60 protein-coding genes (2 of these 60 only partly in view) are annotated in these 55,300 nt (G+C 62.8%); 13 read left to right on the top strand and 47 right to left on the bottom strand.

From position 1 onward, the window contains the following. From nuoN to AB433_RS08025, 22 genes are all read right to left on the bottom strand, one after another. Window positions 1-811, bottom strand: partial view of an NADH-quinone oxidoreductase subunit NuoN gene (gene nuoN, locus AB433_RS08120; protein WP_047820632.1) — the 5' portion only. It extends 686 nt beyond the left edge of the window; 811 of the gene's 1,497 nt are visible here — the first part of the coding sequence; it begins with the start codon at window positions 809-811; its stop codon lies off the left edge, out of view. Further along, entirely contained in the window at window positions 811-2,355 is a 1,545-nt protein-coding gene (locus AB433_RS08115; RefSeq protein ID WP_047820631.1) for an NADH-quinone oxidoreductase subunit M, read from the bottom strand. The genes nuoN and AB433_RS08115 overlap by 1 nt, the downstream gene beginning before the upstream one ends. 18 nt (window positions 2,356-2,373) lie before the next feature. After that, window positions 2,374-4,374 carry an NADH-quinone oxidoreductase subunit L gene (gene nuoL / locus AB433_RS08110; RefSeq protein WP_047820630.1) on the bottom strand — a complete coding sequence of 667 codons (2,001 nt, stop codon included), beginning with the start codon at window positions 4,372-4,374 and terminating at the stop codon, window positions 2,374-2,376. Between the two features lie 3 nt (window positions 4,375-4,377). Continuing rightward, the gene (nuoK, locus tag AB433_RS08105) at window positions 4,378-4,683 is read right to left on the bottom strand and encodes an NADH-quinone oxidoreductase subunit NuoK (protein ID WP_047820629.1); all 306 of its coding nucleotides are present in this window, start codon (window positions 4,681-4,683) and stop codon (window positions 4,378-4,380) included. Continuing rightward, entirely contained in the window at window positions 4,680-5,297 is a 618-nt protein-coding gene (locus AB433_RS08100; protein ID WP_047820628.1) for an NADH-quinone oxidoreductase subunit J, read from the bottom strand. The genes nuoK and AB433_RS08100 overlap by 4 nt, the downstream gene beginning before the upstream one ends. A 24-nt stretch (window positions 5,298-5,321) precedes the next feature. Beyond that, the gene (nuoI, locus tag AB433_RS08095; protein WP_047820627.1) at window positions 5,322-5,807 is read right to left on the bottom strand and encodes an NADH-quinone oxidoreductase subunit NuoI; all 486 of its coding nucleotides are present in this window, start codon (window positions 5,805-5,807) and stop codon (window positions 5,322-5,324) included. Beyond that, complete coding sequence (nuoH, locus tag AB433_RS08090; RefSeq protein WP_047820626.1) at window positions 5,804-6,871, bottom strand: NADH-quinone oxidoreductase subunit NuoH; 1,068 nt, start codon at window positions 6,869-6,871, stop codon at window positions 5,804-5,806. The genes nuoI and nuoH overlap by 4 nt, the downstream gene beginning before the upstream one ends. Next, window positions 6,868-8,889 carry an NADH-quinone oxidoreductase subunit NuoG gene (gene nuoG / locus AB433_RS08085; protein ID WP_047820625.1) on the bottom strand — a complete coding sequence of 674 codons (2,022 nt, stop codon included), beginning with the start codon at window positions 8,887-8,889 and terminating at the stop codon, window positions 6,868-6,870. The genes nuoH and nuoG overlap by 4 nt, the downstream gene beginning before the upstream one ends. Continuing rightward, complete coding sequence (nuoF, locus tag AB433_RS08080) at window positions 8,889-10,178, bottom strand: NADH-quinone oxidoreductase subunit NuoF (protein WP_047820624.1); 1,290 nt, start codon at window positions 10,176-10,178, stop codon at window positions 8,889-8,891. Before nuoF ends, nuoG begins: the two co-directional genes overlap by 1 nt. Continuing rightward, window positions 10,168-10,365 (bottom strand): hypothetical protein, encoded by a 198-nt coding sequence (locus AB433_RS08075; RefSeq protein ID WP_047820623.1) that lies wholly within the window; start codon window positions 10,363-10,365, stop codon window positions 10,168-10,170. The genes nuoF and AB433_RS08075 overlap by 11 nt, the downstream gene beginning before the upstream one ends. Next, window positions 10,362-10,502, bottom strand: a complete 141-nt coding sequence (locus AB433_RS20805) for a hypothetical protein (protein ID WP_169749321.1) — start codon at window positions 10,500-10,502, stop codon at window positions 10,362-10,364. The genes AB433_RS08075 and AB433_RS20805 overlap by 4 nt, the downstream gene beginning before the upstream one ends. Beyond that, a complete protein-coding gene (locus AB433_RS20470) occupies window positions 10,502-10,666 on the bottom strand; it encodes a hypothetical protein (protein ID WP_156170742.1) in 165 nt (54 codons plus the stop codon). The genes AB433_RS20805 and AB433_RS20470 overlap by 1 nt, the downstream gene beginning before the upstream one ends. Then, complete coding sequence (locus AB433_RS08070; protein WP_047820622.1) at window positions 10,666-11,334, bottom strand: complex I 24 kDa subunit family protein; 669 nt, start codon at window positions 11,332-11,334, stop codon at window positions 10,666-10,668. Before AB433_RS08070 ends, AB433_RS20470 begins: the two co-directional genes overlap by 1 nt. Further along, entirely contained in the window at window positions 11,334-11,657 is a 324-nt protein-coding gene (locus AB433_RS08065; protein ID WP_047823628.1) for a nuclear transport factor 2 family protein, read from the bottom strand. Before AB433_RS08065 ends, AB433_RS08070 begins: the two co-directional genes overlap by 1 nt. A gap of 52 nt (window positions 11,658-11,709) precedes the next feature. Next, complete coding sequence (locus AB433_RS08060) at window positions 11,710-11,934, bottom strand: hypothetical protein (protein ID WP_053059058.1); 225 nt, start codon at window positions 11,932-11,934, stop codon at window positions 11,710-11,712. Continuing rightward, window positions 11,931-13,142, bottom strand: a complete 1,212-nt coding sequence (locus tag AB433_RS08055; protein ID WP_047820621.1) for an NADH-quinone oxidoreductase subunit D — start codon at window positions 13,140-13,142, stop codon at window positions 11,931-11,933. Before AB433_RS08055 ends, AB433_RS08060 begins: the two co-directional genes overlap by 4 nt. Further along, window positions 13,139-13,681, bottom strand: coding sequence for a hypothetical protein (locus AB433_RS08050; protein ID WP_047820620.1), 543 nt, complete (start codon window positions 13,679-13,681; stop codon window positions 13,139-13,141). The genes AB433_RS08055 and AB433_RS08050 overlap by 4 nt, the downstream gene beginning before the upstream one ends. Next, window positions 13,678-14,541, bottom strand: a complete 864-nt coding sequence (locus tag AB433_RS08045; protein WP_047820619.1) for an NADH-quinone oxidoreductase subunit C — start codon at window positions 14,539-14,541, stop codon at window positions 13,678-13,680. Before AB433_RS08045 ends, AB433_RS08050 begins: the two co-directional genes overlap by 4 nt. Window positions 14,542-14,552: 11 nt before the next feature. Beyond that, entirely contained in the window at window positions 14,553-15,083 is a 531-nt protein-coding gene (locus AB433_RS08040; RefSeq protein ID WP_047823623.1) for a NuoB/complex I 20 kDa subunit family protein, read from the bottom strand. A gap of 23 nt (window positions 15,084-15,106) precedes the next feature. Beyond that, complete coding sequence (locus AB433_RS08035) at window positions 15,107-15,481, bottom strand: NADH-quinone oxidoreductase subunit A (protein WP_047820618.1); 375 nt, start codon at window positions 15,479-15,481, stop codon at window positions 15,107-15,109. 117 nt (window positions 15,482-15,598) lie between these two features. Next, window positions 15,599-16,351 carry a prepilin peptidase gene (locus tag AB433_RS08030; RefSeq protein WP_047820617.1) on the bottom strand — a complete coding sequence of 251 codons (753 nt, stop codon included), beginning with the start codon at window positions 16,349-16,351 and terminating at the stop codon, window positions 15,599-15,601. A 10-nt stretch (window positions 16,352-16,361) separates the two neighbouring features. Beyond that, complete coding sequence (locus AB433_RS08025; RefSeq protein ID WP_156170741.1) at window positions 16,362-16,829, bottom strand: SH3 domain-containing protein; 468 nt, start codon at window positions 16,827-16,829, stop codon at window positions 16,362-16,364. An 84-nt stretch (window positions 16,830-16,913) separates the two neighbouring features. On the opposite strand from AB433_RS08025, the gene AB433_RS08020 reads away from it, so the two are divergent. Continuing rightward, a complete protein-coding gene (locus tag AB433_RS08020) occupies window positions 16,914-17,945 on the top strand; it encodes a 2-hydroxyacid dehydrogenase (protein ID WP_245626622.1) in 1,032 nt (343 codons plus the stop codon). A gap of 21 nt (window positions 17,946-17,966) precedes the next feature. Here AB433_RS08020 and AB433_RS08015 read toward each other — a convergent pair whose 3' ends face one another. The 6 genes from AB433_RS08015 to AB433_RS07990 all read right to left on the bottom strand — a co-directional run bounded on the left by AB433_RS08015 (window position 17,967) and on the right by AB433_RS07990 (window position 25,506). Next, complete coding sequence (locus AB433_RS08015) at window positions 17,967-19,373, bottom strand: NAD(P)H-dependent flavin oxidoreductase (RefSeq protein ID WP_047820616.1); 1,407 nt, start codon at window positions 19,371-19,373, stop codon at window positions 17,967-17,969. Continuing rightward, window positions 19,370-20,173, bottom strand: coding sequence for a class I SAM-dependent methyltransferase (locus AB433_RS08010; protein ID WP_082134837.1), 804 nt, complete (start codon window positions 20,171-20,173; stop codon window positions 19,370-19,372). The genes AB433_RS08015 and AB433_RS08010 overlap by 4 nt, the downstream gene beginning before the upstream one ends. Beyond that, a complete protein-coding gene (prfB, locus tag AB433_RS08005; RefSeq protein ID WP_047820615.1) occupies window positions 20,170-21,297 on the bottom strand; it encodes a peptide chain release factor 2 in 1,128 nt (375 codons plus the stop codon). Before prfB ends, AB433_RS08010 begins: the two co-directional genes overlap by 4 nt. Before the next feature lie 108 nt (window positions 21,298-21,405). Beyond that, the gene (locus tag AB433_RS08000; RefSeq protein ID WP_047820614.1) at window positions 21,406-21,948 is read right to left on the bottom strand and encodes a peroxiredoxin; all 543 of its coding nucleotides are present in this window, start codon (window positions 21,946-21,948) and stop codon (window positions 21,406-21,408) included. Between the two features lie 58 nt (window positions 21,949-22,006). Continuing rightward, window positions 22,007-24,538 (bottom strand): penicillin-binding protein 1A, encoded by a 2,532-nt coding sequence (locus tag AB433_RS07995; protein ID WP_245626621.1) that lies wholly within the window; start codon window positions 24,536-24,538, stop codon window positions 22,007-22,009. A 68-nt stretch (window positions 24,539-24,606) separates the two neighbouring features. Continuing rightward, window positions 24,607-25,506: an N-acetylmuramoyl-L-alanine amidase family protein gene (locus tag AB433_RS07990; protein ID WP_082134836.1), complete on the bottom strand. Its 900-nt coding sequence runs from the start codon at window positions 25,504-25,506 to the stop codon at window positions 24,607-24,609. A 603-nt stretch (window positions 25,507-26,109) separates the two neighbouring features. Here AB433_RS07990 and AB433_RS07980 point away from each other — a divergent pair. Further along, window positions 26,110-28,764 carry an Rne/Rng family ribonuclease gene (locus AB433_RS07980; protein ID WP_047820612.1) on the top strand — a complete coding sequence of 885 codons (2,655 nt, stop codon included), beginning with the start codon at window positions 26,110-26,112 and terminating at the stop codon, window positions 28,762-28,764. 39 nt (window positions 28,765-28,803) lie between these two features. Here the strand turns inward: AB433_RS07980 and AB433_RS07975 are convergent, their stop codons facing one another. Both AB433_RS07975 and AB433_RS07970 read right to left on the bottom strand, forming a co-directional pair. Further along, window positions 28,804-29,520, bottom strand: a complete 717-nt coding sequence (locus AB433_RS07975) for an SDR family NAD(P)-dependent oxidoreductase (protein WP_047820611.1) — start codon at window positions 29,518-29,520, stop codon at window positions 28,804-28,806. Then, entirely contained in the window at window positions 29,520-30,299 is a 780-nt protein-coding gene (locus AB433_RS07970; protein ID WP_245626620.1) for a nucleotidyltransferase family protein, read from the bottom strand. Before AB433_RS07970 ends, AB433_RS07975 begins: the two co-directional genes overlap by 1 nt. 125 nt (window positions 30,300-30,424) lie before the next feature. Between AB433_RS07970 and AB433_RS07965 the strand changes: the two genes are divergently transcribed. Further along, window positions 30,425-31,570: a CDP-alcohol phosphatidyltransferase family protein gene (locus AB433_RS07965; RefSeq protein ID WP_047820610.1), complete on the top strand. Its 1,146-nt coding sequence runs from the start codon at window positions 30,425-30,427 to the stop codon at window positions 31,568-31,570. Then, the gene (locus tag AB433_RS07960) at window positions 31,567-31,995 is read left to right on the top strand and encodes an HIT family protein (RefSeq protein WP_047820609.1); all 429 of its coding nucleotides are present in this window, start codon (window positions 31,567-31,569) and stop codon (window positions 31,993-31,995) included. The genes AB433_RS07965 and AB433_RS07960 overlap by 4 nt, the downstream gene beginning before the upstream one ends. On the opposite strand, the gene AB433_RS07955 is transcribed toward AB433_RS07960, so the two are convergent. Beyond that, entirely contained in the window at window positions 31,996-32,736 is a 741-nt protein-coding gene (locus tag AB433_RS07955; RefSeq protein ID WP_047820608.1) for a phosphocholine cytidylyltransferase family protein, read from the bottom strand. Between the two features lie 166 nt (window positions 32,737-32,902). Here AB433_RS07955 and AB433_RS07950 point away from each other — a divergent pair, with 166 nt between their 5' ends. Further along, window positions 32,903-34,183 carry a lipopolysaccharide biosynthesis protein gene (locus tag AB433_RS07950; RefSeq protein WP_245626619.1) on the top strand — a complete coding sequence of 427 codons (1,281 nt, stop codon included), beginning with the start codon at window positions 32,903-32,905 and terminating at the stop codon, window positions 34,181-34,183. A gap of 5 nt (window positions 34,184-34,188) precedes the next feature. Here AB433_RS07950 and AB433_RS07945 read toward each other — a convergent pair whose 3' ends face one another. The 3 genes from AB433_RS07945 to AB433_RS07935 form a co-directional block, all read right to left on the bottom strand. After that, entirely contained in the window at window positions 34,189-35,148 is a 960-nt protein-coding gene (locus AB433_RS07945) for a hypothetical protein (protein ID WP_047820607.1), read from the bottom strand. A gap of 3 nt (window positions 35,149-35,151) precedes the next feature. Next, complete coding sequence (locus AB433_RS07940) at window positions 35,152-36,135, bottom strand: CDP-alcohol phosphatidyltransferase family protein (RefSeq protein WP_218916929.1); 984 nt, start codon at window positions 36,133-36,135, stop codon at window positions 35,152-35,154. Between the two features lie 285 nt (window positions 36,136-36,420). After that, complete coding sequence (locus AB433_RS07935) at window positions 36,421-37,221, bottom strand: HAD family hydrolase (RefSeq protein WP_053059055.1); 801 nt, start codon at window positions 37,219-37,221, stop codon at window positions 36,421-36,423. A 30-nt stretch (window positions 37,222-37,251) separates the two neighbouring features. Between AB433_RS07935 and AB433_RS07930 the strand changes: the two genes are divergently transcribed. The 4 genes from AB433_RS07930 to AB433_RS07915 all read left to right on the top strand — a co-directional run bounded on the left by AB433_RS07930 (window position 37,252) and on the right by AB433_RS07915 (window position 40,369). Then, on the top strand, window positions 37,252-38,037 hold the full coding sequence (locus tag AB433_RS07930; protein ID WP_047820606.1) for a succinate dehydrogenase iron-sulfur subunit: 786 nt from the start codon (window positions 37,252-37,254) through the stop codon (window positions 38,035-38,037). 10 nt (window positions 38,038-38,047) lie between these two features. Beyond that, a complete protein-coding gene (locus AB433_RS07925) occupies window positions 38,048-38,452 on the top strand; it encodes a hotdog family protein (RefSeq protein WP_047820605.1) in 405 nt (134 codons plus the stop codon). Then, window positions 38,449-39,561 carry a cell division protein ZapE gene (zapE, locus tag AB433_RS07920; RefSeq protein WP_047820604.1) on the top strand — a complete coding sequence of 371 codons (1,113 nt, stop codon included), beginning with the start codon at window positions 38,449-38,451 and terminating at the stop codon, window positions 39,559-39,561. The genes AB433_RS07925 and zapE overlap by 4 nt, the downstream gene beginning before the upstream one ends. A 100-nt stretch (window positions 39,562-39,661) precedes the next feature. Continuing rightward, window positions 39,662-40,369, top strand: coding sequence for a pirin family protein (locus AB433_RS07915; protein WP_047820603.1), 708 nt, complete (start codon window positions 39,662-39,664; stop codon window positions 40,367-40,369). Here AB433_RS07915 and AB433_RS07910 read toward each other — a convergent pair whose 3' ends face one another. From AB433_RS07910 to AB433_RS07900, 3 genes are all read right to left on the bottom strand, one after another. Then, complete coding sequence (locus AB433_RS07910) at window positions 40,370-40,882, bottom strand: P-loop NTPase family protein (RefSeq protein WP_218916928.1); 513 nt, start codon at window positions 40,880-40,882, stop codon at window positions 40,370-40,372. 256 nt (window positions 40,883-41,138) lie between these two features. Beyond that, window positions 41,139-42,374: a pyridoxal-dependent decarboxylase, exosortase A system-associated gene (locus AB433_RS07905; RefSeq protein WP_047820601.1), complete on the bottom strand. Its 1,236-nt coding sequence runs from the start codon at window positions 42,372-42,374 to the stop codon at window positions 41,139-41,141. Further along, window positions 42,371-43,909 (bottom strand): acyl-CoA ligase (AMP-forming), exosortase A system-associated, encoded by a 1,539-nt coding sequence (locus tag AB433_RS07900; RefSeq protein WP_047820600.1) that lies wholly within the window; start codon window positions 43,907-43,909, stop codon window positions 42,371-42,373. Before AB433_RS07900 ends, AB433_RS07905 begins: the two co-directional genes overlap by 4 nt. Before the next feature lie 87 nt (window positions 43,910-43,996). Here AB433_RS07900 and AB433_RS07895 point away from each other — a divergent pair, with 87 nt between their 5' ends. Next, window positions 43,997-44,278: an acyl carrier protein gene (locus tag AB433_RS07895; protein ID WP_047820599.1), complete on the top strand. Its 282-nt coding sequence runs from the start codon at window positions 43,997-43,999 to the stop codon at window positions 44,276-44,278. A 3-nt stretch (window positions 44,279-44,281) separates the two neighbouring features. Here the strand turns inward: AB433_RS07895 and trxB are convergent, their stop codons facing one another. From trxB to thiE, 5 genes are all read right to left on the bottom strand, one after another. Further along, window positions 44,282-45,244: a thioredoxin-disulfide reductase gene (gene trxB / locus AB433_RS07890; RefSeq protein ID WP_245626618.1), complete on the bottom strand. Its 963-nt coding sequence runs from the start codon at window positions 45,242-45,244 to the stop codon at window positions 44,282-44,284. An 88-nt stretch (window positions 45,245-45,332) separates the two neighbouring features. Then, on the bottom strand, window positions 45,333-45,746 hold the full coding sequence (locus tag AB433_RS07885) for a cupin domain-containing protein (protein WP_156170740.1): 414 nt from the start codon (window positions 45,744-45,746) through the stop codon (window positions 45,333-45,335). Window positions 45,747-45,755: 9 nt separating this feature from the next. Further along, window positions 45,756-46,454 carry a M23 family metallopeptidase gene (locus AB433_RS07880; protein ID WP_245626617.1) on the bottom strand — a complete coding sequence of 233 codons (699 nt, stop codon included), beginning with the start codon at window positions 46,452-46,454 and terminating at the stop codon, window positions 45,756-45,758. Window positions 46,455-46,459: 5 nt separating this feature from the next. Beyond that, a complete protein-coding gene (locus AB433_RS07875) occupies window positions 46,460-47,686 on the bottom strand; it encodes a L,D-transpeptidase family protein (protein WP_053059053.1) in 1,227 nt (408 codons plus the stop codon). A 74-nt stretch (window positions 47,687-47,760) separates the two neighbouring features. Continuing rightward, window positions 47,761-48,408 (bottom strand): thiamine phosphate synthase, encoded by a 648-nt coding sequence (gene thiE, locus AB433_RS07870; protein ID WP_047820598.1) that lies wholly within the window; start codon window positions 48,406-48,408, stop codon window positions 47,761-47,763. 41 nt (window positions 48,409-48,449) lie between these two features. Here thiE and AB433_RS07865 point away from each other — a divergent pair, with 41 nt between their 5' ends. Further along, a complete protein-coding gene (locus AB433_RS07865; protein ID WP_156170739.1) occupies window positions 48,450-48,851 on the top strand; it encodes a hypothetical protein in 402 nt (133 codons plus the stop codon). Window positions 48,852-48,918: 67 nt separating this feature from the next. On the opposite strand, the gene AB433_RS07860 is transcribed toward AB433_RS07865, so the two are convergent. The 5 genes from AB433_RS07860 to tkt are packed head-to-tail and all read right to left on the bottom strand — an operon-like array spanning window position 48,919 to window position 54,552. Then, entirely contained in the window at window positions 48,919-49,791 is an 873-nt protein-coding gene (locus AB433_RS07860) for a fructose bisphosphate aldolase (RefSeq protein ID WP_179944962.1), read from the bottom strand. 35 nt (window positions 49,792-49,826) lie between these two features. Beyond that, a complete protein-coding gene (locus tag AB433_RS07855) occupies window positions 49,827-51,026 on the bottom strand; it encodes a phosphoglycerate kinase (protein WP_047820595.1) in 1,200 nt (399 codons plus the stop codon). Next, complete coding sequence (locus tag AB433_RS07850; RefSeq protein WP_047820594.1) at window positions 51,023-51,496, bottom strand: MOSC domain-containing protein; 474 nt, start codon at window positions 51,494-51,496, stop codon at window positions 51,023-51,025. The genes AB433_RS07855 and AB433_RS07850 overlap by 4 nt, the downstream gene beginning before the upstream one ends. Before the next feature lie 17 nt (window positions 51,497-51,513). Further along, on the bottom strand, window positions 51,514-52,521 hold the full coding sequence (gene gap, locus AB433_RS07845) for a type I glyceraldehyde-3-phosphate dehydrogenase (protein WP_047820593.1): 1,008 nt from the start codon (window positions 52,519-52,521) through the stop codon (window positions 51,514-51,516). 18 nt (window positions 52,522-52,539) lie between these two features. Next, window positions 52,540-54,552, bottom strand: coding sequence for a transketolase (tkt, locus tag AB433_RS07840; RefSeq protein ID WP_047820592.1), 2,013 nt, complete (start codon window positions 54,550-54,552; stop codon window positions 52,540-52,542). Window positions 54,553-54,807: 255 nt separating this feature from the next. Here tkt and AB433_RS07835 point away from each other — a divergent pair, with 255 nt between their 5' ends. Together AB433_RS07835 and AB433_RS07830 are read left to right on the top strand one after the other, a co-directional pair. Further along, on the top strand, window positions 54,808-55,017 hold the full coding sequence (locus AB433_RS07835; RefSeq protein ID WP_047820591.1) for a hypothetical protein: 210 nt from the start codon (window positions 54,808-54,810) through the stop codon (window positions 55,015-55,017). Next, window positions 55,017-55,300, top strand: the 5' portion of a protein-coding gene (locus AB433_RS07830) for a cell division protein ZapA (RefSeq protein WP_047820590.1). The gene runs 37 nt beyond the window's last position; 284 of the gene's 321 nt are visible here — the first part of the coding sequence; its start codon is at window positions 55,017-55,019; its stop codon lies off the right edge, out of view. Before AB433_RS07835 ends, AB433_RS07830 begins: the two co-directional genes overlap by 1 nt.

Below are 55,300 nucleotides of genomic sequence, written 5' to 3'. Positions count from 1 at the left end.
CATCGAGAGCGACGCGCATCGTCAGGGCCAGAGCGGCAACCTTGGGCGCGGTGGCGAAGAACATCGTAACCGGCGTCGGCGCGCCTTCGTACACGTCGGGCGTCCACATGTGGAACGGCACTGCGCTGATCTTGAAGGCCAGACCCGCCAGCACGAAGATCAGGCCGAACAGCGCCCCTGTCGACATCGGACCGTCCAGCGCCAAGGCAACGGCGGTAAAGTTCGTCGAGCCCGAGAAACCGTAAGTGAGGCTCATGCCGAACAGGATGATGCCCGAGGCCAGCGCGCCCAGCACGAAGTACTTGAGGCCCGCTTCTGCCGAACGCTCATCGGTCCGCAGGAACGCGGCCAATACGTAGGCGGCAAGGCTGTTAAGTTCCAACCCGATGTAAAGCGTGAGGAAATCGGTCGCCGAGACCATCATGTTCATGCCGAGCACGGCGAACAGGACAAGCACCGGATATTCCGCCCGCATCGCACTTGTGCCGCCGACACCGGCGCGCGCGAAGAACGACGGCGCAACGATCAGCGCGGCGCCACCGGCCGCATATATCAGCAACTTGGCAAAAGCAGAGAACGCATCGGCGGAGTACTGGCCCATGAACGCCACGCGATCCGGCCCCATCAGCCCGCCGCACAGCGTGGGCGCAGCGATGAAGGCACAGGCGGCCAGGGCGGCCACCGCAATGATCGAGATGGCGCGCGAACCCTTCTCACCCATCCATGCCGCGGCAAGGAGCAGGACAAGGCCCGTCACCGACAGCACTTCTTCGGCTACGATCAGCTGCAGCGATTGCGAGAAGTCGGTCATCAGTGTGCCTCCCCCTCTGCGGCGTGGGCTTCGCCATGCTCCACAGCTCCGGCCTCCGGCTTAGGCTCGCTCAAGTGCGCATCGCCAGCGGGTGCAGCGGCTTCCAACCTCTGGTCAAGCCACTCGATATCTGAGCGCATCGGCGCAAGGAAGCTTTCCGGGTAAACGCCCATCCACAGCACGGCGGCGGCCAGCGGCAGCATCATCGCCCATTCGCGCTTGTCGAGGTCGGGCATGGCAGCGGCATCGGCGTTCACCTGTTCGCCAAACGCCACGCGGCGGTAAAGATAAAGCATGTAGGCAGCGCCAAGGATAATGCCGGTCGTGCCGATGAACGCGACCCAGCTGGAAATCTGGTAGATACCCGCCAGCGACAGGAATTCGCCAACGAAGCCGCTCGTCCCCGGCAGGCCGATCGAGGCCATCGTGAACAGCAGGAAGAACAGCGCATAGCGCGGCATGTTGATCGACAACCCGCCATAACGGCTGATCTCACGCGTGTGCAGCCGGTCGTAGATCACGCCAACGGCAAGGAACAGCGCACCCGAAACAAGCCCGTGGCTGAGCATCACGATCATCGAGCCTTCGAGGCCCTGCACGTTGAAGCTGAACAGCGCCATGCAGACGATCGCCATGTGCGCGACCGAGGAATAGGCGATCAGCTTCTTCATATCGTGCTGAACCAGCGCGACGAGCGAGGTGTAGACCACCGCCACCATCGAAAGGCCGAACACCAGCCATGCAAAATGCGCCGAAGCATCTGGAAACATCGGCAGGCTGAAACGGATGAAGCCATATCCGCCCATCTTCAGCAACACGCCCGCCAGGATGACCGAACCAGCAGTAGGCGCCTGAACGTGCGCGTCAGGAAGCCACGTGTGGACGGGCCACATCGGCATCTTCACCGCGAAACTCGCAAAGAACGCCAGCCACAACCAGTTCTGCGCCCCCGCCGGGAAGTCGGTCGCCATCAGCGTCGGGATGTCGGTCGTTCCCGCCTCGCGCACCATCCAGAACATCGCGATCAGCATCAGGACCGAGCCGATCAGGGTGTAGAGGAAGAACTTGTATGAGGCGTAGATGCGGTTGTCGCCGCCCCAGATGCCGATGATCAGGTACATCGGGATGAGGCCAGCTTCGAAGAAGATGTAGAACAGGAACAGATCCTGCGCAGCGAAAACGCCAATCATCAGCGTTTCCATCAGCAGGAACGCGGCCATGTACTCGCCCACGCGCTTTGTGACAGAGAGCCAACTGGCGCCTATGCAGATCGGCATCAGGAAAACCGACAACATGATCAGCATCAGCGCGATACCGTCGATGCCCAGCGCGTAAGAGAAGCCCGCGAAGACCGGTGCCCGCTCGACAAACTGCCACTGCGCGCCGCCGATGTCGAAATTGGCCCAGAGCACAACGCCAAGCGCCAGATCGATCAGGGTCGCGACCAGCGCGACCATCCGCGCAGTCTGTGCGGGGACGAAGAAACAGATGGCGGCACCGACCAGCGGTACCAGCAGCATCAGCGAAAGGATGGGGAAGTCCATTGTGTAGTTGCCCGTCCCTTAATGTCCGAGTCCGTGGGCCAAGACCCAGCTGATCGCGGCGACAAGCCCGAGCAGCATGACCAGCGCGTAACTGTAGAGATAACCGGTCTGCACCTTCTGCGCATAGCGAGACCCCTGCGCGACGACCCATGCGGCACCGTCCGGCCCGAACCGGTCGATCGTGCCGACATCGCCCCACTTCCAGAACTTGCGACCTAACCAGAAGGCCGGCTTCACAAAGATCGCGTTGTAGAGCTCGTCGAAATACCACTTGTTTTTGAGGAACGTGTAGACGCCCCCGAACATCCCCACGAACCGGCCCGCAGCGGCAGGATCGCGGATGTAGTTGTTCCATGCGATGACAAGGCCGACCAACATCACCGCACCCGGCGCAATTTTCACCCATGTGGGTACGTTATGCATCGCGTGGATCAGGTGCTCGTTATAGAAGATCGAACCGCTCCAGAATTCCGCACTGTCGAGGAAGGAGTGGCTCCAGACTGCACCGGCGAAAACGGCGCCGAGCGAAAGCACGACGAGCGGAATCAGCATGACCCACGGGCTTTCGTGCGGATGATAACCGCCGGTGGTGTCCGCGCCCGCCTCTTCCGGGGTTTTGTGGACGGTATGCTGGATATGCTCGCTCTCGATCCAGCGCGGCTTGCCCCAGAACGTCAGGAACATCAGGCGCCACGAATAGAAGCTGGTCAGCAGCGCCGCGACGATACCCATGACGAAAGCGAACTGCCCCATCTCGGTCCCGCTGGCGAATGCGCTCTCAAGGATGGCGTCCTTCGAGTAGAAGCCCGCAAAGCCGATATGCAGGAACCAGATCCCGACACCGGTAATCGCCAGTGTGCCCGCCATCATCGCCCAGAAGGTGATCGGGATATGCTTACGCAAGCCCCCGTAATAGCGCATGTCCTGTTCGTGGTGCATCGAGTGAATGACCGAGCCCGCGCCAAGGAACAGTAGCGCCTTGAAGAACGCGTGCGTGAACAAGTGGAACATCGCCGCGCCATAGGCGCCGACACCCGCAGCAAAGAACATGTAGCCCAGCTGCGAACAGGTCGAATAGGCGATCACGCGCTTGATGTCGGTCTGCGTAGTGCCAACGGTCGCTGCGAAGAAACAGGTCGCCGCGCCGATGAACGTCACGAACGTCAGGGCCGCCGCGCTCGTCTCGAAGAGCGGCGAGAGGCGGCAGACCATGAACACACCCGCGGTAACCATCGTCGCCGCGTGGATCAGCGCGGAAACCGGGGTCGGGCCTTCCATCGCATCGGGCAGCCACGTGTGCAGACCAAGCTGGGCGGACTTACCCATCGCGCCGATGAACAGCAGGATGCAGAGCACCGTCATCGTATCGAGACGCATGCCGAGGAAGCCAATGCTCGAGCCCGCCATTTCGGGCGCGCGGTCGAGGATTTCGGGGATCGACGTCGTCTGGAACACCAGAAACACGCCGAAGATGCCCAGCATGAAGCCAAGGTCTCCGACGCGGTTGACCACGAAGGCCTTGATCGCGGCGGCATTGGCGCTGGGCTTCTTAAACCAGAACCCGATCAGCAGGTACGACGCAAGGCCCACCCCTTCCCAACCGAAGAACATCTGGACGAGGTTGTCCGCCGTGACCAGCATCAGCATCGCGAAGGTGAACAGCGACAGATAGGCGAAGAAACGCGGCTGATCCGGATCCTCGTCCATGTATCCCCACGAATAAAGGTGGACGAGCGCCGAGACGCTGGTGATCACCACCAGCATCACCGCTGTCAGCGTGTCCACGCGCAGCGACCAGTCGAACGTCATTGCGCCCGATTGCACCCACATCAGCACGTTGGTCACGCCCGGCTCTGCCGAACCTGTCATAAAGCCGAGGAAGATCGGCCAGGACAGCGCGCACGACAGGAACAGCGCGCCGGTCGTTATCGCCTTTGGAAAGACGGTGCCGAAGCTCTTGTTCGCAAACCCTGCGAGGATTGCCGCCAGCAGCGGCCCGAAGACGATGATCTGGATCACGCGTTATCCCCGCATCCGGTGGATGTCGTCGACCGCGATCGTACCGCGGCCGCGGAAGTAGATGACGAGAATGGCAAGCCCGATGGCCGCCTCGCCCGCCGCGACGGTCAGGACGAACATCGCGAAAATCTGCCCGGTCAAGTCGCCCAGAAAGGCGCTGAACGCGACGAGGTTTATGTTCACCGCCAGCAGGATCAGCTCGATCGCCATCAGGATCACGATGACGTTCTTGCGGTTGAGGAAGATGCCCAGCACGCCCAGCACGAAAAGCATCGAGCTGACGACGATATAATGTTCGACACCGATCACAGCGATACGCCCTTTCCGACTTCGGGACGGACATTGACCGTCGCATCCTCAGGACGGCGATAGACCTGCCGCCGCACGTTCTGCCCACGCGTTCCCGCGCGTTCGCGATGGGTCAGCACGATGGCGCCGACCATTGCGACCAGCAGGATCAGGCCCGCCGCCTCGAACAGGAACAGATATTCGCCGTAGAGCAGCCCACCGATACTCTCGATATTGGAGCGGCCCGCGATCGTCGCGGCCGTACCGTCGGCCACGCCCAGTTCCAGCGTGCCGCTGCGATAGGCACCAAGTCCCAGCACCAGTTCCGCCAGCAACACGACGGCCAGCAGCATACCCAGCGGAAAGTTCTTCATGAACCCGGCGCGCAGTTCGGCAAAGTCGATGTCGAGCATCATGACCACGAACAGGAACAGCACGGCGACCGCCCCGACGTAGACGATGACCAAAAGCATCGCGATGAATTCCGCACCGACGAGCACCATGAGCCCCGCCGCGTTGAAAAACGCAAGGATCAGCCACAGCACGGAGTGCACGGGATTACGGCTCATGATCACCAGCACGGCGCTAGCGATCAGGATGGCCGCGAAGAGGTAAAAGGCTAAAACGTGGATCATGAATAATGTCCCTGCGCGCGGCCCCTAGCGATAGGGCGCATCGGCTTCAAGGTTCGCGGCGATCGCACGCTCCCACTTGTCCCCGTTGGCCAGCAGTTTCGCCTTGTCGTAGAGCAATTCCTCACGCGTTTCGGTCGCGTATTCGAAGTTCGGCCCCTCGACCACGGCATCGACCGGGCATGCTTCCTGACAGAAACCGCAGTAGATGCACTTCGTCATGTCAATGTCGTAGCGTGTGGTGCGGCGGCTGCCGTCTTCGCGCGGTTCGGCCTCGATCGTGATCGCCTGCGCCGGGCACACCGCCTCGCACAGCTTGCACGCGATGCAGCGTTCTTCCCCGTTGGGATAACGACGCAGCGCGTGTTCGCCACGGAAACGTGGCGACAGCGGGTTCTTTTCGAAGGGGTAGTTGATCGTCGCCTTGGGCTTGAAGAAGTACTTCAGCGTCAGCCAGTGGGCCTTCACGAATTCCCACAGGGTGTACGACTTGATGAGTTGCAGGGCGGTCATGCCGCACCTCCAACCGGGCCGGTAAAGTGACCGGTGGCCATGAGATACCCCGAAATCAGGAACACGAAGAACAGCGAGATCGGCAGGAAGACCTTCCAGCCAAGCCGCATCAGCTGGTCGTAACGGTAACGCGGCACCGTCGCCATGACCCAGCTGAACATGAAGAAGAAGAAGAACGTCTTGAGCAGGAACCAGATGATTCCCGGCACATAGTACAGCGGCGCCCAGTCGATCGGCGGCAACCAGCCACCGAAGAACAGGATCGTGTTGAGCGAGCACATCAGCAGGATGTTGGCGTATTCACCCAGCCAGAACAGCGCGAAGCTCATCGACGAATATTCTGTCTGGTAACCGGCGACGAGTTCCGATTCCGCCTCGGTCAGGTCGAACGGCACGCGCTGCGTTTCCGCCAGAGAAGAGATGAAGAACATCACCCACATGGGGAACAGCAGAAGATTGAAGAAGTAACCGTTGATCAGCCCGAACCCATGCCCGCGCTGAGCGTTCACGATCTCCGTCAGGTTGAACGTGCCCGCCCACAGCACGACGCAGATCAGGATAAAGCCGATGGAGACTTCATAGCTGATCATCTGTGCCGACGCACGCATCGCTGAGAAGAACGGGTACTTTGAGTTCGAAGCCCAACCCGCCATCACCACGCCGTAAACGGACAGCGAACTGATCGCGAGAATGTAGAGCAGCCCGACGTTGATGTCCGCCAGCACCACGCCCGCATCGAACGGGATCACCGCCCATGCGCCCAGTGCCACGGTGAAGGTCACGATCGGGGCAAGGATGAAGATGCCCTTGTTCGCGGCGGACGGGATGATGGTTTCCTGCAGGAAGACCTTCAGCCCGTCGGCAAAGCTTTGCAGCAGGCCGAACGGGCCGACCACGTTGGGACCGCGCCGCAGATTGATCGCAGCCCAGACCTTGCGGTCGACATAGATGATCATCGCGACCGACAGCATGAGCGGTAGCGCGATCAGCAGGATCCCGCAGATCGTGGCAATGAACCACGCCCACTCGTAAGTCATGCCGAGCGATTGGAAGAAAGCAGTCATTCCGCAGCCTCCGCGAGTGTCTCGCCGTGGAGCAGTTCAGCCGAGCAGCGCTGCATCGTCGGGCTGGCCCGGCAGATCGCGTTGGTCAGGTAGAAGTCGGCCACCGGATAGCCAGTAATCACGCCCGAAGCCTCGCCACCACCGGCCGGAAGCGCGGTGCCGAAATCGGCCAGCCCTTCGGTCGCGAGTGCAGGCGTATCGGCAAACATGGCGGCGCGAAGCTGATCGAAGCTGTCGAATCCGACCGAAACGCCCAGCGCATCGGCCAGCGCACGCAGGATAGTCCAATCCTCACGCGCGTCGCCCGGGGCGAACACCGCCTTCTCGGACCGCTGCACGCGGCCTTCGACATTGACGTAGGTGCCAGCCTTTTCGGTATAGGCTGCGGCGGGCAGAATAATATCCGCCGCATGTGCGCCCTTGTCGCCATGGTGGCCAATAAAGACCTTCAGCGCATCGGGGAACTTGGTGAAGTCCACCTCGTCCGCCCCCAGCGCCAGCAGAAGCTTCGGATTGGCGGCAACGATGTCGGCCATGCCATTCTTTTGTGCGAGGCCGAGCATCAACCCGCCCATGCGCGAGGCCGAGAAGTGGAGCGAGTTGAACCCGTTCCAGGCCGTCCCATCCTCAAGGGCGCGAACGACGTTCCATTCCTTGGCCAGCGCCAACGCCTTCCCCAGCGCGCCACGGCCTAACGCCGCACCGCCAAGGATGATCGCCGGACGTTCGGCATTGGTCATCGCGTCGGTGACGTCGGGAGACAAGCTATTCAACACAGCGAGGTCGTTGCCGAGGAATGTCGCCGGATAGGTCGTTTCCCACTCCGGCCCGACGATAAACACCTTCGCCCCGCGCTTGACCGCCTTGCGCAGCCGCACGTTGAGCAGCGGTGCCTCGTGCCGGATCTGGCTGCCGACGATCAGGATCGCGTCGGCATTCTCGATCCCCGCCAGCGTGGTGTTGAAATTGACCGCTGCAAGGCTGTCCGTCGCGTAAGTCAGCCCGGTCTGGCGCCCTTCGATCAGGGTCGACCCCATCGCGCCGAGCAGCGCCTTGGCCGCGAACATCGTCTCGCAATCAAGCAGGTCGCCGTATACCGCGGCAATATCCTTGCCCGGCTTGGCGGCCTTGATCTTCTTGAACGCGTCGTCCCAAGTCGCGGGTTGCAGCTTGCCAGCCTTGCGCACGAAAACCTTGTCGAGACGGCGACGCGTCAGTCCATCGACCGCATAGCGGCTCTTGTCGCTCAGCCATTCCTCGTTGACGTCATCGTTCACGCGCGGAAGCGCGCGCAGCACTTCGCGGCCACGGCTGTCGATCCGGATGTTCGCGCCCATCGCGTCCATCACGTCGATGCCGAGCGTCTTCTTCAGTTCCCACGGACGCGCTTCGAACGCATAGGGACGACTGGTCAGCGCACCCACCGGGCACAGGTCGATCACGTTGGCCGAAAGCTCATGCTTGGCCGCGTGTTCGAGGTAGGTCGTGATCTGCATGTTTTCGCCGCGATAAAGCGCGCCGATCTCATCCACGCCCGCGATCTCTTCCGAGAAACGGACGCAGCGGGTGCAGTGGATGCAGCGCGTCATCGTCGTCTTGATGAGCGGGCCCATGTTCTTTTCGGTGACCGCGCGCTTGTTCTCGTCATAGCGCGTCGCGCCGCGGCCATAGGCCATCGACTGGTCCTGAAGGTCGCATTCGCCGCCCTGATCGCAGATCGGGCAATCGAGCGGGTGGTTGATGAGCAGGAACTCCATCACCCCTTCGCGCGCCTTCTTTACCATCTCGCTGTCGGTGCGAATTTCCTGCCCCTCGGTGGCCGGCAATGCGCACGACGCCTGCGGCTTGGGCGGTCCCGGCTTCACCTCGACAAGGCACATGCGGCAGTTGCCGGCGATTGACAGCCGCTCATGATAGCAGAAGCGCGGGATTTCCTTGCCGGCAAGCTCACAAGCCTGCAGCACGGTTGCGCCTGCGGGGACTTCGATGTCCTGTCCGTCTACCTTGACTGTCGGCATTATTCGGCGGCCTCCGCCATGTTACCGGCCTCTTGAATGCGGCGTTCCAGTTCGGGGCGGAAGTGCTTGATCAGGCCCTGGATCGGCCACGCGGCGGCGTCGCCCAACGCGCAGATCGTGTGGCCTTCCACCTGCTTGGTCACCTGCTGCAGCATGTCGATCTCGTCCACGCTGGCGTCGCCGACGCGCAGGCGTTCCATCATGCGCCACATCCACCCTGTGCCTTCGCGGCATGGCGTGCACTGGCCGCAACTTTCGTGCTTGTAGAAATAGCTGATCCGGCTGATCGCCTTCACGATGTCGGTCGACTTGTCCATGACGATGACCGCCGCGGTGCCAAGACCCGAGCCAACCGCCTTCAGACCGTCGAAGTCCATCGGCGCGTCCCAGATTTCGGCTGCCGGAACCAGCGGAACCGAAGAACCGCCGGGGATCACCGCCAGCAGGTTGTCCTTGCCGCCACGAATGCCGCCGCAGTGCTTTTCGATCAGCTCGCTGAACGGAATGCTCATCGCTTCCTCGACTACGCAGGGCTTTTCGACGTGACCGCTGATCTGGAAAAGCTTGGTGCCCTTGTTGTTCTCTCGCCCAAAACTGGAGAACCACGTCGACCCGCGCCGCATGATCGTCGGCGCAACCGCGATCGATTCGACGTTGTTGACCGTGGTGGGGCAGCCATAGAGGCCCGCGCCCGCCGGGAAGGGGGGCTTGAGGCGCGGCTGGCCCTTCTTGCCCTCAAGGCTCTCGATCATCGCGGTTTCCTCGCCGCAGATATAGGCGCCCGCACCGCGATGGACGAAAACGTCGAAGTCATAGCCCGAACCGCAGGCGTTCTTGCCGATCAGGCCGGCGTCGTACGCCTCCTGCACGGCAGCGAACATCGTCTCCGCCTCGCGGATATACTCGCCACGAATGTAGATATAGGCCGCCCGCGCCCGCATCGCGAAGCCCGCGACCAGCGCACCCTCGATCAGCTTGTGCGGATCGTGCCGGATAATCTCACGATCCTTGCACGAGCCCGGTTCGGATTCATCGGCGTTGATGACGAGGAAGCTGGGACGACCGTCTTTCGATTCCTTGGGCATGAACGACCACTTCATGCCGGTGGGGAAGCCCGCACCGCCACGACCGCGCAAGCCCGACGCCTTGATCTCGTCAATAATCGCATCCTGACCCTTGGCCAGAATGTCCTTCGTATTGTCCCAATCGCCACGGGCCCGCGCGGCGTCTAACCGCCACGATTGATACCCGTAAACGTTGGTGAAGATGCGGTCCTTATCAGCCAGCATCCTTGTCTCCTGTAGGAGTCTTTGACAGGGCGAGTGCGCCGATAATCAGCATGGCGAGCCCGGTGATCATCACCCCGTCGCCAAGATCGACCCAATCGAAATACATCATGAGCGCGCCCGCAATGATCGCGACGCTACCCACCGCGAGTGACAGGCGCGAGGCTTTGCGAAGGGCAATCAGGTTCATGCCATCCCCCCGAACACGAAGATCGCCGCCGCGACGAGGATCACGACGAGCGCGACCGTCTTGACGATGCCCTTCAGCACTTTCCAGGCGACGAAGATCGCCAAGAGCGCGACGATGATTACGACAAGCGAGTCCATCACTCGGCATCCTTGCGCTTTACCAGGCCGAACGCCAGAAAGGCGATCCCTACGGCGAGCAGCATCGCGCCCATCACCCCGCCCGGGCCGACGAAGTAGACGGCAAGCGCCGCCACCACGAACAGCGTGCCCGCAAGAACGAAGTTCTGGCCGGTCACGTTCATTACCAGTCGCTCCGGTAATCGTGGTTGGCATCGACCATCTTGGTCAGCGTGGTCGGCCCGCCGACGGGCTCGACGGTGTGACGACCCGGCTCCTGCGTTCCGGCCTTGGGCGTTTCGCCAGCGGCCAGCGCATCCAGCACAGCGTCCATGCGTTCGCCGGTCAGGTCTTCGTAGTTGTCATCGTTTATCTGCACCATCGGGGCGCTGGCGCAATTGCCCATGCACTCCACCTCGGTCAGCGTCCACAGACCGTCCTCGGTCGTATGGCCCTTCTTCATCCCGCGCTTCTTGCAGGACTCCATGACCGCATCCGAACCGCGCAGCCAGCACGGGGTCGTGCCGCAGACCTGCACGTGGAATTTGCCCACGGGAACAAGGTTGTACATCGTGTAGAACGTCGCAACCTCGACCACGCGGATGATCGGCATGCCAAGATAGGCGGCGACATATTCCATCACCGGAATCGGCAGCCAGCCCTGCGTCTCGGTCTCTTCGCCCACCTGCCGCTGCGCGAAATCGAGCAGCGCCATGACGGCCGACTTCTGCCGCCCTTCGGGATAGCGCGCGATCGCGGCCTTCGCCTTGTCTTCCCACGCGGTGGTAAAGGCGAACTTGCCCCAACGCTCGCGCAGTTCGGGGCTGTCGGGATAGATGTAACGGTCGGCCATTAGCGGACGAACTCCACGCGGGCGCACTTGTCGCCCTCGAAAGAATAGATCGCGACCACCTCGAACGGTTCGACAAGGTCGGACCCGTCGGTCGCGGGGCCGCGCGTCACGTGTTCGCGGAAGAGGACGTAGTTGCCGACTTCCTGCGCCGAGACGATTTCGGCCCGGTTCTGCGGCCAGCGCGCGAATGCGGCGGCCAGACCCGTGCTCGTGCCTTCGCGTCCCTTGCGCACGACATCGCCGCGATAGTTCGCCTCGCACGCGTCCTCGGTCATGAACGCGACATAGGCATCGGCGTCCTGCGCGTTGTAGGCATCGATCATGGCGCGCGCGATGTCGGTCAGACTGCGCGCGGCGGTTTCGGTTTCAAGAACTTCAGCCACGCGGATCGCCCCCGTTTCTGGCCCGCTTGCGCTTGAACGCTTCCCAGTGTGCCTGGCCGAACATGTAGAGTTCAAACCCCGCGATGCAGGCGATAACGTCGGGCAACCAGTCGGCGGTATCCGCGCCGAGGTACAGGGCGAGGAAATAGAAGGCGATCAGGATAAGGCCCGTGGTCGCGGCCAGAACGCTCACTTGCTCGGTAGAATTCAGCCTCACCGGTCGCACTCCCCGAAAACGACGTCGATCGCGCCCAGAATGGCGGTCGCGTCGGGCAGCATGTGGCCTTTGCACATCATGTCCATCGCCTGAAGGTGGCTGAACGCAGTCGGCCGGATCTTGCAGCGATAGGGTTTGTTCGATCCATCGGACACAAGGTAGACACCGAACTCGCCCTTGGGGCTTTCGGTGGCGACATAAACCTCGCCCGCGGGGACGTGAAAGCCCTCTGTATAGAGCTTGAAGTGATGGATCAGCGCTTCCATCGAGCTTTTCATCTCGGCACGCTTGGGCGGCGAAACCTTGCGGTCGAGGCTGGCAATCGGCCCTTCGGGCATCTCGCGCAGGCACTGCTTCATGATCTTGGCCGACTGGCGAACCTCTTCGACACGGACCATGAACCGGTCGTAGCAGTCGGAGTTGGTGCCCACCGGAACTTCGAAATCGATCCGGTCGTACACGTCGTAGGGCTGACTCTTGCGCAAGTCCCACGGGATGCCGGCGGCGCGGATCATCGGGCCGGAAAAGCCCCATGCCAGCGCGTCGGCCTTGGAAACCACCGCGATGTCGACGTTTCGCTGCTTGAAGATGCGGTTGTCGGCAACAAGGCTGATCGCATCCTCGAACAAGCCGGGCAGACGATTGTCGAGCCAGTCGGCGATATCGGTCAACAGCTTCAGCGGCACATCCTGATGCACGCCGCCGGGGCGGAACCACGCGCTGTGCATACGGGCGCCGGACGCGCGTTCGAAGAAGTTGAGGCAATCCTCGCGGATTTCAAACATCCACAGGTTCGGCGTCATCGCGCCAACGTCCATCACGTGCGACCCCATGTTCAGCATGTGATTGCAGATGCGGGTCAGCTCGGCAAAGAGCACGCGCAGGTACTGGGCGCGCAGCGGCACCTCTACGTTCAGCATCTTTTCAATGGCCAGAACGTAGCTGTATTCCTGCGCCAGCGGCGAACAGTAATCGAGCCGGTCGAAGTACGGTAGCGCCTGGAGATAGGTCTTGTACTCGATCAGCTTCTCGGTCCCGCGATGCAGCAGGCCGACGTGCGGATCGACGCGTTCGATGATCTCACCATCAAGCTCCATCACCATGCGCAGCACGCCATGCGCCGCGGGGTGCTGAGGCCCGAAGTTGATCGTATAGTTGGTAATGACCTCGTCGCCGGTGGTCGGCGACTGTTCCAGCTGCATACTCATGCCGTACAGGCCCACACACCGTTGTAGGGATCGCGCTCACCCTCGGGCACAGAGACCGTCAGGGTTGCCGCGCCGTTTTCGTCGGACTTCACGATCGTCACCTTGTACGGGAAACCGTCGTCTTCACCCGTCCGCTCCAGGATCGGACCGTTGACGAGATATTCGCTGCCGTCGTTCTGGGCATAGAGCGCCATCGCGGCCTTTCCGTTCGGACGGACCACAGCGGCACCGGCCTTTTCCTCGTCGGTCGGCGCACCGACCGAGAGCACGACCCCGCCATCCTCGACGGTGAAGGTGCAGAAGCCCGCGCCCTTCGTGCTATCGGCGATCACGACGCCATCGTCTGGTTCCAGCGTCAGAAGGTCGATGTACGAATATTCGATATCGGCATTGGGCTGCTCCGCATCGACCTTCACCTGATCGGGCGCAAAGCTGATTTCCTCAGCCGCAGGGGTTTCGCCGACGACGATAGGTTCCTCGGCAGGCTGGTCGCAGGCGGCCAGCGCCAGCAATCCAAGAAGTGCGATACGGGTCTTCATTCGCCGTCCTCCTTCTTCACCTCGGTCGCCTCGGGCGTATCCTTTGTCTTGCCCTTGCGCTCTTCCTTGGCAGGGCGATCTTCGGTCGGCTTGGGCGCATCGGCGTCCTTGCCGCCCGTTTCCTCTGCGGGCGCACCGGCGCTGACCTTGTCCGACGCCTTCGCGTCAGTCTTGGCCCCGGCCCCGGTGTCGGACGGCTTGTCGGTGGTCTGCGGCTTGTCGACCGGCGGCGGTGCGGGCGTTTCGGCCGCCTTCTCGTCACCCGGAAGCACGTAGTCCGCGCCTTCCCACGGGCTCATGAAATCGAAGCTGCGGAAATCCTGCGGCAGCGTGACCGGCTGATAGACGACGCGCTTGTCTTCTTCCGAATAGCGCAATTCGACATGGCCGGTCAGCGGGAAGTCCTTGCGGAAAGGATGCCCTTCGAAGCCATAGTCGGTCAGGATCCGGCGCAAGTCTTCGTTCCCGGCGAACAGCACGCCGTAAAGGTCGAAAACCTCACGCTCCAGCCAGCCCGCGTTGGGCCAGATCGACGTGATAGAGGGAACCGGCGTCGCCTCGTCGGTCGAAATCTTGATGATCACGCGGTGGTTCTTGGTGACCGAAAGCAGGCAGTAGTTGACCTCGAACCGCTCCGCACGGCTGGGGTAATCGACGCCCGCGATCTCCATCATCTGCTGGTATTCGTGATCGTCGCGCAGCGTGCGCATCACATCGGCCAGAGCAGCGCGCGCGACCGTCAAGATCAGTTCGCCATGCTCTTCATGCACGCCGACGACCTTGTCGCCCAGCGCCGCCTTCAACGCATCGCCAACGCCCTCGTTCGAGGCGTATTTCGGAGCGGAATGCAGGACAGCCATCGTCCTTCCCCTTACCGCGAAACCGTGCCGACGCGGCGGATCTTCCGCTGCAACTGCATCACGCCGTAAAGCAACGCCTCTGCAGTCGGCGGGCAGCCGGGCACATAGATATCGACCGGCACGATTCGATCGCAGCCGCGCACGACGCTGTAGCTATAGTGGTAATAGCCACCGCCGTTCGCGCACGAACCCATGCTGATCACGTATTTCGGGTCCGACATCTGGTCGTAAACTTTGCGCAACGCCGGGGCCATCTTGTTGCACAGCGTACCGGCAACGATCATCACGTCCGACTGACGTGGCGACGCGCGCGGGGCGGCGCCGAAACGCTCCATGTCGTACCGCGGCATGTTCACGTGGATCATCTCCACCGCGCAGCAAGCGAGGCCGAACGTCATCCACCACAGCGACCCGGTGCGGGCCCACTGGAAAAGCTCCTCGGTGCTGGTGACGAGGAAGCCCTTGTCGTTCACCTCGGTCTGCAGCGCGTGGAAATAGTCCTGGTCCGGCTGGCGGACCTCGCCCGGCTTGGCAGTAGGCATCTGGGCCGTAGGCAGGTTTTCACTCACTCCCATTCCAGCGCTCCCATCTTCCATGCATAGACAAAGCCGATGACCAGTTCGCCAAGGAACACCATCATCGTGATCCAGCCCGGCCATCCGGTAAGATCGAGGCTGACGGCCCAGGGAAACAGGAACGCCGCTTCAAGATCGAAGATAATGAACAGGATGGCGACAAGGTAGAAGCGCACGTCGAACTGGCTGCGCGGATCCTCGAACGCGGGGAACCCGCACTCGTACTCCGAGTTCTTTTCCGCATCGGGATTGTGCGTGCCTGTCAGGCGCGCGACGCCCATGGGCAGAAAGACGAACAGGGCGGAGAGCCCCACCGCGACCCCGAGGAAAATCAGGATCGGCAGATATTGCGAAAGATCGACCAAGTCAGACTCGCTTTGCTAGTCGCGTTGCGGTTGCGAAAAGCGCCCTAGGCATATGGCGCGCGTGGCGCAAGGGGGGCTTTCGCCTCTATCCCTACGCATTGGCCCTCCACCCCGTCCCTATGCGAACGCCGTTACGCACGAAACCGCAAAGGCCGAAGCCGCCATCAGCGACCCCAGCGGCAACGCGCTGCCCCCGCCGACATCGCGGCCCGCTAGTTTCAGCACGACGGCAGCGGCCAGTCCGGACCCGGCTGCGATCACTACGGTCGATACCACGCCCATCGGACCGATCCACAGGCCGATCGCGCCAAGCAACCATGGATCGGCCGCGCCCATCCCCTCTCGCTTGCGAATCGCCCGGTATGCCAGCGCCGGTGCCGCCAGCATGGCGAAGCTGAGCGCACCGCCCGCGAGGCGTTCCAGAAGATAGGGGCCGGATGGCGGGGTGAGCAGGAGCAGCAATGGCGACGTTACCGCCAGCAAGGCGATCAATTTCGGCGGCAGCCAATAGTGGCGCAGGTCGATCAGGGCCAGCAACAATAATTGCCAACCGAACAATGCCGCGATCGCGATCTCTGAAATCGTACCGCCTGAAACGGTCGCCAAGCCGCCAATCGCCGCACCGCCCAGTTCCGCCAGCAGATGAGCCGGATCGATCGCGCCCCCACAACTCCGGCACTGGCCACGGTTCATGAGGTAGGAGGCTACCGGAACCAGATCGCGGATGGCCAGTGTCCGCCCGCAGGCATCGCAATGCGACCGCCCCGTCACAACATTCTCGCCTCGCGGCAGGCGCGTGGCCGCCGCACCGATGAAGCTACCGATCAGCAGGCCCAGCCCTGCCCCGGCCAGAACCAGCGACCCGTCCATGTTCAGCTGCTCATGGCTCGCCCGTGCCCCAAAGCAGGTGCGCCGCCATCCAGCCCGATTTTTCGCCCACCGCAAAGCGGCACCACCCATCGGCGCAATCGCCCAGCGATCCGGTCACGCCGGGTTCGGCACGCCACAACAGCTTGCCCTTGCGCGAGGGTTCGGCGCGGATCGCGACGGGCTCGTCCCCGATCACGATGGCGCTGCGTTCAAGGGTGAGGAAGCGCGAAACGATCCATCCCCGCGCACCGTCCGGGTCCTCGACGAGTCGCCACCCGCTCAATTTGCGCACGACTTTCAGCGGCAGACCCTTGCGCTGATATACCCACTCGATCGGATAGACCTCGCTCGGCCCGACGCGCATGTTCGCTTCATCCGCGCGCAGCGATACCCAGTAGGGCACGTCTTCCTCCGCATGAGCGGTCAGCGGAACGGTGGCAAGCGCGACCAGCGCGGCAAGACGGATCAGGTGTTTCATCGCCTTTGCGCATACTGCTCCGACAGGGTCATCGGCAAGCGTCCGGCTTGACCTGCCCCCGGCTGTGGACGTAGCGGCTAAAGAATGTCGAACCGCGCCGATGCCATGCCGTCCTCTTCCGAAAACCGCCGCATAGAGGGGCGCGCCCGTGTCGGCGTTACCCGACACCTGCTGCCATCGGTGGAACGGCGGATGGAAGAGCTGTTCGATGTGACTCTCAACCGCGAAGATCGCCCGCTGACGCGTGATGAAATGCTGGCGCTGGTCGGATCGGTCGATGTGCTGGTGCCGACCGTGACCGATCATATCGACGGCGATCTGATCGCACAGGCCGGACCTTCGCTAAAACTGATCGCCAATTTCGGCGCGGGCACCGATCATATCGACCTGAAGGCCGCGCGCGCCAAAGGCATCATGGTTACGAACACCCCTGGCGTTTTCACAGAAGATACCGCCGACATGACGCTGGCGCTGATTATCGGCGTGATGCGGCGGATGCGCGAAGGGACGCGGATCATCCGGCGCGGCGAGTGGTCTGGTTGGGCGCCCTCCACCATGCTGGGGCGCAAACTGGCGGACAAGAAGCTTGGCATTATCGGCATGGGCCGCATCGGTCAGGCCGTCGCCCACCGCGCCCGCGCCTTTGGCCTGAACGTCAGCTATCACAACCGCCATCGCCTGCCCGAAGCGGTCGAACGGATGTTGGGTGCGGACTATGTGCCGACGCTGGACCAGTTGCTGGAGACCGCCGACATCGTCAGCCTCCACTGTCCGGCTACGGCAGCGACGCACAACCTGCTCGACGCCCGCGCCATCGGCTTGATGAAGCCCAGCGGCGTGATCGTGAACACCGCGCGTGGCGAGCTGATCGACTACGAAGCGATGATCGAGGCGCTGGAAACGGGCCGCCTGTGGGGCGCGGGTCTGGATGTCTTTCCGAACGAGCCAGAGGTCGACCGGCGGCTTGTCGATCACCCCTATGTCATCACCCAGCCCCACCTAGGCAGCGCGACCGAGGAAGGCCGCGCAGCTTCGGGTGAGCGGGTGATTGCCAACATCCGCGTCTGGGCCGACGGCCACCGCCCGCTGGATCAGGTGCTGGAGGGCTGGGCCTGAACCGCCCCAACCCTTCGCACATCAATCCCCCGTCAGGATACGGTCGACCAGTTCCTTCACCGTCGGCGTATAGCCGTTGGAATAAAACGGGTCCTGCTTGAAACGATACGCCGCGTGGCCCGCAAAGGCGAGGTTCTCGTCCGTCTCACCGCCATGCGCAATGTCCTGCAGGGTTTTCTGGATGCAGAAGCTGCGCGGATCGGCAAGGCGGCCTGTGGTGTAATCGCCATGGTCCTTCCACGAAGAGAACCCGCAGTGCGAAAGGCAGCCCATGCAATCGGCCTGGTCCTTGCGGATCATCTCACGCTCTGCCGCGCCGACGAAGATCACGGTGTCATCCGGCGTTTTAAGCGCACTGTCGTGCCCATCGGCGGCCCAGCCCCGCGCGCGATCGCGGTCATGCGGCGTGACCCAGAAGTTCTTGCCCTTCACCCCGACGTCAAGCTGCACGGTGTGATCGCCTGCTTCGACGCGCGAATACGGAATCTGACGCTCCGACCGGCCCTCAAGGCTGCGCAGGAACGGATTGCGGACCGCCGAAGAGTAGAACCCGGTCGGCGAGAACTTGTGGAGCAGCACATCGCCAGGCTCCAGCGTGCGCAGCATGTCCTTCCACCCTTGCGGGATCGGGCTTTCCTGCGTCAGCAACGGACGCGTGCCGAACTGGAACGCGATCTTGCCGATCTCTGGGTTGTCGATCCAGTTTTCCCACTCGCGCAGGAACCAGACGCCGCCCGCCATGACAATGGCTGTGTCTTCCGAAACGCCTTCCTTGCGCATCGTGGCGCGCAGTTCGGCGACGCGAGGATACGGGTCCTGCGGCTGGCGCGGGTCTTCGGCGTTGGACAGACCGTTGTGCCCACCGGCCAGCCACGGGTCTTCATAGACCACCGCCGCCATCAGTTCGGGCACCTTGGAGTACGAACGCTTCCACAGCGCGCGGAATGCCCGGGCCGAAGAAATGATCGGCAGGTAATTCACATTGTGGCGCTGCGCGATTTCGGCCAGCTTGTACGGCATGCCCGCGCCGCAGGTGACGCCGGTGATCATGCCCGGCGTGCGCTCCAGGATATTTTCCAGAATTTCCTGCGCGCCGCCCATTTCCCAAAGGACGTTGATGTTGATCGCGCCCTTGCCGTTCGACATCTCGTAGGCACGCTTCACCTGTTCGACACCGCCTTCGATGCCATACTTGATCAGCTGTTCGTGGCGTTCGCGGCGGGTCATCTGCTCATAGACCTGCGGTACGATCTTGCCCTCGGCGTCATAACTGTCGGCGTTCACCGCGCTAACCGTGCCGATGCCGCCCGCCGCGGCCCATGCGCCCGAACTCATGTGGTTCGTCGCCGAAACGCCCTTACCGCCTTCGATCAGCGGCCAGACTTCGCGGCCGCCATAAACGATAGGCTGCAGCCCCTTGAACGTCATGCTTTTGCTTCCTTTTCGACCGGGGCGAGGCGTTCCTCTTCCGGCTCTTTCGCATCATGCCCCAGTGCAACATCCTGCACGCAGGGCTCTATATCCATCGGATCGGGGCGGGCCCCGTCCGGTTCGAAACGGGCGTAATAGCCCGGCAATTCCGGGCGGCGAATAAAGGCCGCCAGTTTGAACCCGACCGATTCGAATTCGCAGAACAACAACGACGGCGGAGTCCCATGCTCTCCCGTCGGGCGGTCCGAATCCACCACTATGACCTGCCCGTCCTGCTTTAACGCGGGGTAGAGCCGCCAGAGGAACGCGTAGGGCTCCTCCACCTCATGGTACATATGGATCAGGAACACCCGGTCGAAACTGTCGGGCGGCAACATCGGGTCGTCAACCTCGCCGCGCTTGATCGATACGTTGTCGAGCCGTTCGCGCTGCACCCTCAGGGCTAGCCGGTCCAGTGCCTCCTGATCGATATCCTGCGCCAGCACCCGGCCCTTAGCGCCAACCCGTTCGGCAAGGCGGGTGGTGTAGTACCCCTCACCCGCGCCGATGTCGGCCACGGTCATGCCCTTTTCAATGCTCGCCAGGTTCATGACCGTCGTCGCTTCGTTCCGGTCGTCGCGCGCGCGTTCGGTCGAGAACTGGTTGCTTGTCGTTTCAGAGACCGGGCGGTCGGCCTTCGGGAATTCGCGCGCACTTGCGGGGCGTCCGTCGCTAGCCTGGTTGATGTCGCAGCCGGACAGACCGGCCGCGATCAACGCCAGCGAACAGGATGCCGCAAGGGCGCGAAAAGGCGTCAATCGACGTCCTCCACCTCGACACTCTCACCCGTCACCCGCTGCGCCAATGCGGCGGAAATGAACGGATCCAGCCCGCCATCCAACACTTCGGTCGGGTTGGTCGAAACGTGTCCGGTGCGCAGGTCCTTCACCTGCTGATACGGTTGCAGAACGTATGATCGGATCTGGTGCCCCCACCCGATCTCGGTCTTCGCGGCGTATTCGCCAGCGGTAACCGCCTCACGTTCGGCCAGCTCTTTTTCATAAAGACGCGCTTTCAGCATGTTCATCGCGGTCGCGCGGTTCTTGTGCTGCGAACGGTCGTTCTGGCTGGCCACCACGATACCCGTCGGCTGGTGGGTGATGCGAACGGCGGAGTCGGTCGTGTTGACGTGCTGACCGCCCGCGCCCGATGCGCGATAGGTGTCGATCTTAAGGTCGGCCGGATTGATCTCGATCTCGATATCGTCATCGATCACCGGATAGACCCAGCACGAGCTGAACGAGGTGTGCCGCCGCGCGCTGCTGTCATAGGGGCTGATGCGGACAAGACGGTGCACGCCGCTCTCGGTCTTGGCATAGCCATAGGCGTTGAGGCCCTTGATCAGCAGCGTCGCGCTCTTGATCCCGGCCTGTTCACCCGCCTGATATTCGACCGTCTCGACCTTGTACCCGCGCCGCTCGGCCCAGCGGGCGTACATCCGCAGCAGCATCTCGGCCCAATCCTGGCTTTCGGTACCGCCTGCGCCGGCATGAACTTCGAGGTAGGTGTCCGAACTATCAGCCTCGCCCGAGAGCAGCGCGCCGATCTTATCAGCGTCGGCCCGGTCGGCCAGCGCCGCAAGGCTTTCGAGCCCGTCTTTCACCGTCGATTCGTCGCCCTCGGCCTCGCCCATCTCGATGAACTCGACCGCGTCGTTCATTTCGGCGCTGATGGTCTTCACCGCGCCGATCGCAGATTCGAGTCTGCCGCGTTCGCGCATGACTTCTTCCGCGCCTTTGGGGTCGTCCCACAAGGTCGGGTCTTCAACCCGCGCGTTCAGCTCGTCGAGACGGCGCAAAGCGACATCCCAGTCCAGAGACCGGCGGATAAGTGCAAGTGCCGCATTGATGCGGTCGATATGGGCCTGCCCTTCGGCACGCATGATCAATTCTCCGTAAAGCGGCGGTCCGCTTAGCCCAGCGGTCCCGTAATGCAAAGTGGCGCGACAGGCATAATCCCGCGCGCCGTTTCAGTCCCTGCCGATGCAACGCTATTTCTTCAGCGCGCGAACCGCCGCCAAAGTACGGGAAACGTGTTCGCGCCAATCCATGTCGGAATGCACCATCACGATACGGCCGTCCTGCGCGATTACGTAGGACGTACGATCCGTCAGCCCCGTGTCCGCCCCATCGCGCCTTAGCGCAACGTCATAGGCCTTGATCAGGCCCGGTGCTGCGCGGGCGACCGCAAACTCATCGCGGCAAGCTTCGGTCGAAAAGCGTTTCAGCGTTTCGAGGTCGTCGTTCGACATGCCGACGACCTGCGCCCCCGCCGCGCGGAAATCGTCCATCGCTTCGGCAAAGGCGTGCGCCTCCAGCGTGCACCCTTGCGTGAACGCCTTGGGGTAGAAATAGAGCACGACCGGCCCCTTCCTCAGCGCATCGGACAGCGTGAAACGAAACGACTTCCCGGCCAGCGCGCCAGTGGTCGAAAACATCGGTGCCTCCGCCCCCTTCTTCAACGAAGCGGCGGCGGTTCCGGGAAGGGCGAGCACGGCCAGTGCGGCGGCGGCGAAAATTGCGATCCTTTTCATGCCGCCATCAATGGACCGCGCGCGCGGCAAAGTCCATCGTGCGCCGCAGCGGATACGATCAGTAGATGCCGCCCTGATCTTCGAGGAAGGTGTCATCGATCCGGCGCGGCCCTTCGGTACGGGTCACACGCTCTTCCGAAGCGGCGCGCAACGCGGCAATGGCGGCCATGCGTTTTTCCTCCAGCGTCTGGCGATCCAGCGAGCGGCGCGGTTCGGTATCGGGCTTGAACGCTTCCCAGATCGTCGCCGGGGTCCATTCGTCGCTAGGCCAGCCATCGAACACGCGCTTGCCGCTGCGTCGGTCGATACGTACCATGCGAATATCGGCGGGCGCACGCACAGGCGTGGTCGGCCAGCGTGCCTTGGTTTCCTCGATCAGCTGCTTGATGATCGGGCCCGCGGTGTTCCCGCCCTGCACCCATCCGCCCAAGTTGCGCGGCTGATCGAACCCGATATAGACACCCGCGACCAGATCGGACGAACCGCCCACGAACCATGCGTTCGTCGGGCCAGAGGTCGTACCGGTCTTGCCAAAGATCGGCAGTTCAAGGCTACGCAAGCGGACCGCCGTACCGCGCGTCACCACGCCTTCCAGCATGTGCACGACCTGATAGGCGGTGCCCGCGTCCAGCACCTGCTTACCCGCAGGGGTCAGGCGCGGCATTCCCTTGCCATCCCATTGCGGCGCGCTGCAGGTGTTGCAGCGGCGCTTGTCCGCGCGCCAGATCACCTTTCCGTTGCGATCCTGCACATAGTCGATCACCGACTGATCGTATTGCCGCCCAAGGTTGGCCAGCGCCGAATAGGCGTTCACCATCTTGGCCACGGTCGTGTCGCCCGCACCCAGCGCAAAGGACAGGTAATTGTCATAGTCGCCGATGCCGACGCGGCGGAACGTGTTGGTCACATTCTCCATGCCGGCATCGTTGGCGATGTGGATCGTCATCAGGTTGCGCGATTGCTCCAGGCCCCAGCGCATTGTCTGCTGACCTGCCCCGCGCTGATTGCCGAAGTTGCGGAAACACTTCTCGCCCAAGCCAGCGCCCTGCCAAACGCAGAACGGCCCGTCTTCCACCAGCGTCGCCGGGGTCATGCCCTGATCAAGCCCGGTCGCATAAACGAAAGGCTTGATCGTCGAGCCCGGCTGGCGTTCGGCCTGGGTCGCACGGTTAAACGAACCGAGCCGCGAATCGAATCCGCCCTGCATGGCTAGCACACGACCGGTGCGCGGATTTTCCACGACCAGCCCGCCCGACACCTGCGGCACGGTGCGGACCACCCATTCGGACTTGTTTTTCGGCGCGGCGACAATGACATCGCCCGCCTTCAGGCTGTCCGGCAGGTTCGACAGCGGATGCTCTTCCCCGTCGGCAAAGCCGATCTTGGCGCTGTTGCCGCTACGCTGCGTAACGACACCGACCTGCCAATCCTCGTAATCGACGGCGAGGTTCGAGACGATGAGCTGGGTCTGCCAGTTCTCGTCCATGTTGATCTTGGCGATCGGGCCGGTCCAACCCTTACCCGAATGATAGCGCAGTAACCCGGCCCGCAACGCTGCGCGCGCGGCCTTCTGCAATTCCATGTCCATCGAGGTGCGGACCCACAGGCCGCCCGCATAGACGGAATTAGGCCCATCCTCTGCCTTCTCGCCAAACCGGTCTAGTAGGCGACGACGCACTTCCTCTACGAAATAGCCGCCGGCGGGATCGTAGTTCGCGGACCTGCGTGGGACGAGGCCCAGCGGCTTTGCCTTCGCGGCCTCTGCCTCTTCGCGGGTTGCCCAGTCGTTCTTGACCATCTGGTCCAGCACGTAGTTGCGCCGGGCGATCGCCAAGTCCTTGTACCGCGCGCGTCCGTAGCGTTCCGGCGCCTTGGGCAGGATCGCAAGGAACGCGGATTCGTGAAGCTCAAGGTCCTTCACGTCCTTGTCGAAATAGGCGCGCGCTGCGGCCTGAACGCCAAAGCTCTGTCGCCCCAACGGAATTTCGTTGAGATAGAGTTCGAGGATCTGCTGCTTGGTCAGAACGCCCTCGATCCGGCGGGCGAGAATCATTTCCTTCAGCTTGCGCGTGATGGAATATTCGTCGCCGACAAGAATGTTCTTCGCCACCTGCTGCGTGATGGTAGAGCCACCCTTGGCCCGCTGCCCGCTGCCGATCTTCGAGACATAGTCGACCACCGCACCGGCCAGACCGCCGAAGTCGACGCCACCGTGTGTCCAGAACGTCTTGTCCTCTGCCGAGAGAAACGCGTTCTGCATCTGCACCGGGAAATCGACATAGCGCAGCTGCACGCGCCGTTCGCGGGCATAGCTGTTCACGATCTCGCCATCGATGCCGCGCACCATCGTCGGCAGAGGCGGTTGATAGGTCAGCAGGCGATCCGCCGACGGAAGCCCCGCGCCGATCGCGTAATAAGCCGCGATCATAAATGCCACGCCCAGCGCGAACAGCGAAAGCAGCCAGCGGAACACGCGGCTTTCGCGCCAGCGAGAGGCAAGGTGGCCGCGCGCGAAGGCAAGATCGCCCCGGGCGCGGTCGAGATAGGTCTGGAAATGCGATCCCACGGTCATCGTGAAGCGCCCTAGCATGGCAAATCGCGGACAGGGAAGCGGCTTCGCGTCGAACCGTGGACAGGTCGCCCCACCAGACGCGCGTTTCAGCCGTTTGCGGGCAGCAGAAGATAGGTAACGATTGCCGACGCCAGCGCATCGGCAATCGCCTTGCGCCCTTGTGGATCGGACAGGCGCGCCGCGTCGTCGGGGTTTGTCAGGTACCCGGCCTCGAACAAGACGCCCGCCCGTTCGAACGTGCGCAAGACCGCGAAATTGGCCGAACGGCGGAACGGCGTATGTGTCGGCATCGCACCGCGCAGTTCATCCGCCATAGTCTGAGACAATCGTGCCGATTCGAGATTCGCCTCACGCCGCACCAATTCCGCCAGGATCGCCGCGATGTCGTCAGCCCCACCGGTATCGGGCAATCCGCCGCCCGACCGGTTCTCGCTATTCGCAAGTCGCTGCGCCGCGCGGTCCGAAGCGCGAGCGGAGAGGACATAGACATTCGCCCCGCTTGCCTCTGGCACCGGCGCGGAATCGGCATGGATCGCGATAAAGGCATCGGCGCCCAGTGCCTTGGCCAGTACGGGCCGCGCTTCCAATGGCAGAAATCGGTCGTCTTCGCGGGTGAGGGCCACGCGCACGCCGCCCAGTTCGATCAACCGATCGCGCACCGCCAGTGCAAGCGCCAGCGCGATATCTTTTTCGATGGCACCGTCCGGGCTGCTCGCCCCCGGATCAAACCCGCCGTGTCCCGGATCGATCACCACGAGCGGGGCTTGTGCGCCTGTGCGATCCGATGCGACGATGCGCGGCAGCGCCGCATCGCTTGCGGGCGGCAAGGCATTGGTCACGACCGGATAGCCCGCCGGAAACGCCAGACCCAGCCCCGATCCTAAAAGCAGTCCGACGATACCTGCCAAGGCGACGGCGAGCGGCAGGAAAAATCGTCCCAGCCTCTGGCCCCACCCCACGCTTTGCACCTCGTAATCCATAGACATAGAGCTATCCCCCACAGTCGGCCCGGCACAAGCCGACGCGGCGATTGATGCTCACAAAGTTGCGTCTTCGCTGCTTTTTGTTGCTCCATTACCAGAGCGATGCTAGCAACGGTAACAACCGGGGCATGAACGGCCCGCTCGGTTTTCAAGCCCTTTCCAGGCCGCACCAGATGCGCCGGGCGGAAGCGGCGCCTTCGGAAGAGGGCAGGAAACCCCGCCGGACCGGATGTGCAGATCACCGGGTGCGCCAAACGGCAACCATGCATGCGGGCACGAAGATATGCTTCGTGCCGCCGGGGTGTCGTACGGCCAAGGAAGCAAGGACTACAATGGTCGAAACAGCATCGATTCCGGCGCACCGCCTGCCCCATGGGCCGGCCCTGCGCGGCGCGATGCCGTCCTGTCGTTTCGCGGCCGACCGAACCCATTCACGCAATTTCTCTCCGGCCGGGCGCATTGCCTTTGCCGGTTTTTTCGAACCTTTCGCGCCGAACGGCGGGCCGCGTGCCCCCGAAACCCGGCGCGATCCAATGAATAGACGCGCGACCCGGGCATGGCGGCTTGCCGCCCCGCCCGGCATTTCGCGCGCATGGAGATTAATCGATGACCACGCGTATGCTGATCGATGCGCGCCACCAGGAAGAAACCCGGGTGGCGGTGCTCAAGGGCAACAGGATTGAAGAATTCGACTTCGAGTCGGCTGAACACAAGCAGATCAAGGGGAACATCTACCTCGCCAAGGTAACGCGGGTCGAACCGTCGTTGCAGGCGGCGTTCGTGGATTTCGGCGGCAACCGCCACGGCTTCCTCGCCTTCAACGAAATCCATCCCGACTATTACCAGATCCCCAAGGAAGACCGGGACGCATTGCTGGCCGAAGAGGCTGAGCATGCCGAGGAAGAAGCGCGCCTTCGCGCCGAGGAAGACGCCGACGAGAGCGAGATCGAAGCCGAAGAGCACGATCTGGACGACGGTGACGAGCACGAGGCCGCAGATTCGCTGGCCGAGGAACTCGCCGATGGTGATGACGACCACGGCGGTCTGGAGGAAATGGACACGTCCGAGAAGGACGACGTCTCTACGATCGAGGACGGCAACGTCAGCGGTCCTGACGACGATGACGATTCGGACGACAACAACGGGGGCCGCCGCAACAACCGCCGCCGCAAGGGTCGCCGTCAGGGCGGCAACGGCTCTCGCGCCCGTGCCGCCGACGAAGCGCGCGCCAAGCGCCTTGCCCTGCGTCGCCGCTACAAGATTCAAGACGTTATTCAGCGTCGTCAGGTCCTGCTGGTGCAGGTCGTCAAGGAAGAGCGCGGCAACAAGGGTGCCGCTCTGACCACCTATCTCTCGCTGGCCGGTCGCTATTGCGTCCTCATGCCGAACAGCAGCCACGGTGGCGGGATCAGCCGCAAGATCAGCAGCGCGGCGGACCGCAAGCGCCTGAAGCAGATCGTCTCGGAAATGTCGCTGCCCAAGTCGATGGGCTGCATCGTGCGCACCGCAGGCCTGTCGCGCACCAAGACAGAGATCAAGCGCGACTTCGACTACCTCGCCCGACTTTGGGACGAGATCCGCGAAAACACCCTGAAATCCAGCGCCCCGGCCCTGATCCATTCGGACAGCGACCTGATCAAGCGCGCGATCCGCGACATCTATAACCGCGAGATCGAGGAAGTGATCGTCGAGGGTGAGCAGGGTTACCGCTCGGCCAAGGAATTCATGAAGCTGCTGATGCCCAGCCATGCCCGGCGGGTGAAGCAGTATGCCGATCCGGTGCCGCTGTTCCAGCGCTATGGCGCAGAGGATCAGCTGACCGCGATGTACGATCCGGTCGTACAGCTGAAATCGGGCGGGTACCTCGTCATCAACCCGACAGAGGCGCTGGTGTCGATCGACATCAACTCGGGCCGCTCCACCAAGGAGCATGGGATCGAGCAGACCGCGCTGTCCACCAACCTGGAGGCCGCGCGCGAGATTTCGCGCCAGTTGCGCCTGCGCGACATGGCTGGGCTGGTCGTGATCGACTTCATCGACATGGAGCACAACTCCTCGATCCGTAAGGTCGAGAAGTGCATGAAGGATTCGCTGAAGACCGACCGCGCGCGCATTCAGGTCGGCCGCATTTCCGGCTTTGGCCTGATGGAAATGAGCCGCCAGCGCCTGCGCACCGGCGTGCTGGAAGCGACGACGCGCGAATGCCCGCACTGTGATGGCACCGGCCTTGTCCGCACGGCGTCCAGCGCTGGCCTGTCCGCGCTGCGCCTGATCGAGGACGAAGCGGCCAAGGGCAAGGGCAGCGTCATCAGCCTCTATGCCAGCACCGAGGCGGCGATCTACCTGCTCAACGCCAAGCGTGCCGATCTGGCCGAGATCGAGGACCGCTATAGCGTCAGTGTTGAAGTCATTCCCGAGGGCGAGAACGAAGGCGCGAAGATGCGCGTCGGATCGTCGGGTCCAAAACCGCGTAACGCGCCGAAATTCGAAGTCATTCAGGTAGAGGAAGACGACAACGATCCCGTCGAGGATGACGAAGAGGACGAAGTCGAGGAAAACCGCGGCAACGACAACAGCGACGATGACGGCAACCGCCGCAAGCGTCGCCGTCGCCGTCGTGGCGGACGTCGCAACCGTGGCCGCAATCGCGATGACGAAAACGGCAGCGAAGGCGACGATCGGTCGGACGATGAAGGATCGGAGGACGGTAAGGCCGACGATCAGGCTCAGCCCGAAATCGTTGAGGCAGCCGCTGAGGCCGAGGCTGACGCCGCGCCCAAGAAGCGCCGCCGCCGTTCGCGTCGCAAGACGGATGGCGATGCCGCGCCGCTAAGCGAGGAAGCGTCGGAAGGCGAAACCGAGGCAAAGGCCGAAGAGCCTGCCGCCGAGGTTGAGGCAAAGGCCGTGCCTGCCGCCGAGCCGGAAGCCGAGGAAAAGCCGAAGAAGCGCCGGACGCGTCGCAAGAAGGCCGAAGAGCCCAAGCCCGATGCCGAAGAAAAAGCCGAGGAAGCGGCTCCTGAAGCCGAGGCCGCTGTTTTCGAAGCAGAGGCTGAAGAGAAGCCCAAGAAGCGTCGCACGCGTCGCAAAAAGGTGGAAGAACCTGCGCCCGAAGCAGAGATCAAGGCCGAGCAGCCCGCCGTAGAGCCTGAACCGGCTGCGCCGGAGGCGTCCGAACCCGCGCCCGCCAACGACACCAATGGTGAAACCGGCGAGGACGGCGAACCCCGCCGTGGCTGGTGGCAGCGCACTTTCGGTAACTGATCGACGATCCCGGCCCTGCCGCAAAGGCGGGGCCGGCGGTCACCATGCGATGGTTCGACCGTCCCAAGCAAAGAACTCGCCGCTGTCCTGTGGTGAAAGACCGGACAATACGTCAAGCAGACAGCCTGCGGCATAGTCGGCATCAAACAGCTTTTCGTTGGGCACATTCCCGCTAAACGGCTGCGACAGGGCGGTTGCCACCGTCCCCGGATGCAGCGCGGCAACGATCGCCCGCGGATTGCTACGCCGAAGTTCTATCGCAAAATTGCGAACCAGCATGTTGAGCGCGGCTTTCGACGCACGATAGCTGTGCCATCCCCCCAGCCCATTATCCCCGATCGAGCCGACGCGGGCCGACAGGAATGCCATGCGCGCCGCCCGATCTTTAGCCAATAACGGCAGGACATGCTTGCCGACCAAGGCCGGACCGATGGTGTTCAACGCAAAAACATCGGCCATCGCGGCAGGGTCGATGGCACGCCACGTCTTTTCAGGGGCAATCCCGGGATCGCGCGTCAAGATGCCAGTAGCCACGATCACGAGGTCTAGCGCGCCTTCCTGCCCCATCTCCAAGGCAGCGCGCTCAATGCTGGCCTCGTCGCGTAAATCGAACGCCAGCGGCGCCGCGCGTCCACCGGCTAACCCCTCGCCCCTCCGCGACACGCAATAGACACGGGACACATCGCTCCGGCTTAGCAGACGATCGACCAGTGCCGCCCCGATCCCGCCAGTCGATCCGAATACGGCGCAGCGCATCAACCGCCTCGGCCCGCCATGATCGAGCGGACCAGCACGAGGTCCGCTTCCTTGTCCACGTCGACCGCCGCCAACCCATCGCGCGCGGCCACCACACGGGCGTCCACCCCCACGCGCAGCCCCAGCCTGCCCGCGACCTGTTGCATCGTCAGCCGCCCCAGCACGAACCGCAGCAGGGTTCCGACCCCCAACTGCATAGCAATCCGCAACGGCCGCTTCCGGTTCGCCTCCACTGTGCCCCAAAGGTCGATCGCACGGCGCGCGGCGGCGGTTTTCAGCAGAAACAGATTGCACCCCGACCAGTGGCCATCGGCCATCCGTATCCAGGTGCGCTTGCCATCTGGCACAGCCGCCTCAACCGTATCGCGATTGGCGAGCAGGATCGACAGGTCGCACGTCTCTGGCGTATCGGCCACGAAGTCGCGCACCCAATCGGCACGCAACAGCGGATGATCCGATGTCGTCACCAACATCGGCGCGCCGAATCGCTCGAATGCCGCAGCAACGCTGGCGCTGGGTCCGCTTTCCGCAGGCATGGTCTCGGCACCTGCCTGCCCGGCAAGCTTTAGAATCTCATCGACGTTGCTCGTCACGACAACCCGCGCGAATCCCGCGTTCCGAAGGGCCTCGCAAACCCATGACAGCATCGGTTTGCCCTCGATCTCGATCAACGCTTTATGGCGATAGCCCTGCGCCAGCGCGAAAGGCTCTCCCTCTGGTCGCGACCCCGCAAGGATCAGGGCGGTCATTAATGACAGGTCCGGTCGAATATCGTTCATCTCCGCGCTCATAACTCCACATCGCCGCATGGCCCAGCCTGTTGAACGCCCAAACGCCCCCATACGGGGATTACGCGCATGTCAGGCATTGCCGTTCGCAAATCGCCCATCTAAGCGCCTTGAACATGATCAGGTCCGATAACGCCCCCACGGTCGTTTCCGTCGGAGAGAACCCCACGCTGCTATGGGGACTCTCGATGGGCGAACGCACGCGCCGCATTGCGCGGTCGGCGGACCTGCCGCGCGACAACTGGCATGCGCGTGAAAACGGTCCGGTGCTGTTGGTCAACGCCGCGTTCGCCTACGATCCGTGCTGGCTGCGCGAATTGGGTCGGCGGCCCGATACGATGCTGACCTTGGGCGGCGTGCCCGCATTGGCGCATGTTTCCGATCCCGTACAGGCGGAGAAGATCCGCACGGCTATGCTGGAAGGCATCGATTGCGAGCCCTTGCCGCTGACCATCCTGCGCTATGAAGACGGGCCGACGGTAGAAAACAAGCAACTGCGCAAGCGGGAAACACCGTTCCTGATTGCGCTGAACCCGCAAACCGTCCGCCCGATCGAACGGGCCAGCTATTTCGGCGCCTACAAGGGCGTGACCGATGTTCTGACCAAGTACCTGTGGCCCGAATGGGCGCTGGTCATTACCCGCATTGCGGCACGGCTGAACATCACGCCGAACATGGTGACGGCAGTCGGCGCGGCGTTCTGCCTTGCGGCCACCGCACTGTTCGCCTTCGGCCATTACTGGCAGGGCATGGCATTCGGGCTGGTGTTCATGGTGCTGGATACCGTTGACGGGAAACTGGCCCGTTGCACGATCACGTCCAGCTGGTGGGGCAACGTCTTCGACCACGGCATAGACCTGATCCACCCGCCGTTCTGGTGGTGGTTCTGGGCGACAGGGCTGGTCTATTGGGGACTGGCGCTCGATCCTACGACCTTTTGGCTGACCCAGATCGCGATACAGGGCGGCTATGTTGTGCAGCGCATGATCGAAGGGCTGTTCATGCGGCGGCATCAGATGATGCACATCCATGTCTGGCGGCGGTTCGACAGCTGGTTCCGCCTGATCACGGCGCGGCGCAATCCAAACATGGTGATCCTGTTCGTCGCCACGCTGTTCGGACGCCCCGATATCGGCATCGTAGCGGTGGCGTGGTGGACCGTAATTTCGCTGGTGGTCCATTGCATACAGCTGTTGCAGGCAGAGATCGCGGTGCGTCGACACGGCCCGATCAAAAGCTGGCTTTCGGGAGATGCGGCATGAACCCCACTATCGAGAAATTCGGGTATCCGGCTACGCTGATCCGCGAATTCGAACACTGGGTCGTGCTGCTGCGTCCGGCCCAGCCGACTCTGGGCAGCCTCGTACTTGCGGCCAAGTCCGAAGTCACCGATTTCTCCGCCCTTCCCCCGGCGGCGTTTGCGGAACTGGAGCAAGCGACGAAAGCGATCGAAACCGCGCTGCGCGGCTTCGTCGATTATGCGAAGATCAACTACCTGATGCTGATGATGGTGGACCCCCAAGTCCATTTCCACGTCATCCCGCGCTATGATGGCGCGCGCGAATGGGGTGGGCACAGCTTCACCGATGCAGGCTGGCCGAAGGTGCCGGACCTCGGCTCAGCTATCGCGCTGACCGACGCCGACATCGCGGCCCTGCGCGAAGAACTCTCCGCGCTGCTCGCCTGATCAGCCGACCCAGCGATCGGTCAGTTCGGTCGCGATCTCGATATCGTTGAGGAAGTCGACCTCGGCCCAGTCCAGCCCTTCGATCGACTTGGTGCCGACCTTGCCACTATCGGCGATCATGTCGATCACCTTCAGGTACCAATGGTTGACACCGTCGGGCGTACGCATCGTGTCACGCACGGTATTGCGGAACAGTTCCGCCCCCTCGCCTCGAAACGCAAGGAACCCGATCGATTCGGCATTGCTGACTTCGGCCGTCAGCGTCTTGCCGATGCGGGCAAGCCGCCCGTTCTCCCCGCGCGAGACCTTCATGTCGTCGCTGTCGTAGGACGGCTTTACGTCGACCGTGACCGCGATGGGCCAGTCGGAGCCTTCCTGAACCTTTCGTACGATGTCTTCCGAAATCAGCGTATCGCCATTCAGGATCAGGAAGTCATTCATCATCTGCTCACGCACGATCCAGCACGAGCCCAGGTTGTCTGCCACCTTGAAGAACGGGTTGAAATGACAGGTCACCTCCACCCGCGGGTTGTCGATGCGGGCGATGGCCGCTTCGACCATGTCCGTCATGAAGCCGGTGACAACGTCGATCCGCTTCACCCCGCCGCGGGCCAGCATCTCTATCTGCCATTCGATCAGCGACTTTCCGGAAAAGTCGATCAGGCACTTCGGACGCTCGGCGGTCAGCGGCAGCAGGCGCGAGCCCTGCCCCGCGCTCAACAGAATGGCATGTTCGATCATGGCCAATCCGTTAGGCAACTTGAACCTTTCCCGCAATTGCCTTGGCCAGGCTGCACACAGCACGGTGCGCAATTTTGCACGGACGCTTGCGCGATGGCGGGCGGTCGTCCATTCGGCGTCGAATATGGCTAATCGCGCGGAAACCTCTCCGCAAAACCGATCCCTGATGGGACGAATGGTCGCGAACCTCGCCTGGCTGATCGCCGGGAAGGGTTTCGGCGCGGTATGCTCGCTCGTCTATCTGGCGATTCTGACGCGTACGCTGGGCCTGAAAGACTTCGGCCACTTTGCGCTGATTTTCGGCACCTCGCAGGCGCTGATCGCGATCTGCGGGTTCGAAACGTGGCGCGTCGTCGTGCGATACGGGGCAGAGCACGTTCACGCCAAAAACTGGGACGCGTTCGGGCGGTTGTCGATGTTGGCGGGCGTGCTCGACGTTGTCGGTGCGCTGTTCGGCACGCTGGTCGCCTATCTAGCCTTCTACCAGTTTGCCGACATGCTGGAACTGAACCCGGCGCTGGTCGACATGGGTTTCTGGTTCAATGTCGCGGCGGTCTGGGCGCTGGTATCGGCCCCCACCGGCGTGGTCCGCGCGCTCGACCGGTTCGACCTGGCCGTTTATGTCGAAGCGCTGGTCCCGCTGGGCCGACTGGCGGCAGCGGTCGGCATTTGGCTGACCGGACCAAGCCTGGTGAAGTTTTTCATCGCATGGGCGCTCATCGACCTGCTGGAGGCTGCAGTCTACTGGATCATCGCCCGCTGGCTTTGCCCGCAGGCGATCAGATTCAAGAACCTTCGGTCCATCGGGCAGACCAAGCAGGAAAATACCGGCGTCGTGCGGTTCTTCGGTGTCACGTACGCCAGTGCCTCGCTCAACGCGCTCTATCGCCACGGGCCGCTGCTGGCGGTGGGGTACTTCGTCGGGACCAGTTCAGCGGGCCTCTATCGCCTTGCGCACCAGTTGGCGCAAGGATTGGCCAAGCTTTCCACCCTGCTGACCCGCGCCGCCTATGCCGAGATTGCCCGCGCCCGCGTCGCGTCGGACATCGCGGCCTTTCGCAAGCTGGTTGTGCAAACCACGCGTCTGGCGGGGCTTGGCGGGTTGCTCGTCGTTGCCGTCGTCTTCGTCGCAGGCCGCTTCCTGCTGGAACTGATCGCGGGCGAATCGTTTGGCGCCGCCTATGTCGCACTGGTCCCGCTGACCATCGCGGCCAGCTTTGAACTGGCGAGCGTGGCGTTCGAACCTGTGCTGCATTCGACCAATCGGGCACGGCTGGCGCTGCGGGCGCACTTCGCGATTGTAGTGGCGACCTCGGCAATGCTGCTCCTCCTCGCCCCGACATATGGCAGCAGCGGTGCAGCCTGGTCGGTCGCGATCGGCGGGTTGGTCGGCTATCTCGTGATGGGGGGCATGACGCTCTATGCGATCCGCAGGCTGGAGTCCTGAGGCGCTCAATCGTCGTCTGCGCTATCCTCACCCGCACTGCCGGCTGCTGCGGCGGGAAAGGCATAAGTCCAGATCGTCGCACTCGTCGCCAAAGCACCCAGACGCAGCAGCAGACTGCTGAGCGCGAGCGAACCCGGCCCCGGCACCAGCCACAGCAGAAGTACGGTCCCGCCCAGCCCACCGACAGAGGCGAGTGAGACGACCTGCTTCATCTGCCGGACCTCGCTGACACGCCGCAGATAGCCCATGCCCCGCGATGCCCGTGCGACTGCGCTTCCGAACGGACCGACGACGAAGTGCAGGATCGAGTGGCTGGCGTGATAGAAAAACCGCCGCATCGAAAGCGACGCGGTCAGGGTCAGAAACTCTCGCCACGCGGGGACATAGTGCTCGGTCCGCTCTATCTGCCGTTCCGTTGGCGGTTTCTCCCGCCAGAGCGCGAGAGTGATTGTCGTCACCCACTCCCGCGCGGCGAGCGCCAGAACCGCCGCCTCTGCCGTCGGCCAGATCAGCAGGACAATCGGCACCATGATTGCCGCGGACCACGACCGCACGACGCGCGGAACCGCCGAACCGAATCCGCGCGCACGAAGCGGTCCGTTGTATCGCGCGGGGAAACCCAAAGCGATCATGGCGATAAGGGGCACCAACTCCCGCTCTTCGAAAAAGACATAGAGCAAGGCAATCAGGCCCAGAGCGACAAGTCCGCCGACCAGAGAGGCCCCTTCCAGTATCCATGCGCGCAGTCTGGTCGCACGGAATATCTCAGGCGCAGCCGCGCGGCGACGGCGCACCGCCCCGACGGTGGCAATGGCGCTGATCCCTTGGGCTGCGTTTGCGCAAAAATGCACGGCAATAACCAAGGCCAAGGCGCGTGGTCCGATCTGGATGAGGACCGTTCCCCAAAGCAGAAGCAGAGCGAGAACCGGAACCAGTTCGCGCTTTATCAAACGACCCCAGGGCATCCGCTATTGAATCCAGGGTGTCGGCGCAGACCCGCCCCGCGCCATCCCCCACGCCTGAATAAAGCGGATCGGCTGGATGCCGATGGTCAGCACGCTCCACACTGCGGCAAGGACAAATCCGGCAACCGGCTGGCCTAGGATCAGACCAACCGTCATGATCGCAAGGATCGTGTTCCGACGGGCGATGATCAACCGCAGGTATTGATCGAAAGGCTGCCACATGTACTGGTTGAAGCCGTAGACTTTCTTGAACCCGACTTCGACAAGTCGCCCGACAACATAGCTTCCCACGATCACCACCGCCGATCCGACGATCAACGCATGATCCGCCGAATCCCGCAACAATCCATAGGCAAGGCACCCCCACCAGACCGGCGGGTGCACCAGATCGGGAATATGATCTAGCTTGTTCCCGAACGGGCTGGACGTGCAGGTAACGCGCGCCAACTTGCCATCCACGGTATCGAGGAACGTCATCGTCCAGGCGAGGATCAGTCCTTCCCCAATCATGCCCTCGAAGAAAAGGTAGGCGGTGACGAAGGTCAGCACGATGCTCGTCATCGTGACGGCATTGGGCGTAACGCCGATCCGGGATAGCAGACGGACCAGCCAGAAAGCCGGCACCGGCCAGACATAGCGCGTCACGATATCGGTAATGCCCTTGTAGACATCCTTGAACAGCCGCCATTCCGCCGCCGCGACCGGCATGGCATCGACATCCAGCACCAGCCCGTCCTGCTGGCGGCGCAGCTTGCGATTGTACATCGCACTCAAATCCGCATCGCTCGCCCGGCGCAAACCGAGTTCAGCGCAGCCGCTGTCGTCGCGCAATGATGCAAGATCGATTTCGGATCCGCCATCCACCACGACGGCGGCAGCATCGCCGATCGGGCTTTTCACGACAATGCCGGGATTTGCGATCATCCAGTCGAGAGTCACATCGCTCAGAATACAACCCGCATCGGCGACCAGGCGGCAATCCGCCATCGAAGGTGAGCGCGACGCCACCTGCCGGCGCAGCCGTTCGGCGGGAGTAATGCCATAGATTCGGCCCTTCGCCGATCCCTGCACCTCCAGGCCTGCAACTGGCTCACCCGCCATCAAACGTTCCGATTCCCTTGCACTGCGACGGCCCCGTGCCAGCGGCCGGTCAGACGTCTGACCGCGCGGATAGCACAGACCCGGCCCCCAAGCCGTGTCGGCTTAAGCACTTGTCACCAGTCGATACAAAATGCCAGCCGGTATTGTGACAACACCGAAAGCAATCCCCACTCAGGCCTTGCCGAAATCCGCGACCGACCAACCCCGCCCCTGCGCCCGCCGCGTCGCGCGCGCCGATGCGGTTACGAAAACCGCCTCGTCCGACCATTCGAGCATCGGCGCGTCGGCAAAGCTGTCGGAATAGGACCGCACGTGGCCATTTTCGGCATCGATCCCCATTTCCGACAGGTAGGCGGAAATGCGCCGCAACTTTTCTTCGCCGTAACAATTCCGTCCGTCGATCCGAACGCCAGAGAAATCGGCCCAGCGGGTTGCGATCACGTGATCTATCCCGGCAAGCTGGCCTATTCTCTCGGCATAGAAAGCCATCGCGGCGGTGGCGATTATGATCAGTCGCCCTTCGGCCCGGTCGCGCTCCATCGCCCGCGCGGCACCAGTCGCGATCCAGCCCGGCACCGCCGTAGCTGCGAATTCGCTGGAAACCTCCGCCAGTCGCCTGTCGTCGATATTCGCAAGGAAAAGTCGCAACCCGAACTGTTTAAGCGCCTGCCGTGAGAATGCGCCCAGTTTGTAAATCGCCATCGCCACGATCCAGACCGGCGCGAGAACCAAGCGCCACGGCGCAATGCGACGCGCCGCGAACAGCAGGAAGGGCGTGAACGTCGCCCGGCGCAGCAAGGTGCCATCAAGGTCGTAAATCGCGATATCCTGCCGCAACAATCGGTTCCCCAGCTTCGGTCGCCAGCGGTTAGGCGTTCGGCTGTTCGGGCGCAAGCGATCACGAAAAAGCGTGATGCCGCAGCGCAGCACCCTTGACTTGCCGCGCGCGGTCATGTTGACGCGGGCAGGCATTCCATTTCGATTAGTCAGGTTGAAGCACCGATGGCCCAGTTTGCCCTGCCGAAGAATAGCCGCATCAACGGCAAGACCCGTACGCACAAGGCGGAAACCGGCGGAAAGGCGCGCAACTTCAAGGTCTATCGCTATGACCCGGATAGCGGCGAGAACCCGCGCTACGACGTATTCGAAATCGATCTGGACGCCTGCGGCCCCATGGTGCTCGACGCGCTGATCAAGATGAAGAACGAGATGGACCCGTCCCTGACGTTCCGTCGGTCCTGCCGCGAGGGCATTTGCGGATCCTGCGCGATGAACATCAACGGCCGAAACGGCCTCGCCTGCACCACCGCGATCGAGGATTGCGGTTCGGGCGAGATTCGCATCACGCCGCTGCCGCACATGGACGTGATCAAGGATCTCGTCCCCGATTTCACGCACTTCTACGCACAATACGCGTCGATCCGCCCTTGGCTGCAAACCGTAACCCCGACCCCGTCGGGCAAGGAACGTCTGCAGTCGCCGGAAGATCGCAACAAGCTGGACGGTTTGTACGAGTGCATCCTGTGTGCGTGCTGCTCCACTTCGTGCCCCAGCTACTGGTGGAATTCCGACAAGTTCCTTGGCCCGGCGATCCTGCTTCAGGCCTATCGCTGGCTGGCGGACAGCCGTGATGAAATGACCGGTGAGCGTCTGGACGAGTTGGAAGACCCTTTCCGCCTCTATCGCTGCCACACGATCATGAACTGCGCGAACGTCTGCCCCAAGGGTCTGTCCCCGGCGAAGGCCATCGCCGAAATCAAGAAGATGGAAGCCGAACGCCTCGTCTGAGCCTTTTTCGGTGCAAGACGACGGCTGGAGCATCTACGACTTTCGCGGTTCGGGAACGTGGCCGGAGCATTGGCCTCCTGTCCACTACCGTCCAGCGGGCGAGAACGCGTACGAATTCAAGGTCGATACCGATGCGCGCCACGGAAACCTGCTTTCCGGGCTGCACGGCGCGTTTCTGGCTGGACTGGGGGAACATGTCCTCGCCATCCCGCTCATGTCCCGCGCCATGCAAAACGTCACCGTATCCTACGCGATCGACTATCCCGGCGCCGGAAGCGCAGGCAAACCCATTTTCGGCAACTTGCGGGTAAAGCAGGAAACCGGGCGCATGCTATTCCTCAGCTTTGAGATGGCCCAGGATGATCGCTGCATCGCCCATGGCAGCGGCGTAGTCCGCAAGTTGCCCGGCGTATGAGCGGGCTGCTCGCCAGATACGATGCGCTGATCGCCGCGGGGGAACTGCGCAGCGATGCCGACCAACGCCTCGCAGCAGAGGCGCTCGATGCCCTGCAGGCGCAACTGGAAGTTGCCCCGGCCAAGGGCGGATTGCTGAAACGCCTGTTCGGCGGCGAGGCCCCTGCCCCGCGCGGCATTTACATGTGGGGCGGTGTCGGGCGCGGCAAATCGATGCTGATGGACCTGTTCCACGAAACGCTGGATGTGTCGGCGAAACGGCGCGCGCATTTCCACGAATTCATGCTCGACGTTCACGCCCGGCTTCGGGCAGAGCGCAAAAAGGAAAGCGGCGATCCCGTCCTGCCGGTCGCCGCACAGATCGCCGCCGAATCGCGCGTGCTGGCCTTCGACGAAATGGTCGTGAACAATTCCGCCGACGCCATGATCATGAGCCGGCTGTTCACCGCCCTGATCGCGGCGGGGGTGACGATCGTGACAACATCGAATCGCGCGCCGTCGGACCTCTACAAGGACGGTTTGAACCGAGAACATTTCCTGCCCTTTATCGCCCTGATCGAAAGTCGCCTCGATGTCCTGACGCTCGACGGACCGACCGATTACCGACTGGAACGTCTGGGCGGGATGGATGTCTGGTACGTCCCCACCGGGCCAGAAGCGACGGCGAAGGTGCGCGAGCTCTTCTATCGCCTGACCGACTATCCGCCCGAAGATGCGGAGCATGTAACCGGCTGCGAACTGGCCGTCGGCACCGGGCGCACGATCTTCGTGCCGAAGAGCCTGAAGGGCGTCGCGGTTTTCTCCTTCAAACGGCTGTGCGCAGAGGCACGCGGCGCGTCCGATTACCTTGCCATTGCGCGCAACTATCACTCGGTCATCGTCGTCGGCATCCCGCAGATGGGGCCCGATATGCGGAACGAGGCGGCCCGCTTCGTCACCCTGATCGACGCTCTGTATGAACACGGCGTAAAACTGATCGCCACCGCCGACGCGCGCCCGGCAGAACTGTACGAGGCTGGCGACGGACGCTTTGAATTCGACCGAACCGTCAGCCGCCTGATGGAAATGCAATCGGCGGATTACCTGGCCCGCGGGCATGGGGAGCAATAGGCACAGCGATGTGCCCTCTTGAGCACGTTCGAATGTAGATTATCTGCAGGGCATTCCGGCGGCCCCGCAATCGGGCAACCCCGCCGATGTGGATAATAACATGATCGAAATCAGGCCCTTCGACGGCTTGGGCAAGGCCAATCTCGGGTGGCTGGACACCAGCTTTCACTTCAGCTTTTCCGGCTATCACGACCCGGATCGCATGAACTGGGGGCGTCTGCGCGTCTGGAACGACGACTGGATCGCGCCGAAAAGCGGCTTTCCCGAACACCCGCACCGCGACATGGAGATCATCACCTATGTCCGCAAGGGAACCATCAGCCACCGCGACAGCCTTGGCAACAGCGGCGCGACCGAGGCAGGCGACGTTCAGGTCATGAGCGCCGGCACGGGAATTGCCCACGCCGAATTCAACTTGGAGGACGAGCCGACCGAGCTGTTCCAGATATGGATAATGCCCGACCGCACCGGCCTGCCGCCGTCATGGGGCAACCGCGCCTTTCCCAAGGGCGGCCGTTCCCGACAGTGGGTAACACTGGCCAGCGGTGACGCTGAAGGCTCCGGCGAAAACGATCCTCTGCGTATCAATGCCGATGCGCGAATTCTGGCCGCCACACTGAATGTCGGTGAAACTCTGGCTATGCCACTCGATCCGGCACGGTATTATTACCTCGTGCCGATCGACGGTTCGATCGACGTGAACGGCAAGGCCGCGCATTCGCGCGACGGTATTGCGATTAGACGGGAAAGCGCGTTGCAGATCACTGCGGCGGATACGGTCGAGCTATTGATGGTCGAAACCGCCTGATCAATGCAGCCGGTGCGGCGGCGCCTTGCAATTCTTCACATAGGTTGCGTGATCCCGCCGCCGCACCGCGCCTGCCATCAGGCCGTCCGGTCCTGAAAATCGCGCACCCGGCGCAGGCTTCTCTAGCATCAAGGTCATGCGAATCTCGCGCCAGATCGCGTGACATTCGGGTTGGCAAAGCATGGGGATCAGCGCCGGGCTGCCCGCCAGCACGACCTGAACCGCCGCACCGGTCGCAGAATCGCAAAGCGTTGCGAGCGCCGCAAGCGTCACTTGCGGAACCAGTTCCGCCTCGTCGACAATCACCAGAACGCTGTCCGATCCCGGCCACGACACCGGTGGCAGGGTAGCTAGCCGTGCAAACGTGAGCCCCTCTGCCCGAAGCAGGTGTTCGATAGAGCGACCGCATTCGTCGCCATGCAAGTGTACGATCCGGCTAAATTCGGCGCCCGCCCTATGCCCGATGTCCAATAACAAGGCATGACGCTCCGCCCTCGTTGGCGCGGTCAGCACGACTGCACGGTCCCGCCTTTCAAGTGCGGTCAGGCACCCCTGGATTACGCGGGGCGGCCCTGCTTGGATCTGAGAGAACCGGATGGGGAATTTCCGGGTATTCAGCTGCGATAGGTTGACGGACATTCTTGCGGCCCTCGCTTTGTTCCGGCCTAAGCAATGCCTTGATAACGCTGCCGGAAAAAGCCGAACTACCTCCGGATCGCACCCTAAGTCGCGGGCATCCTTCGCAATCACCCTCCGATTTGGAGGTAAATCATCCCGCGACGAGTACCTCGTGCGCTGGGCCATGGCCAAGGAACTCCGCCGGACTGGCGCTGGCCCCATAAGCACCGGCGCAGAAGATCGCGACCAGATCGCCTTCCTGCATCATCGGCAACGAGACCTTGTCCGCCAGCCGGTCGATCGGGGTGCATAGCCTTCCGACAATCGATTGCGGCGCGCCAGACGCGGCCTCGTCCATGCGGTTGGCGACCGCGACCGGATAGTTTCGGCGCACGACCGTACCGAAATTGCCCGATGCGGCAAGCTGGTGATGCAAGCCGCCGTCGACCACCACGAAGGTCTCGCCATGGCTTTGCTTCACGTCGAGCACGCGGGTCAGGTACACGCCCGCCTCACCCACCAGCCAACGGCCCAGTTCAATCGCGAACTGCGTATCGGCATAAACATCGGACAGGCCCGCAAGCGTTTCGCCCAACGCTGCACCCACGGCATCGACATCCAGTGGCGCGTCACCCGGAAAATAGGGAATGCCGAACCCACCACCAATATTGCAATGGGGCAGCGGAGCGTCCGCAGCCTCGGCCAGCCTGACAGCCAGCGCGACGGTTTCGCGCTGCGTTTCGATCACCGAATCGGCGGAAAGCGCCTGACTGCCCGCAAAGATATGAAATCCGCGCCATTCGGCACCGGCAGCGATTATCTCTTGCACGAGTGGCGGCACGGTTTCCGCATCGATCCCGAACGGCTTGGCCCCGCCGCCCATCTTCATGCCCGACCCTTTCAGGTCGAAATCCGGGTTCACACGAATGGCCAGACGCGGCGACTTGCCGATGCGGTCCGCCACTTGCAGCGCCCGTCGCAGTTCCCCGGCGGATTCGAGGTTCAGCGTAACACTGGCGGAAATCGCGGCTTCCAGTTCCGCATCGCTCTTACCCGGGCCGGCGAAGCTTATCCGCGATGCCGCAACACCTGCCCCCATGGCCATCTGCAACTCGCCCGCCGAGGCGACATCGAACCCGTCCACCAGCCCCGCCATGTGCGCGAGAAGCGGTGCGAACGGATTGGCCTTCATCGCATAGTGGATCGCCAGTCGATCCGGCATTGCCCGCCGCAACTGTGCGACCCGCGCGGTCAGCATAGCGGCGTCATAAACGAACAACGGCGTTCCCCCCGCTTGCGCCACCCAGTGCGATGCGGGCTTGCCCTCTATAACCAGTTCCCCCGCCACAGAGCCAAAGCCCGCCGGGATCGGTCCCATAGCCTTCATGCCGCCTCTCCCGCCAGTTCGCGGGCCAGCCCGACCCGGTCCAATTTTCCCGTCGCCCCTTTCGGCAGCGCATCGCGCCAGTGGATCGCCTGCGGTTGCATATAGGTCGGCAGTTCGCGGCGCAGCGCTTGCACCAGTGGAGCCGAAACATCGTCGGGGTCGGTTCCTGCGGGCGCGCGGACGACAAGGTGGATCGCCTGCCCCAGGGCCGGATCGGGCAGGCCAAGCGCCACGCATTCGGCGACGAAACCGGTGGCGAGGGCAATCTCCTCGATCTCTTGCGGGCTGACCCGCTGGCCCAGCGACTTGATCATCGCATCGCGCCTGCCCACGAAATAGAGCAATCCTTCGGCGTCATACCGCACCCGATCGCCGGACCATGCCGCGATGCCGCCCGATTTCGATCCGCTCGGCGCTGGCCGGAACCGTTCGGCGGTCTTGTCGGCATCATGCCAGTATCCTTGCGCCACCAGCGGCCCTGCGTGTACGAGTTCCCCCTCCTCACCTGGACCAGCCAGATCGCCGTCATCCTTCACGACAAGAACCTCGGCATGGGGGATAGCTCCGCCAATCGAGGTCGGATGCGCGTCGATCAGGTCCGGCGGCAGGTAGGTAGACCGAAAGGCTTCGGTCAGCCCGTACATCGCATAAAAGTCCGCATCGGGAAAACGGGCGCGAAGGCGACGGACCAACGGCTCGCCCAAAGCGCCGCCACTGTTGGTAAGGCGGCGGAGCGGCGTCACAGCCTCTTGCGGCCAGACCTGTTCCAGCAATTGCACCCATAGGGGCGGCACGGCAGCCAAGGTCGTGATCCCATGCCGAGCGACCGCCTTCACCACTTCGCGCGCAAGCAGATAGTCGATTGGAACGACCGCACCGCCCGCAAACCATGTCGAAAGCAGCTGGTTCTGCCCATAATCGAATGCCAGTGGCAGGACGGACAGGGTTCGGTCGCCTTCGGTCAGATGCAGGTAGTGCGCAACCGCCTCCGCACCCAGCCAAAGGTTCGCATGGCTCAGCATCACACCCTTCGGACGTCCGGTCGATCCGCTGGTATAGAGAATAGCCGCCAAGGCGTTCGGATCATGGTCGCTCGGCCCTATCGGCAGCGCATCGGCGGCGGGCGGGCGGTCCGCTTCATCCAGCAAGATGCAGCCTTCGGGCACATCCGCCGCAGCCAGCCCGTCCAACCGCCCCTTGTTGGCGATCAGCAGCCGCGCACCGCTGTCGGCCAGAATATGCGACACCTGCGCGTGCTTCAGCGCGGGATTGACCGGCACGTGGACCAGCCCCGCACGCGGCGCAGCCAACGGCAGCAGGCAGGTCAGCCAACCCTTGCCCGACCAGCTCGCCACGCGGTCTCCGGCGGCGAACCCCTGCTGAGCCAGCCATCCTGCCAACATGCCAATCTCCGCCTCCAGATCGGCGTAGGTCAGCACCCTGTCTTTTAGAACGAGCGCCCGTGCATCGGGCGCGCCGCGCAGCGTCAGCCGGTCTATCGGTTGCGGGTCGACGGGAAGAATCGCGGCGCTCATGCAAGGGCGCATAGCATGGGTGCGCGCAGGCACCATGCCTGCAGACGGGTTGCCCAACGCGTTTCGGGGAGGTAATGGCCGACGCCCATGTGCGACACAGTACCCTCTGACACCCAGTCGACCGATACGGTCCTGCGCGCGATCCTCACTGACGTTCTGGCCCTGACGCCAGAGCGTGTGGCGGCTTTCGATGCGGATACCGAACTGTTCGGCGCGCTGCCCGAACTCGATTCGCAGGCCGTTGCGGGCTTGTTGACCGAAATCGAGGATCGCTTCGACGTCATCGTCGAGGATGAGGATGTCGACGGTGAGATGCTGGAAACTTTCGGCGCGCTCTGCGCCTTCATCGACGCCAAGCGCGCCGAGTAGGCGTTACTCCGCCGCTTCGCGCGCAAATTCCAGCGTGGCGAGGAAGCGTTCCGCATCCAGCGCCGCCATGCAGCCCGTGCCGGCAGCCGTGACTGCCTGACGATAGGTGTGGTCCATCACGTCACCACAGGCGAATACACCTGGAACCTCTGTCTTCGGCGTGCCGGGTTCGACCAGCAGATAACCGCTGTCGTCCATCGGCAGCTTGCCCTTGAACAGCTCGGTCGACGGCGCATGACCGATGGCCACGAACGCGCCTTCGGTGTCGAACCGGCTCTCCTCGCCCGTCACGGTGTCTTTCAGGATCAAGTGCGTCAGGCCCTTGCCGTCTTCACCCTCGAACCGTTCTACGGTCTTGTTCCAAAGTGTTGAAATCTTGGGATTCTTGAACAGACGTTCCTGCAGGATCTTCTCGCTGCGAAGCTCGTCCCGGCGGTGGATCAAGGTCACGTCGTCGGAGTGATTGGTTAGGTATAGCGCCTCTTCCACGGCGGTATTGCCCCCGCCGATCACGACGACTTTCTTGCCGCGGTAGAAAAACCCGTCGCAAGTCGCGCAGGCAGAAACGCCCTTGCCCGACCATTCCTGCTCACCCTCTACGCCCAGCCATTTCGCCTGTGCGCCGGTGGCGATGACCAGTACTTCGCCGACGTATTCGTCACCGCTGTCGCCCTTGGCCACGAACGGCGATCCGCGCGCAATATCAACGTCGGTGATCGTGTCCCACATCATCCTCGTGCCGACATGCTCGGCCTGCGCCTGCATTTCCTGCATCAGCCACGGCCCCTGGATCACGTCGCGGAAACCGGGATAGTTCTCAACATCGGTCGTAATGGTCAGCTGGCCGCCGGGCTGAAGCCCCTGCACCACGATCGGCTCCATCCCAGCGCGCGCGCCATAGATCGCGGCGGAAAGTCCGGCCGGGCCGGAACCGATGATGAGCATGCGGGTCTTGTGTGTCGTCACGTCGCTTTTCCCATGAAGAATCGGGAAATGGAGATAGGCAGCGTTGCCGCAAAAGCAAAGGCCGTGCGGATCGCCTATGCCGGTCTTGTCAGGCTGACGGCGGTTGCCACCCCGGCGGGGCCAGCTCGAACCCGGCAAAATCGAAGCCGGGTGCAACGATGCAGGTCACCAACGTCCAGTCGCCCGTGGTTTCGGCGGCCTGCCATTGATGCGGTGGGATGGGATGTTGGACTAGCTGCCCCGCCATGACATCGCTGCCCAGCGTTACCGCATCATCCGACGTTCGGAGGACCAACGGCGCACCCGCGTTGTAAATCCACATCTCGGACGCATCGACCCGATGCCAGTACGAATGCTCGCCAGATTTCAGCAGGAACAGGATACCAGTCGCCAGATCGCGCCCGCCATCGGGACTCGGCTCGCGCCAAGTTTCGCGAAACCACCCGCCCTCAGGATGCGGGGCAAGATGAAGGGCTTCTATCAGGCTATCGGCATCGATCATGCCGAACGATTACGGCGCGGCGGCACCGGTAAGCAAGGGATAGGGATTGATCGGCGTTCCCCTCCACCACGCTTCGTCAGGCGTCATCCGCATCACCGCGAAATGCAGGTGCGGAGCCTCTGCATCGGCATTGCCCGACGATCCGACGGTGCCAAGCGTCTGCCCTGCCCGCACAGTTTGGCCCTCGCTCAGTCCGGGCGCATAGCCCCGCAGGTGAGCGTAATAAGACATCCGGGTTCCGTCGAAGCTGCGAATATAAACCGTATTGCCGCCAGCTTCGGACACGAACAGTTTTTCAACCCGCCCCGGAGCCATCGCCACGACAGGTGTGCCTTCCGGAGCCATGATGTCGATGGCCTCGTGCCGTCCTTTGGCGCGAACATCGTCGAACGAATCGACCAGTTCTGCGGAAGCCACGCCGCGCACCGGAATGCGCAGGCCGCCGACAGCAGCAATCCCCGCCCCCGGGCCGGGATCTTCGACAGGCAAGGCAACCGTCGTCAGCCCAGCATCGGGAGCAGCCGCTGTTTCTGCTGACGTATCGGCAATGGCCGAAGTCGACGGGCTCGTCTTGCGCACATCGCTCATCATGATCACCCCGCCCAGCGCCCAAGCAAGCGAGGTTACGCCCGCCGTGACCAGCACGATGCGAGCATCCCGCCAGAACGAGTGCTTCGCGCGCACCGGAGCTTGCTCATGGGTGGTCACGGCGCTCATTCCTGAAAAATGACCTGCGTCGACTGAGACACCATCTCGGCCAGTCGCGCCGCGTCCCAGTTGGTCAGCCGGACGCAGCCGTGGCTTTCGGCTCGTCCGATCGTCTGCGGCTCAGGCGTGCCGTGGATGCCGTAATGTTCCTTCGACAAATCGATCCAGACGACGCCCACGGGGCCGTTGGGTCCGGGCGGAAGCTGCTGCTTTTCTTCGCTATCCGCGACGTCCCAGAACAACGACGGGTCGTAAGCGAAAGGCGGATTGTGTGCGACGCCAAGGATTTTCCACTCGCCGATGGGGAGCGGGTCGTGGCTCGAACCGCTGGTGATCGTGAAGGCCGCGATCAGCTTGTCGCTGGCGTCATAGACCTTCAATGTGTCGTCCGATCTGTCGGCGACGATCTTCGCGGCATCAGGCTGATCGCTACCAACTCCGAGCATCCGCAGGGTGTCGCGCCAGTCTACATCCATATCGCTGGAAGCATCGATGAAGTCGGCACCGATATTCGGCACGCGGATTTGCTGACCGGCCGCGAACGTCGACTTCGGTCCGGGCGTTGCGCCGCCTTCGGGCGTTTCAGTCGCGGTCGGGCTAGGCGTCGGAGTCGCACTGGCCGTGTCGACCGGCGACGGCGAGGCACGATCGGCGGGTGCGGTGGTGGCAGGCTTTCCGCCGGGGTTCAGCATTTTCAGCGCATCGACCGTCGTGTGGAACCGCTCCGCCAGCTTTTCGTCGAGCGATTCGTAACCAAGCCGCGACATCTTCGCCTGATCTGCAGGATCGTCCGGGATAGTCTCGAACCGCCCGACCGCGAAGTCCTCCGGTATCGTCACCACGCGGGTCGCTGCTATGTCCTGCCAGCGGACAAGCGCCTCTTTAGTGGCATCGTCCAGCGTGCCCGTCTCTTCCAGATCGTTGGCTTCCTGAAAGGCAAGCAGCGCGTTCTTGGTCGACATACCCATCTCGCCATCGATCACCCCCGGCGAAAAGCCGAGGCGGTCGAGCACGACCTGCGCCTGCATCGTCGGGCGCTCTTCACTGTCGGGAATTGCCTGCTCTTGGGCTGTATCGCCGCGATCGTTGCTGCGCATGGCATCGGCGTAATTGTTGTCGGCCTGCTCGGTCGCAGTGGGCTCTGGCGCAGGGGTTTCGTCAGAGCCGCCTGAGCAGGCGGCAAGCGCGAGAGCGGTCGAAAGACCGAGCAGAAGGGCGGATTTGCGGATCATGTGGCGTCCCGGGGTTATGGTCTGGTTACCCCGACTAACGCGCAACTGCCCCCTTGGGTCCGCCGTACGGCGCGTCAGGCCTCGGCTTCGGGTGGCGGAGCCTTGGCGATGGCCTCGGCAAAGGCCTTTACCGCAGTGACCTCATCCCCGTTCCAGACCGCGCCAGACACCGCCAGAAAGTCCGCACCTGCACTGATCAGCGGGCCGCAATTGTCAGGCGTGATCCCACCGATGGCGACACTGGGCAGTTCGACGTAGTGATACCACCAGTCGAGCAGTTCCAGCTCTGCCCGGTGTTCAGTGTCCTTCGTGGTGCTGGGAAAGAACGCGCCGAACGCGACATAGTCCGCACCCTGTTCGCCCGCTTCCAAGGCAAGGTGGCGGCTGGCATGGCAAGTCACCCCGATCTGCGATTTGGGGCCGAGTTTCTCGCGCGCCTCTTTCACCGATCCATCCGATTGGCCGAGGTGCACACCATCGGCTTTCAACCGGTTGGCCAGCGAAACGTCGTCGTTGACGATAAACGCCACGTCGCGATCCGCGCAAATCTGCTGCAGCGGTTCGGCGAGTTTCGCCGCCTCATGCTGGTCCAGCCCCTTCACGCGGAACTGGAACGCGGTGGCAACGCCTTTCCCGGCATCGAGCGCGCGGGCAAGCCGGTCGGGAAAGTCGCCCGAAACGTCGAGCGGGGAAATCAGATAGAGCTGGCACGTTGTGTTCATAAGCCGCCCCTTAGTGCGCCAAGGATGGAGTGTGAAGCCGAATGACGATCCGAACGACTACCGGCGCTGCTGCGTTGCTCATGGCCGTGGCGACAGGGGGCTGCGTGACCTACCCTGCCGATCCCGTGCAAGACTCGGCGCCGGCGCGCAGCTTTGTCGGCTTGGGACAGCCTGTGTCGCTCGGCGGCGGCTATGTGGCCACGCCGCGCAAGGTCTACGAAGACAGCCGGTGCCATGTCGGAGTGCAGTGCGTGTGGGCCGGTCGCGTCGTCGTCACCACGCAGATCGACGGGCCGGGCTGGAGCGAAACCTTAAACCTCGTGTCCGGCAAGCCACTGCGTACCCACGGCCATGAGTTCCTGCTTATCGAAGTCCTTCCCGCGCAGCACCCGCAAGAGGACATCTCGGAGAGCGACTATCGATTCAATTTCGTGATGGATTAAAGTCTGTAAGCAAAAAGGGCCGCGCTCCGATGTGAAGCGCGGCCCTTTTTGTTTTGGGTCAGATCGATCAGGCGACGCTGGCTGCGTGGATCTGGTCGATCGCGTCACCCAGCGTCTTGTCGAATTCCGCATCCGACTGACCTGCGCGCAGATCCTGCAGCAGGCCGCGGCTGAAGCTGGCGATCATGCCCTTGTTCTTCGCCAGTTCGGCGCAGGCCTCGTCGGTCGAATATCCGCCCGACAGAGCGACCACCGCCAAAACCTTGGGGTGCGCGATCAGGTCGGCATAGAGATTTGCCTCGACCGGGATCGAGAGCTTGAGCATGACCTGCTCGTCGATGCTCTCAAGGTTCTTGAGGATTTCGGCCTTCAGGATCTTTTCACCCTCGGCGCGGCCCTCGGCCTTGATGTTGTATTCAGGCTCCAGCATCGGGACCAGCCCGGCGGCAAGGACCTGACGTCCAACCTCGAACTGCTGCGCGACGATGGCGGCGATGCCTTCGGGGTTCGCTTCGTTGATGACCGAGCGTTCCTTGGTGCCGAATACGCCCAGCGACTTCGCGCGGGCCAGCAGAGTGTCGAGTTCCGGCATCGGCTTCATCATCTGAACACCGTTTGCTTCGTCTTCCAGACCCTTATCGATCTTGATGAAGGGAACGATGCCCCGATCGATCAGCGCCTGCGGCGTCGGCTTGCCTTCGACCTGACCGTCCATGGTCTTTTCGAACAGAATCGCGCCGATCACCTTGCCGTTCGAGAACGAGGGCGATGTGATGATGCGGCTGCGCATCTCGTGGATCTTGGCAAACATTTCGTCGTCACCGGACCATTCGCTGTCCTCGACCCCGTAACCGCGCAGCGCCTTGGGCGTCGAACCGCCCGACTGGTCGAGCGCGGCGACAAAGCCCTGCCCGTCAGCGATCTGCTTCTTCATGTCCATTATCGTTTTTCCCTCTTGGTATTTTGCCGCCGCTTTTAGAGCGACAGGGCGGCAACGCCAAGCAGTTCCTTACCTTCCATCCATTCGAGGAAAGCACCGCCAGCGGTTGAAATATAGGTGAAATCCTGGGCTACCCCGGCATGGTTAAGCGCAGCAACGGTATCGCCGCCGCCAGCCACCGAAACCAGAGAGCCTTCCTTCGAAAGCGCCGCCGCCGTCTTGGCCAAAGCGACCGTGGCCGTATCGAACGGCTCCGTCTCGAACGCGCCCATGGGACCGTTCCACACCAGCGTACGACAGGTCTTCAGGACATCGCCCAGCGCCTCGACCGCCTGTGGCCCAACGTCGAGGATCATCTCGTTTTCGGCAACTTCGTGGACGTTACAGGTGCGCAAGCTGGCCGGGTTGGCCGCGAATTCCTGCGACACGACGACGTCGTAGGGCAGATGCACGGTGCAGCCCGACTGGTCAGCAGCTTCCATGATAGCCTCTGCAGTGCCGGTCAGGTCATGCTCGCACAGCGACTTGCCGACATCGACCCCGCGTGCGGCAAGGAAGGTATTCGCCATGCCGCCGCCGATGATCAGGTGATCGACCTGCCCGACAAGGTGTTTCAGCACGTCGAGCTTCGACGAAACCTTGGCCCCACCGACAACCGCCGCAACCGGCTTTTCCGGATTACCCAGCGCCTTGTCGAGCGCTTCCAGCTCCTTCTGCATCGACCGTCCGGCATAGGACGGCAACAGCTTGGTCAGCCCTTCGGTGCTGGCATGCGCGCGGTGGGCGGCAGAGAAAGCATCGTTAACGTAGAGGTCGGCATTCGCGGCGATGGCCTTGGCGAATTCGGGATCGTTCTTTTCCTCACCCGGCCAGAAGCGCGTGTTCTCAAGGATCGAAATATCACCGTTTCGCATGATCCCGATGGACTGGGCGACGATGTCGCCCGCCACTTCAGGCACGAACATGATTTCACGGCCCAGCACGTCCTGCACTGCATCGACCACCATAGACAGGCTCATCGTCGAATTGCGTGCGCCCTTGGGCCGCCCGAAGTGTGCGAGCAACAGAACTTTCGCCCCGGCATCGGCCAGTTCGAGAATGGTCGGGGCAGAGGCATTGATGCGGGTCTTGTCGGTGACCTGACCACCGTTCATCGGCAGGTTCAGGTCGACACGGACCAGCGCCACCTTGCCGGAAACATCGCCGACATCGTCCAACGTACGGAAGTTGCTCATTCTTCTATCCTGATTTCATCGCCGTTAGAGATCGTGCCCTCGGCTAGCACGCGGCCCAGCACACCGCCGCGCCAATCGGGCGCCAGCGCACCTTTTAATCCGACGTGGATTTCTTCCATGCGGCTGCACGGATCGCATTCCTGAACGACTTCGATGACGACGTCATTGCCGATGCGGATGCGGGCGCCTTCGATGCGCGGAAGGGAAAGCCCCTCGACCAGCAGGTTCGCCCGGCGCTCTTGCCAAGGGATCGCGCCGGGTTCCAGGCCGAGATCGGCCATCGCCGCGGCGCAGCTATCGGCTTCGATCAACGAAACCTGCCGTTTGCGCGGGCCATCGGGCTTCATCGCGCCGCGATAGTCGCCCGCGATGCCTTCGCGCACCGTGACCTTCGCAGTCTCGGTCAATTCCATCGGCCCACGCGGACGATCGTGCCGCGCAATGCCGCCCAATCGTCCCGTGGTGCCCATGAAAATGCGCCTTTCGCTTACAGGAAGCTCGCCATCTTGCCGGCAGTGTCGATCATGCGGTTCGAGAAGCCCCACTCGTTATCGTACCAGCTGACGACACGGGCAAGCTTGCCTTCGAGAACCGCGGTTTCGAGGCTGTCGACCGTCGAGCTGGCGGGATAGTGGTTGAAGTCCGACGAAACCAGCGGCTGTTCGGTGTAGTCCAGAACGCCCTTCATCGGGCCTTCGGCTGCGGCCTTGAGCGCGGCGTTGATCTCTTCCTTCGTCGTATCGCGCGCAGGCGTGAAGACGAGGTCGATCAGCGAAACGTTCGGGGTCGGCACGCGAACCGACGAACCGTCCAGCTTGCCCTTGAGTTCTGGCAGGACGAGGCCGACCGCGCGGGCAGCGCCGGTGGTGGTCGGGATCATGTTCTGCGCACCGCCACGCGCACGGCGCATGTCAGAGTGCATCTGGTCCAGCATACGCTGGTCGTTGGTGTACGAGTGGATCGTGGTCATGAAACCACGCTCGATCCCGATGGCGTCCTGCAGAACCTTCGCCACCGGGGCAAGGCAGTTGGTGGTGCACGACGCGTTCGAAACGACGTCGTCTTCGGCGGTCAGGGTATCCTGGTTCACGCCGAACACGATGGTCTTGGAAACACCCGAAGCCGGTGCCGAGATCAGCACTTTCTTTGCGCCAGCGGCGATGTGCGGGCGGGCCGCTTCGTCCGACTGGAAGAAACCGGTGCATTCCAGAACCATTTCAACGCCCATCGCAGCGTGCGGCAGCTTGCCGGGTTCACGCTCGCTGGTGACCTTGATGGTCTTGCCGTTCACGGTAATGCTATCGTCGCCAACTTCGACGGTGCCGGGGAAACGGCCATGGGTCGAATCGTACTGGAACAGAAGCGCGTTGGCCTTGACGCTGGCAAGGTCGTTGATCGCAACGAGTTCGAGATCGTGGTCGTCACGCTCCAGGATCGCGCGGGCCACTAGCCGCCCGATACGTCCGAAACCGTTGATCGCAACCTTGGTCGCCATGACTTGTAAACTCCTTGTTTATTCGCCTAGTTTCGCTTTGATCTGCGGCACGATCGCATCGACCGAGAACCCAAAGCGTTCGAAAAGCTGTTCCGCGGGCGCCGATGCGCCAAAGCGGTCAAGACCGATGTTGAGGCCGTTCACCACCGAACCGCCGTGCGTGAAGCGCTCCCAGCCCAGCGTCGTCCCTGCCTCGATCGAAACGCGAAGGACCGTGTCGGGTATCACTTCCTGCCTGTAGGAAGCGTCCTGCGCCTCGAACAGTTCCATGCACGGCATCGAGACGACGTCGGCGCCGATGCCGGCCACTTCGAGAGCTTTCGCAACGTCGCAGGCCAAGGCCACTTCCGAACCCGTCGCGATCAGGACGACCTTGCGCGCAGCTTCCGCCGACTTCAGGCGATAGGCACCCATGGCCGACATGTTCTTGAGCGGGGCCCAATCAGCATCACCCTCACCGCGAAGCTGCGGCAGGTTCTGGCGCGACAGGGCGAGAACCGACGGGGTGTGCGCGTTCGCCATGGCGATCGCCCAGCATTCGGCCGTTTCGATCGTATCGCACGGACGCATGACGTTGAGATTCGGGATCAGGCGCAGGCTCATCACCTGTTCCACCGGCTGGTGCGTCGGGCCGTCTTCGCCAAGGCCGATGCTGTCGTGCGTGAATACATAGGTCACGCCGACCTGCTGGAGAGCTGAGAGACGGACCGCATTGCGGCAGTAGTCCGAGAAGATCAGGAACGTGCCACCATAGGGCGCAATTCCGCCGTGCAGCGCCATACCGTTCATCGCGGCGGCCATGCCGAATTCGCGGATGCCGTAATAGACGTAGCTGCCGTCATAATTGTCGATGGTGATCGGACCCGTCGACTTGGTCTTGGTGTTGTTCGAACCCGTCAAATCGGCGCTGCCACCGATCATGTTGGGAAACGCCTCGGTCAGGGGCCCGAGCGCCATTTCGGATGCCTTGCGGGTGGCGACCTTCTTGGGCTCTGCGACAAGACCGCGGATATAGTCCTGCAGCACGGCGCCAGCGTCCGCACCTGGCAGCGTGGTCGACGCTTCATAAGCCTCGGCACGATCCTTGTCGGCTTCGTAGCGCTGATGCCATGCCTCGCGGGCGGCAGCACCGCGTTCACCGGTCTTTTTCCAGGCGGCGGCGATGTGATCGGGGATGACGAAAGGTTCGGCGGTCCAGCCGAGTTCCTTGCGCGTGGCGGCAACCTCATCCTCGCCAAGTGCCGCGCCGTGCGTCGCGCTGGTACCCTGCTTGTTGGGCGCGCCCTTACCGATGATCGTCTTGCAAGCGACCAACGATGGGCGCGGATCGGCCAGCGCCTCGTCAATGGCGCGGCGAATGTCGGCGGGATCATGCCCGTCGCAACGCACCGTGTGCCATTTGGACGCGCGATAGCGGGCTTCTACATCCTCACTAGACGACAGTTCGACCGAGCCGTCGATGGTGATGTTGTTATCGTCCCACAGCACGATCATGCGGCCAAGGCCGAGGTGTCCGGCAAGGCCGACCGCTTCGTGGTTGATGCCTTCCATCAGACAGCCGTCGCCCGCGATCACCCAGGTGCGGTGATCGACCAGATCGTCGCCGTGTTTTGCATTAAGGTGCCGCTCTGCCAGCGCCATACCGACGGCCATCGCCAAACCCTGACCCAGCGGGCCGGTCGTGCATTCCACCCCATCGAGCATGAAGTTTTCCGGGTGTCCGGCGCAGGGGCTGCCCAGCTGGCGGAAATTGCGGATCTCATCCATCGTCGGATGCGCGTAACCCGTCAGGTTCAGCAGCGCATATATAAGCATCGAGCCGTGGCCCGCCGACAGGACGAAGCGATCGCGGTCATCCCACTTCGGCGCGGCGGGGTCGAACTTCATGTAATCGCTGAACAGAACCGTGGCGACGTCGGCCATGCCCATCGGCATTCCGGGATGCCCTGAATTCGCCGCCTGCACCGCGTCCATGGAAAGTGCGCGAATAGCATTGGCCATATCGGCCAGGCTGGCGGTTTCGGTCGTCATAATCAGGTATTCCCCGTTCGAATGGCGGAGTTTCAAAGACAGGTGATTCGGTTTCGCGCGTGCATTGCGGCGCGCCCCGCCCCGCGTCAAGGTTACGGCACCGCCCGGCGCTGTCCTTGCCCGGATTATCGCATTCCGGGGCTATAAATGCCGGTTTCTGTCCAGAACCGGTTTGCGCATTGCGGCAATGGGTTGCATCGCACACCTGTGAACAGGGCCGAACTTCGGCCGGAGGGATAGTGCAGGATTTGGAATATGGCAGGATCGGATAGGCTTGAAGTGGACGGCGCGCTGGAAAGGCTGGATGCTGCGCTTTCAAGGCTGGAGGCGGCGGTGGTGCGCCCGCGTAAAGACGACGGCGAATTGCACGACCTGAAACGCGCGCACGAGGCGATGCGCGCAAAGGTTGGCCATGCGTTGGCCGACCTTGACGGTTTGCTCGAAGAATTCGGGAGTCACGGCTGATGGCAAACCTCGATCTCGACATTGGCGGCCGCCGCTTTGCCGTTTCGTGCGAACCGGGCGAGGAAGACCACCTCTTCCAGCTGGGCCGCATGGTCGACACCCGCGTCCGCGATGCCCGCGCCGTGGGCCAGACCGAACCGCGCATGCTGCTCATCGGCGCCTTGCTGTTAGCGGACGAGCTTTCGGCCATGCGCGATGGCGATACCGGGCCGACGATCAACCGCGATGAAGACAAGGCGATGGCCAAGCGGATCGATTCGATCACGCAGCGTATCGAAAATAT

The organism is Croceicoccus naphthovorans (assembly GCF_001028705.1).
Lineage (GTDB): Bacteria > Pseudomonadota > Alphaproteobacteria > Sphingomonadales > Sphingomonadaceae > Croceicoccus > Croceicoccus naphthovorans.
The sequence above is the reverse complement of the archived record's forward strand: the minus strand, read 5'-3'. Positions and strand labels throughout refer to the sequence as shown.

What these genes read in the sequence shown, in the direction of transcription:
- AB433_RS08115 (WP_047820631.1), bottom strand. Translation starts at nt 2,355, where the DNA reads ATGGACTTCCCCATCCTTTCGCTGATGCTGCTGGTACCGCTGGTCGGT.
- AB433_RS08100 (WP_047820628.1), bottom strand. Translation starts at nt 5,297, where the DNA reads ATGATCCACGTTTTAGCCTTTTACCTCTTCGCGGCCATCCTGATCGCT.
- nuoI (WP_047820627.1), bottom strand. Translation starts at nt 5,807, where the DNA reads ATGACCGCCCTGCAACTCATCAAGTCGTACACCCTGTGGGAATTCGTG.
- nuoH (WP_047820626.1), bottom strand. Translation starts at nt 6,871, where the DNA reads ATGACTGCTTTCTTCCAATCGCTCGGCATGACTTACGAGTGGGCGTGG.
- nuoG (WP_047820625.1), bottom strand. Translation starts at nt 8,889, where the DNA reads ATGCCGACAGTCAAGGTAGACGGACAGGACATCGAAGTCCCCGCAGGC.
- nuoF (WP_047820624.1), bottom strand. Translation starts at nt 10,178, where the DNA reads ATGCTGGCTGATAAGGACCGCATCTTCACCAACGTTTACGGGTATCAA.
- AB433_RS08075 (WP_047820623.1), bottom strand. Translation starts at nt 10,365, where the DNA reads ATGAACCTGATTGCCCTTCGCAAAGCCTCGCGCCTGTCACTCGCGGTG.
- AB433_RS20805 (WP_169749321.1), bottom strand. Translation starts at nt 10,502, where the DNA reads ATGGACTCGCTTGTCGTAATCATCGTCGCGCTCTTGGCGATCTTCGTC.
- AB433_RS20470 (WP_156170742.1), bottom strand. Translation starts at nt 10,666, where the DNA reads ATGAACGTGACCGGCCAGAACTTCGTTCTTGCGGGCACGCTGTTCGTG.
- AB433_RS08070 (WP_047820622.1), bottom strand. Translation starts at nt 11,334, where the DNA reads ATGGCCGACCGTTACATCTATCCCGACAGCCCCGAACTGCGCGAGCGT.
- AB433_RS08065 (WP_047823628.1), bottom strand. Translation starts at nt 11,657, where the DNA reads ATGATCGATGCCTACAACGCGCAGGACGCCGATGCCTATGTCGCGTTC.
- AB433_RS08055 (WP_047820621.1), bottom strand. Translation starts at nt 13,142, where the DNA reads ATGAGTATGCAGCTGGAACAGTCGCCGACCACCGGCGACGAGGTCATT.
- AB433_RS08050 (WP_047820620.1), bottom strand. Translation starts at nt 13,681, where the DNA reads ATGAAGACCCGTATCGCACTTCTTGGATTGCTGGCGCTGGCCGCCTGC.
- AB433_RS08045 (WP_047820619.1), bottom strand. Translation starts at nt 14,541, where the DNA reads ATGGCTGTCCTGCATTCCGCTCCGAAATACGCCTCGAACGAGGGCGTT.
- AB433_RS08040 (WP_047823623.1), bottom strand. Translation starts at nt 15,083, where the DNA reads ATGCCTACTGCCAAGCCGGGCGAGGTCCGCCAGCCGGACCAGGACTAT.
- AB433_RS08030 (WP_047820617.1), bottom strand. Translation starts at nt 16,351, where the DNA reads ATGGACGGGTCGCTGGTTCTGGCCGGGGCAGGGCTGGGCCTGCTGATC.
- AB433_RS08025 (WP_156170741.1), bottom strand. Translation starts at nt 16,829, where the DNA reads ATGAAACACCTGATCCGTCTTGCCGCGCTGGTCGCGCTTGCCACCGTT.
- AB433_RS08020 (WP_245626622.1), top strand. Translation starts at nt 16,914, where the DNA reads ATGTCGAACCGCGCCGATGCCATGCCGTCCTCTTCCGAAAACCGCCGC.
- AB433_RS08015 (WP_047820616.1), bottom strand. Translation starts at nt 19,373, where the DNA reads ATGACGTTCAAGGGGCTGCAGCCTATCGTTTATGGCGGCCGCGAAGTC.
- prfB (WP_047820615.1), bottom strand. Translation starts at nt 21,297, where the DNA reads ATGCGTGCCGAAGGGCAGGCCCATATCGACCGCATCAATGCGGCACTT.
- AB433_RS08000 (WP_047820614.1), bottom strand. Translation starts at nt 21,948, where the DNA reads ATGAAAAGGATCGCAATTTTCGCCGCCGCCGCACTGGCCGTGCTCGCC.
- AB433_RS07995 (WP_245626621.1), bottom strand. Translation starts at nt 24,538, where the DNA reads ATGCTAGGGCGCTTCACGATGACCGTGGGATCGCATTTCCAGACCTAT.
- AB433_RS07990 (WP_082134836.1), bottom strand. Translation starts at nt 25,506, where the DNA reads ATGTCTATGGATTACGAGGTGCAAAGCGTGGGGTGGGGCCAGAGGCTG.
- AB433_RS07980 (WP_047820612.1), top strand. Translation starts at nt 26,110, where the DNA reads ATGACCACGCGTATGCTGATCGATGCGCGCCACCAGGAAGAAACCCGG.
- AB433_RS07975 (WP_047820611.1), bottom strand. Translation starts at nt 29,520, where the DNA reads ATGCGCTGCGCCGTATTCGGATCGACTGGCGGGATCGGGGCGGCACTG.
- AB433_RS07970 (WP_245626620.1), bottom strand. Translation starts at nt 30,299, where the DNA reads ATGAACGATATTCGACCGGACCTGTCATTAATGACCGCCCTGATCCTT.
- AB433_RS07965 (WP_047820610.1), top strand. Translation starts at nt 30,425, where the DNA reads ATGATCAGGTCCGATAACGCCCCCACGGTCGTTTCCGTCGGAGAGAAC.
- AB433_RS07960 (WP_047820609.1), top strand. Translation starts at nt 31,567, where the DNA reads ATGAACCCCACTATCGAGAAATTCGGGTATCCGGCTACGCTGATCCGC.
- AB433_RS07955 (WP_047820608.1), bottom strand. Translation starts at nt 32,736, where the DNA reads ATGATCGAACATGCCATTCTGTTGAGCGCGGGGCAGGGCTCGCGCCTG.
- AB433_RS07950 (WP_245626619.1), top strand. Translation starts at nt 32,903, where the DNA reads ATGGGACGAATGGTCGCGAACCTCGCCTGGCTGATCGCCGGGAAGGGT.
- AB433_RS07945 (WP_047820607.1), bottom strand. Translation starts at nt 35,148, where the DNA reads ATGCCCTGGGGTCGTTTGATAAAGCGCGAACTGGTTCCGGTTCTCGCT.
- AB433_RS07940 (WP_218916929.1), bottom strand. Translation starts at nt 36,135, where the DNA reads ATGGCGGATTGCCGCCTGGTCGCCGATGCGGGTTGTATTCTGAGCGAT.
- AB433_RS07935 (WP_053059055.1), bottom strand. Translation starts at nt 37,221, where the DNA reads ATGCCTGCCCGCGTCAACATGACCGCGCGCGGCAAGTCAAGGGTGCTG.
- AB433_RS07930 (WP_047820606.1), top strand. Translation starts at nt 37,252, where the DNA reads ATGGCCCAGTTTGCCCTGCCGAAGAATAGCCGCATCAACGGCAAGACC.
- zapE (WP_047820604.1), top strand. Translation starts at nt 38,449, where the DNA reads ATGAGCGGGCTGCTCGCCAGATACGATGCGCTGATCGCCGCGGGGGAA.
- AB433_RS07915 (WP_047820603.1), top strand. Translation starts at nt 39,662, where the DNA reads ATGATCGAAATCAGGCCCTTCGACGGCTTGGGCAAGGCCAATCTCGGG.
- AB433_RS07905 (WP_047820601.1), bottom strand. Translation starts at nt 42,374, where the DNA reads ATGAAGGCTATGGGACCGATCCCGGCGGGCTTTGGCTCTGTGGCGGGG.
- AB433_RS07900 (WP_047820600.1), bottom strand. Translation starts at nt 43,909, where the DNA reads ATGAGCGCCGCGATTCTTCCCGTCGACCCGCAACCGATAGACCGGCTG.
- AB433_RS07895 (WP_047820599.1), top strand. Translation starts at nt 43,997, where the DNA reads ATGTGCGACACAGTACCCTCTGACACCCAGTCGACCGATACGGTCCTG.
- AB433_RS07885 (WP_156170740.1), bottom strand. Translation starts at nt 45,746, where the DNA reads ATGATCGATGCCGATAGCCTGATAGAAGCCCTTCATCTTGCCCCGCAT.
- AB433_RS07875 (WP_053059053.1), bottom strand. Translation starts at nt 47,686, where the DNA reads ATGATCCGCAAATCCGCCCTTCTGCTCGGTCTTTCGACCGCTCTCGCG.
- thiE (WP_047820598.1), bottom strand. Translation starts at nt 48,408, where the DNA reads ATGAACACAACGTGCCAGCTCTATCTGATTTCCCCGCTCGACGTTTCG.
- AB433_RS07865 (WP_156170739.1), top strand. Translation starts at nt 48,450, where the DNA reads ATGACGATCCGAACGACTACCGGCGCTGCTGCGTTGCTCATGGCCGTG.
- AB433_RS07860 (WP_179944962.1), bottom strand. Translation starts at nt 49,791, where the DNA reads ATGGACATGAAGAAGCAGATCGCTGACGGGCAGGGCTTTGTCGCCGCG.
- AB433_RS07855 (WP_047820595.1), bottom strand. Translation starts at nt 51,026, where the DNA reads ATGAGCAACTTCCGTACGTTGGACGATGTCGGCGATGTTTCCGGCAAG.
- AB433_RS07850 (WP_047820594.1), bottom strand. Translation starts at nt 51,496, where the DNA reads ATGGGCACCACGGGACGATTGGGCGGCATTGCGCGGCACGATCGTCCG.
- gap (WP_047820593.1), bottom strand. Translation starts at nt 52,521, where the DNA reads ATGGCGACCAAGGTTGCGATCAACGGTTTCGGACGTATCGGGCGGCTA.
- tkt (WP_047820592.1), bottom strand. Translation starts at nt 54,552, where the DNA reads ATGACGACCGAAACCGCCAGCCTGGCCGATATGGCCAATGCTATTCGC.
- AB433_RS07835 (WP_047820591.1), top strand. Translation starts at nt 54,808, where the DNA reads ATGGCAGGATCGGATAGGCTTGAAGTGGACGGCGCGCTGGAAAGGCTG.